We start from the raw sequence: 56,987 nt of genomic DNA on the forward strand, positions 1-56,987 counted from the left end.
GCAAACCCCGGATGCGCTGCGCCTGACCCATGAACCGGTCGCCGATTGCGCACGCTATGACAGGCTCAGGAGGGCAAGCTGATGGAACGCACACAGGTTCTCGAACTGATGAGCACGTTGAAGCTCTACGGAATGCGCAGCGCTTATGATGAGGTCATGGGCAATGGCATCAAACGGCAACATGAGCCGCCGCGCATTGTCGGTGACCTGCTGCAGTCGGAGATCGCCGAGAAGCAAGCACGCTCCATTCGCTACCAGCTCAGCATAGCCAAGCTGCCACTTGCCAAGGATATCGACGACTTCGACTTCGCCGATACCCCTGTGAATGAACCGTTGGTGCGGGAGCTGGCCGCAGGCACCTTCGTCGCCGACCAACGTAACATCGTTCTCGTCGGCGGCACGGGAACAGGAAAGAGCCACCTGGCCATCGCGATTGCCCGTGCCTTGATCCGCAACGGAACGCGCGGCCGTTTCTTCAATGTCGTCGATCTGGTCAACCGCCTGGAAACAGAAACACGCAGCGGAAAGCAGGGACGAACAGCGGACTATCTCAATCGCCTCGACTTCATCATCCTCGATGAACTCGGCTATCTGCCCTTCGCCCAGGCCGGAGGTCAGCTCCTGTTCCACCTGATCAGCAGGCTATACGAGCGCACCTCGATCATCGTCACGACGAACCTCGCCTTCGGTGAATGGCCGTCAGTGTTCGGCGATGCCAAGATGACGACGGCGCTCCTCGACCGCCTGACCCATCATTGCGAGATCGTCGAGACCGGAAACGAATCCTGGCGCTTCAAGAACCGCTCTCAAAGCTAAAGCCGAAGATACCCGTCACCCGCACTTGGCCTACCCTCTGCAACCCCGGCCAGCGCCGGGCAGGCCAAGCGCTGATCGGCTACAGGGGGGTGAAGATTGGACGCCGATAAGGGGTCAACATTCCGAGCCGATTGACAGCCGAGATATTCACTCCAGGTCGGCAAGCCTCCTCAACCGCCTCGAGCTTGAATTCGTCGGACCAGAAACGACGCAACTGTCGGGGAGAACCCTCAAGTCGATCCGTCACGGCCTCAATCATATGGATCATTCTAGGGCTAGCCGTAGGCGTAGACATAGATCCTCACAACCAGAGAAAATCAGATGCCTGATGCCATAGCGTGATGGCCATCAGCCTTGCCAGATGGGGTCTGCTTGTCGCTTACAAATTTGCACGCCGGAACACAACCAAACCTTCCTTGGCAATTACCGCGGCATACTGATGAGTGACGGCTACACAGCCTGGCGCACATTGGATGGTGCGACCCATGTGATCGGCGCCCTCATGCCGTGGAACTACGCCGCCTGAACGGCCTCAGCTTGTCGCTTACGGTTAAACAATGCTTGAACAATATTTTGAACTTCAATGATTGCGATGGCGCCGCGCGGATCACGCCGATGCCAGGCGCAGACATGAAAGACGATAAGAGCCCGCGCCAGTATCAACGCCGAGACAATGGCACCGATCGACAGCGACACATCCATGTCACGAAAGGCCATTTCTCGGCTGGTCGGGCAAAACCGGCAACGCGCGTACGATCAACATATCAAGAATGCGTCGGACCCCGTTGACCAGCTTCGCAAGGTCGCGCAGTAAGCGCCAGAAAACCTTCAAGAGAGCGGTCATCGGTCGTCCTTCCCACAGGCTACGCTTGAAAAAATCAAGTTTACCAGACAACGCCGATGGCACCCTATCCTGCTATACGGTTCTCGAGATCTCAACTGTCGAGGACCAACGGTGTTTCGAAACCTCAACGGGTTGTATTTACGTTGGCTGTTGGAAAACGCTCATCTCCTCCATCCGGTACTTTGGAGCCTCGACTGTAACCGGAAGGCGAGTGTTTCGCGGAAGGTCGGGAAGGGCCAGTCGCATCCCACTGGTTAGCGACACGACACCGCCCCACAGTTTTTCGCTCTCCATCGAGAGTATCGGCTCCTCGAGATCAAGCTTTGGCATATAGGCCGAGAGGCTGTCGCAAGTTCGACGAATCGTCACTTTCATCTGGCTGATCCTTCTTTGAAACAGAATGCTTTTCGTGAAGGCAGTAGCGTGCTTGATCAAATGCACATGCACTGACGGCAGTGCTACCAAATAATCGGCTGCAAAGAGAAGGGCTGTCCTTTCGTTTGTACTGAGCGTTAATTGTTCCTGCCGAGGACCCCCACTGCTTCTTGAGACAAACTGCGGGTGCTAGTCATCTCTCCTGTCCCGCTCGCAGTCGCCACGAAATATCCTCCAACGCACAGACAGCACCCTTGGCTAATCGTTAGGTGGCGGTTAGGCGGGGACACACGTCTCCTTCATTGGGCACGCTGCGGCACATTGCTGAGTTCCGAATTCGTCGCACTCGGTGCATTTTCGCGGATCGATGACGTAGTTTTCCCCCTTCAAGGCGACTGCCCCTGAAGGGCACACGAATTCACAGGCGCCGCATTGGCTGCATTGGGACGTTACGATCTTGAAGGCCATTTTCAGCTCCTGGTCATATTGGGAAGATGGGATGTCGCTACCGCCGATTTGTTCTCAAACTCGGCGGCGTAGAACGCGCCAATTGCGGCTTCAATATAGTCATAGGCATAAGCCTCCGTCGCTCGCACACCAGCTTCCGCCAACCTCTTCTTTGGGACGTCTCCAACCTTGGCGCACAACAATAGGTCTACGCCATTGAGCGCAACAATCGTGCTGTTAAAGGCAGCGTTGTCACACCAGCCGCCGAGACAGGACTGCTCGACCTTGCGATGGCCTGTTCGACCAATCCCCGACGGCGAGACCTCGTAAATTTGGAATTCAATTCCGTGGCCAAAGTGCTCATTGATGCGGCCACCGCCCTTGGTCGCCACCGCGACAAGAAACGATTGATCGGACACCACGGATCTGACGGCTTTGAGTGCTTCTTTTCTAGACGTCAGACGTTCACCGCGCGCACGTTCAACGAACTCGCGGTAGGTAAGGCGCTTTGCCGGATCATAGGCCGGCGCAAGAAGGAGATCACCGGTCGTAAATTCCTGGGCGAGATCAACGCCGAGCAGACCGACCGCATCTGCGCGACATTGCCGGCAGTGGCGCATAAGCGTCCCTCGACCCTTCATCCGATCCTGGAGTAGGCTTAGTTCGAGAGCGTCTGGCCCACGCTGGCCGGTGAGTCCATAGTAAGTGCCGTGAGAGTGGCCTGAAATAAGGGGGGTTACGTTGTGCATGAATGCCCCACGATCGCTGACTGATCTATTCACTTCGATCAGATGCTCGTCGTTAACGCCTGGAATTAGTATTGAATTGATTTTGGTGAGGATGCCTCGCTCAGTCAGCATCTCCAAGCCCAGCATCTGACGCTCGTGAAGAGTTCTGGCAGCTTCAATTCCGGTGAGGCGGCGATCCCTGAAAAATATCCATGGGTAAATCTTCACGCCGACATTTGGATCGACCATGTTGATCGTAATGGTCACGTGATCAACATTCAACCCGGCGAGCTCTTCGACATGGTCCGGCAACGAAAGGCCATTGGTCGACACGCAGAACTTGATGTCGGGGATCTCCTTCGCGACCAGTTCCAATGTTGTTTTTGTCCTGTTCCAATCATAGCAAGCGTCGCCAGGCCCGGCGATACCAAGGACAGAGAGCTGCGGCAATGCGCTGGCTACCGTCATTACCTTTCGCAGAGCCTGGTCCGGGGTTAACCTTTCCGAGGTAACGCCAGGCCGGCTTTCGTTAGCGCAGTCATATTTTCGGTTGCAGTAGTTGCACTGGATGTTGCACGCTGGAGCAACCGCAACGTGTATTCGGGCAAAATAAGAATGCGCGTCTTCTGAGAAGCATGGATGATCTTCCACTCGTTCCCAAACCGCCGGATCTGCACCATCTGGTGCCGAGCGTCCATAGGTGTGGGATTGTCCAGACGCACCGGTATATAAGTTTACGCAAGCGGGCGCGTAGACGGTTTGGTTACACCCTTCATTCGTTTTAGCTGGTGTCATCATATCTCCGTTGACAGGCACATATTGGTTCGCAAGGTGGGATAGATCCCGATCCTGAAAAGGCTCCTCCCTTTGTGCTCACCCATTGGGCTTTCCGTACGTCCTTGCTTCCTGCCCGGCCGCAGACGCGGCAACTCAAAAAACCGCCGACCGTCGGCACCTGATGGAGGATCCAACTCAGGCTCGATGCGGTCGGCAAGAAGCATGACAGAGTCAGAAGCGGACGGCCCGGCTATCCGCCCGCTTTTCGCGACGGCGCTGGACGGAAGAAGGAATGTTCATCGCCTCGCGGTACTTCGCGACGGTCCGGCGCGCGAGCTCGACCCCGCCGCGCTTCAGGCTGACTACGATATCCTCGTCGGAGAGCACCGTCTCAGGCGTCTCCTGCGCGATGAGCAGGCGAATCCGGTGGCGCACGGCCTCGGCCGAATGGCTGTCGCCGCCTTCTTCTGCCGAGCCGATCGACACCGTGAAGAAATATTTGAGTTCGAACATGCCCCGCGGCGTCAGCATGCATTTGTTGGAGGTGACGCGGCTGACCGTGGATTCATGCATCTTGATCGCTTCGGCAACGGTCTTCTGAGTCAATGGGTGCAGGTGGTCGACGCCGTGCATCAGGAAGACATCCTGCTGGCGGACGATTTCGGTCGCCACCTTCATGATCGTCTTGGCCCGCTGGTCGAGGCTGCGCGTCAGCCAGTTGGCATGTTGCATGCATTCGGAGAGGAAGTTGTGGACATCCCCGTTTTTCGGGCAGTTCTTCGACACCGTCTGGAAATAGGTATGGTTGACCAGAACGCGCGGCAGGGTGTCCGGATTGAGTTCGACCATCCAGCCGCCGTCGGGCGCTGCGCGCACGACGATATCCGGCGAAATCGTCTCTGACATGCCGCGCTCGAAACCCGCGCCGGGCTTCGGGTTGAGGCCGCGGATTTCCGCCAGCATGTCGATCAGGTCTTCGTCATCGACACCGCAGATCTTTCGAAGCGAGGCGAAGTCGCGTTTGCCGAGCAGATCCAGATGTCTGATCAGTGCTTCCATGGCCGGGTCGAGCCGGTCCTTTTCCCGAAGCTGGATTGCCAGACACTCGCTGAGTGACCGGGCGAAGACGCCCGGCGGATCGAGCGTCTGCAGCGAGTGCAGGATGGCCTCCACATTCTCGGAGCTTCTGCCGAGGCGGGCGGCAATCTCCTCGATGTCGCCCAGCATGTAGCCGGCCTCGTCGAGCTGATCGACGAGATGCTGAGCAATCAGGCGGCTGGCCGCATCGACGATCAGGAAGGGAATCTGCTGGTTCAGATGGTCGCGCAGCGTCACCTGGCCGGCGACGGAATCATTCAGGTCGTAGCCTTCGCCGGCATCGCCGCCCGGCATGGATTTCCACTGGCTGAGCAGTTCCGGCGCATCGGCGCGCCGCACCGGGCCGTCGTCCAGGGAGACGTTTTCGAAGCCCGTATCGAGCCCTTCGCCGAGCCTCTCGGTGCTGATGGAGGAGGAGCCTTCATACCAGTCGCTATCGACTTCGGCGGCCGCCGAACTCTCGCGGCCTTCGGTCGGGGCAAAGTCGTCGGCGGTTTCGAAGCCTGTTTCCGCGTCGTTTTCGCTCTCGCTTGACGTAAATTCGAGCAGCGGGTTCTTTTCCACCTCGTCGGCAACGAACTGAGTCAGTTCGGGAAACGTCATCTGCAGCAACCGCATGTCTTGTATCAGTTGCGGCGATGGCCGCGCACATTGGGTGTGACTCGGGGAAAAATGGCTGAGGGTTTTCATTCAGAGCTCCTGATAGCTGAGGTGCCCGCGCTCTTGCCCGTGTGAGCAAGCACGACGATGTCGCTAAGTTTGGCCTCGCGGTCCGTTGCATCCTTAGTCATCGACGAGGGTCTCCCCTGCTTCGTTGTCGCGCGGAAGGACGAGGCAGTAGCGGAAGTAGGGACGGCCGGTCGGATCTTCCTCGCGGAGCTCTTGTCGATCTTCGCGCCGAAATTCTGCTGGAGTTCGAAGATGCGGAGGGGCAGGGCGTTGATGCGGTAGACGAGGCGAGCCTCCGTGTTGGAGATCCCATTTTCGAGACCACGCTCCGAGGAGAGGTACTCGTAGAGGGACTTCAATTGGGGGGTGCCGCGCGCCTGGACGTTTTTGAGCTGCAAGATTGCAGCCATGGTGAGCCGGGTCATTTTGGATGGTTCTCCGAAATGTCTCGTTGAGTTTAGATGACTACGCCTGGATCGTCGGATAGCCGCCGTCACAATCGCTGTACTGCACGATGATATTTGCCCCGCGAGTGAATTTTGCCTTCATTGAAGATGGCCAGCGTCGGGGTCGCACTTACGCGGAAACGATTTGCCAATTCTGGGTTTTCGTCAATATCCAGTTCGACGACCGTCATCTCATCGGCCAATTCCTCCGATATGTCTTCAATCAGAGGGGCAATCGCGCTCGTTGCGGCGGCATTTGAGAGAAGTGAAGAACACAAGCGCAGGCTTGGGAGAACTTAGGACGCTGTCTGCGAAGTCATCTCCATTCCTTGCCTTAACGATTGTCATATGAGTGGCCTTTCACTACGTATCTGCAGGATCGAAGATCGGCTGCCATAAGATCACCTTTGTGGTGAAATTTTTGCTGTGGAGGGACAAAGTGGGTGAATGATCGATGCTCGCGGGAATGGCCCAGGCGACTAAACGGGCGCCGACATCTCCGGCAATGTGGTCATAATTCATTCAAAATTATACCGTGCTGGCGGACGGCATACGATATCTGCCTGGTTGTTTTGCCCAGTATCCGAGACGCCTTCGCCTGATTACCTCCCGCCTTTTTCAATGCTGTCATCAGCCGCCCATATTCCACGATACGATTTTTTTCTCCCGGCGACTCAAAAGCGGCTGGGTCGCCATTGGTGACGATATCAAAGTGGGGCGCTGGGTTCGCACCTTTCCAAAGACGGCTGGAAAAACATTGATCCTTTGCACAGGCGAAATCCGATGGCATGATCTTGTTTTCCTGTGCAAGGGTCGCCGTACGTCGAACGCAGTTTTCCAGTTCTCGCACGTTGCCCGGGAAGGGGCATTTCGACAACAGATCGAGGGCATCCGGGTTGAAATTTCGGTCGCTATCGTTCTCCTTGTTGAACTTGCCGAGAAGATGTTTCGCCAGGAGTGGGATATCGCCGGCGCGGTCCCGAAGCGGCGGCAGTGCAACAGTTATCACATTGATCCGGTAGTAAAGGTCGGATCTGAAGCTGCCGTTCATAACAGCTTCCTCAAGGTGTTTGTTGGTGGCGCATATCAGTCGAACGTTGACCTTTCGCGTCTTTATTCCGCCCATTCTCTCGAATTCACCTTCTTGTATTACCCGTAATAGTTTTGACTGAAAATCGGGCGTTATCTCGCCGATCTCATCCAGCAGCAAGGTTCCGCCGTCGGCTAATTCGAAACGGCCTGCCCGCTCGGATACAGCTCCGGTGAAGGCACCTTTTTCATGTCCGAACAGCTCCGACTCTAGAACACCAGATGACAACGCGGCGCAGTTCAATGCCACGAAAGGTTTCTTGGAACGCGGCGACAGCGCGTGGATCGCTTTTGCGAATACCTCTTTGCCGGTACCGCTCTCACCCCTCAGCATCACCGCCGAATTGGTGGGCGCAATTTTTCTGACGGTCTCAAGGACCTCCCTCAGCGCCACGCTTTCTCCAACGATCCAGTCAAGTTTCTGATGCGTGGGAGAGGCATATACTCTCTCTCTCCCCCGCTTTCTGATTCTCGGCAGTTGTCCGCTCGATGCTGCTGACCCCGGATCGGAGCCGGTGGAGTGTCCCCACCACATTGGCGACTGCTGTTAGGAACGCCAATTCCTCTTGGTAGTTATAGCTAATTAGCCCGTCGTTGACCAGATCAACCCACAGCGCCGCAATGACCTTGTTCTCGATTTTAACTGGGACACCGATAAAGGTGGTGGTGCTGTCGGGCGATTGTAGGAGCGAGGTTTTGAACAGCCTCGCCTTTTCCTTAGCCTCCACGACTGACGGCCGACCGGTATCAATGATCTTTTTAACCGTTGGCGGAGCCACAAACCGTGAAGTCATGGATGGTATGCCGCGACCAGCCTTCGAACTTGCGGATATCCCTACCTCTCCGTTGGTGGCGGGGATCTCTATAGCGCTCTCTCGACACGGGAGAACGGAACACAGAATATCCAGCACACTGTTAAGTCTAACCTCGAGACGAGTGGATGCCAGCAACTCGTCAGAAATTCGATAGATTCCGATGAGCCGCTTGTCCCGGCCGAACTCGTTCTTTCCCGGGGATTCGGTCAAGTCCTGCTCCGTCAAATAAAGGCAATTGCGATTTTGTGCGCCCGGAATTGGGTTGCGCTTAAACGTGGATTGCTTTGCTCACGTCTCTAGTGAATTATAATCGCATCCACAGGTACTGCAAATTACGGTTTAGAAAGGTCGATTTTTTTGCGCTAGACCTCATCCGAACTTGAAAAGGATCCCAAACCCTCCCCTGGGGTAATTCCAGTCGATCTCACCGGTGGCTTCGCATAACACTCTGCATGTGCCGCATTCCAAGCAACCGTCTGTAACAACTTTAACCTGCCCTGCGTCGTCAAAACTGTAGCAGTTCGCTGGACAGATCTTAGTCAAGGCACGCAGACTAGCGCTTGGAGAGAGGTGCCTGCGCACTCTTATGTGCGGCCGGCCGGCATCGACGAGATAGCGGTTCCAGTAGAGCTTTTCCTCAATGGGCTCGAAGCTGCTTTCGCTCATTTCGACTCTCCTTCAGCGCCAGGCACGGGCGATGCGGACGGCGTCGCTTACAAGGCCCCAACGGGACCGCGCCTTGATGAAGGCGTCGATCGCTGCCTTTTCTTTTTCAATTTTTGTCGAACCTTCAACTCGAACAAAGCTCTGCGCTGCCTGCGATAGCAGCTTTGGATAGGTTGAAAACAAACTTTGGCTATTGGTATGCAAGAGGGCGGGCACATCTTTGTGCTTGATTAGATCTTTTATAACAAAGGACTTGTCCAACATACTCTTATACAGGGAAAGATTATCCTTAGTCATAAGCCTCCCTTGGTTCTTTATTGTACAAATTGCCTCCCCCGCGATTTGGCCAGACGTCATGGCCAGGTTTGAGCCCTCCCTATGGACTGCATTGTTCAGCTGTGCCGCATCGCCTACAACAACCCAGCCTTCACCATGCAACTCGGGGATTGCTCTGAAGCCTCCCTCCGGAATGAGATGGGCGGCATATTCCTTTACTTCTGAACCTGCAAGCAGCGGCTTGATGGAGGGATGGCACTTGAAGCCGTTGAGAACGGTGTGGGGACTTTCCATACTTTCAGCCAACCCGGAGACGAGGCAACCGATCCCCAGGGAGATTGAATCTCGATTCGTATAAAGGAAGCCTAGGCCGGCCATGCCCCGCGAGATTGTTCCAAGTGCTTCGATGACGCAGCCCTGGTCTCCCGTCAGCCCGAAGCGCTCCGCGATCACGTGCTCCGGCAAGAAGTGCATTTCCTTGACCGCAAGAGCCACGTTTTGCGACTTCGGCATGTCGCGCAAACCCATCCGCGTTCCAAGCACCCCATTCACGCCTTCAGCGAGAACCACGACATCCGCAAGAATTGGCCGCCCCGCCCTATCAGTGTGGACGCCGATGACGTTGCCACTGCAATCACGAGCAAGTTTCGTTGCTGTTGTCTCACATAGGATTGTTCCGCCGGCCTCACGCACTTTGCCCGCGAACCACTTGTCGAACTGAACGCGGACGATGGTGTAGCGGTTTGCTCTTTGCTCATTGAAGTCATGTGACCGATAGTGCATCCCACTGTGCGAGGTGTCGTCCATAATCCACAGTCGCTGCTCGACCAGATGTCGTTCAAGAGGCGCGTCATCGCGAAAATTCGGAACGATCCCCTCTAGCATGTTGGCGTACAATATGGCCCCTTGGACGTTCTTGGAACCCGGATACTCTCCTCGCTCCAACTGCAGCACCTTCAAACCCCGGCTAGCCATTGTGTAAGCAGCCGCGTTACCGGACATGCCGGCTCCTACGACGATGGCATCAAAACGCTCCCTACTCATAGGCCTTCACCCTCAGTTCACAAAGTTGACGCTCTCGCAAGGGCATTAGCCTAGAGAACGCCTTTGTCAGTGCCGGCAAAAGCCGATGTGCATCAGCCACCACCCCAACATGGGCGAAATCAAAGATCGGCGCGTGCGGATCATTGTTAATCGCGATGATCAAATCGGCGCCCTCGGCGCCGACACGGTGCTGGACCGCGCCCGATATTCCGGCGGCTATGTACAGTTTCGGTCGGATCGTCACACCCGTTTGGCCAATCTGCCTAAACGAGGACGCCCAACCCTTTTGGACCAATGGACGTGTACAACCCATCTCCCCACCGATTGTTCTTGCGAGGGCGCCCACATGCTTCAGGTTGATTGCCGCGCCGATCCCCAGTCCACATCCAACCACGACGTCAGCTTTGGCGAGATCCGGACGGTCGGATCGATTATCGGCAAGGAAACCGATGACTTTGGTAGCAATCTCCTCCTCGACCATTGTAAGCTCATGCCGAATAATACGCCCGACTGGCTTGGTTTGTCGCTCAGGCATTGACATCACCCGAGGACGCACGGTTGCCATTTGTGGGCGAGAGCTGAGCGTGTAGATCGTACACAATAGCGAACCGCCGAAGGTCGGGCGCGTCGCGGCGAGAGATCCGTCGGAATCGATGTTCAGTTCAGTGCAATCGGCAGTGAGGCCCGTTTTCAAGCTTGTTGCCACGGAACCTGCGAGGTCGCGGCCGAGCGTGGTTGCACCGAGAAGTAGAATTTCGGGTTTATGTATGGTGACGAGGTCTGTCAGCGCCTTGGTATAGGGCTCGTTTCTATAATTGGTCAGCAATTGGGACTCAACAAGGTAGACAAGATCGGCGCCATAGGCGAAGGCCTCTTCAAGGGCAGGGCCGCCGCCTCCGCCTTTCGGCGGACCCATGACGACACCGGCGAGTTGAGCACCTAGCTTGTCAGCGAGCTTGCGGCCCTCGCCGAGCAATTCGATGGAGACGGGATTGACCTGACTTTCCTCCAGTTCAATGTAAACCCAGACATGCCGATGATCCTGGAACTGTGTTGGCAACTTCATCATCATTCCACCACGGCCGGTAGCGGGAGACAGTGTGCCCTTATCTTGAGTGACCACAATTGGCCCTTTCTGCTCACGCACCTGGTTTGGACAATGGCCCATCTGCCAACTTCGGTTGATGGCTGGATATCCAGGCCACAAGCTCGTCAGCGACATGCCGCACGGTTTTGTTAGCAGTCCCGAGTTGCACGGATTTCTGCGCCCTCGGCGCAGGAGCAAATACCCGCTTCACGACAGTCGGCGATCCTTTCAAGCCGAATTTATCCACGTCCCTAACGCCTAGATCTGCTACACCCCACGTCAGGATTGAAGAACGTGCGGCACGCAAGGATTCATCGATAGAGCCGCGGCGAATAGTGTTGAGGCCGTCCAACATGGTGATGAGGCACGGCATTTTGCTCTCGATAAACTGTGTCCCGCCCTCCAAACACCTCTCGACGTCAATTGAGCGCCGCAAATGATCGATGCGGGTGACCCTTTTGATATAGGTCAGTTGCTGGATATTCAGGCACTTGGCGATTCCCGGTCCGACTTGGGCGGTATCGCCGTCGATGGTTTGTTTGCCCGTAAAGATAATATCGGGAGGACCGAAACGTTCACCGATCTTCGCGATAGCGCAAGATAGAGCAAATGACGTTGCTAGCGTGTCGGAACCTGCGAAACGGCGATCCGTTACGAGTACCGCGCGGTCTGCCCCGTATGTAAGCGCTTTGCGCAGCGCTTGCGCTGCCATCGGCGGGCCCATGGTGACAACGGTTACCTTTCCACGACTGGGGTCACGCAACCAGCGCGCCTCCTCAAGCGCAAAGAGGTCGCGCAACCTGAGCGCCTCCTCAAGTGCAAAGAGGTCGTAGGGGTTGATTATGGTGGGCACGCCTTGGCGCATGATTGTGTTCGTCACCGGGTGGACACGGATCTGGGTAGAGTCCGGCACCTGCTTGATACAAACTACGATGTGCATGATAGGCTTCTCCAAGCTCCGTCACGGCGTGTCATCTAGCCACAACTTCTAGATATAAATCGTCCCACAAGCGAACGTTGTACAGGTATCCATATGGGCTCCACTGCTCTCAGTTTATACGGATGGCATTCGTTGTCGGATTGCGCACGGCGCGTGCGTCGCGACGTCCCCGTCTGATGTCACATCGAAGAGCACGGGCGCCCTCAGCCTAGGATCATGACCCCGTGTCATCGAAAAGGCGTTGCGAAACGACACCAACTTAAGACGAGACCTGCCGTTTGCCGTGACGATCGCTTTGCACGCAGCGACCGGTGCAACGAATATGAAATACCCCGCAGACAGGGATTATTTATCAGGTTCACTCAGCAATAGGTCAGCCCTTACATGGACCTGGCAATTCTTGGGACAGACGCGGGCGCAGGCTCCGCAGCCGATACAGCGACCGGGATAGTCAACCGCCATAATTACGCGAGTGAGTTCTCCGTCGAAATCTTCCTCCGCTCCGCGGCAGACGCCAAGTATCTGATCTGCGTCATTAATCCCGTAAAGGTGCATGACCTCACGCGAGCAGACCTTAAAGCAACGCCCGCAGCCGATGCACGTCCCAGGATCGACGAAGTTTAGGTATTCCGGAATCCAACTGCAGCCGTCGCGGGTGAAGCCTGAACCGTTCATTTCGATTACTCCAAAGCAATGTATTCTCCTCGAGCAATGTCCCAAACAGCAAAGCTGGAACATATCTGGACTGCAACTCGACCCGATGTGGTCCGCGTGGCTGAGAGGTTTTTTGCGGAATCATTCAGAGATTCCCTTGCTCGCATCAGCCGCACGAGACAGTGGACGTCTTGACCGCAGTTTCCTCATTGGCACGAGGTATAACTGTTCGAACTTCAAAGCTCGCCATCGTCAGCCTTTGTCGTCCAAGCTCGCTTTCTTTCCCGTTGCACCTGCCTGCGCTTTGGCCCTACGGAGCCATGGTGGAGGGCCTGCTTTCAACCTACTCTGAACACGAGCCAGCAACGCCCCTATTCCTTCAGGCCGCGGCAGCTTGATCGGGTGGATATTCGCCGAAATAACTCTCGCCGCCGAAGGTCCGCCAATACCAATACAAAAGAAAAGCTGGCACGTGGACAGAACCGCGATTTTTGCGGCCAGGCGCTCGTGATGCGGTGTTCGTTGACCGGTCAACTCATCAGACAGATTTTCGAATACAACAGCTCCTATGAAACTGAGCAGAATCTGGCGTCACATCGTAGATCGCAAATCGTTCGGCGGATCCGAAATGGCCATTCAGCCTTTTCATGTCTTGAGTGGCGATCGCAAGCCGCAAGGTACCTGCAGGCCGCTCCGCCCCTATTTCCCGCAGTCGTTTGTCGACAAGCGAGAGACGACGAATGGAGCTCATCTTACACTTCCATATTCAGGGGCGAATCAGTTCTCCCAGGGTTTGGCTGGTGTTGGCTCGCCTGAATGATATTGGCAGCCTCGTAGATCAGGTCGCGCGTTCCCTGATAGAGGATCGTGAGTTTGTGTTGGTTGCCCAAGCGGTCGAAGACGGGAAAGCCGACGCGCATCAGCGGAATGTTGAGCCGATCTGCTGCTTGTCGGCCGTGCGAATGAGTAACGAGAAGGTCGGCCCCAGCAGCAAGGTGTTCAAGATTCCAAAGATCGCCGATATGTATGGTTTCGAGCGAAACTGATTGAAGTGCTTTGGACATCCCAGTCGTGGAGACAGCTACGGTTACTTCCGCCCCCATCCCGGTGAAGAAGTCAATAAACTGGACCAACTGATCCGGATCGGAGCCAATTGCTATTCTTTTGCCGGTTAGGTGAAAGTGCCCGTCGAGCATCGCGTCCTGCAATTGCATGCGGCGACGCCGAATGCTCAGCGGTGCTTCTTCTGACGAAATCTCGGCGAGTAGACTGATGAATCGATCGGCGTTCTTTAGGCCCGTGAGGGATCCGTGCAGCACGTAAGGGACGCCTGTTATTCGCTTCAACGCTTCAGCCGGTCGCCTCATTTGTTCCCCGATGGCGATGCACCGGATGGCCGAACCGAGGTGGCGAATTTCGTCAACTTTCGTACCGCCATACGTTGTCGCAACCCATTGCTCCGGTATGATGCCGCCGAGCGAATCCGACAGATCAGGCAAAATTATCGGGTTTAACCCGAAATGCTCTATTGTCTCGCGCAAATGCTCGAGATCAGCAACCGTTAGGTTCGACCCTGGCAAGACTGCAATTTTTGTGGCATCGCGTGGGTGTTCGCCGGGCAGCGTAATCTCCTCGATAAGAGCGGTAACCGCCGTGGACCAGCCCTCCTCCATTGCTCCAGCGAAATCCGGCGAACTGGCGAGCACCACCTCGGTGCCACTTAGCTCCGCGGCCCGCTCGCCCTTCATTTTCAAGAGTTCACCGGCGATGTCGTCATCTCGAGTCTCAACCAGGGCGGAGGTGCATATCCCGATAAGTTGCGGTTTGACGCGTGGCTTTAAAGTGAGGATTGCTTCTTCAAGACGTTTCGCGCCGCCGAGAACCGTTACGATTTCGTCCATCGCTGTAGTGCGCAGAGGGATCGTCTCGCTGAAATGTCTTCCGAGTAGCACGAGCCCAAAGCTTGCACACCCTTGGCTGCCGTGGATCAAGGGGATCGCACGATCGATGCCAAGAAACGCCAAGGCAGCCCCCAGCGGCTGAGACGATTTCAGTGGGTTGATTGCCGCAGCTTTTGTTTGGGAAAAGATATTGACCATTTGGGGATCTCAACCGCCCTCAATGCCCGAACTGAAGGGGGATTTGGTCAGGTTCGCGCTCGCCATGCTCCCTGATGTTTGCATCCCGATGCTGCTCCCATGGTGCCGGTTCGCGTAGTTCTGTCCAAATGGGGTTGTGGATTGCCAGGTAGGTCTGACGCACTAGCTGCAACATTCCCTCATAGCCCGCATAAGCGTGACGCCGCTCCTGGTTAATGTCGAGCCACGGCACCTTTGCCTCAAGAGCGATGAATTGCGTACGACCGCCCGACAGCATGATGTCCGCTTTGCCTCCTGTGAGCGTCGAGTAGAGTCTGCTCGGGGCAATCGAGTCATGCAGATGGCACTCCTCTTTCAGAACCTGCTTGATACGACCTCTATCGTCATCGGTAGATTTTTTGACCGATGTCGCCACGATCTCCATGCCGATCTCCAACAGCGCATGGACCAACGACCAAGATTTCACCCCGCCGGTGTTGAGCAGGACGCGCTTGCCCTTGAGCCCAGCCCGGTATATTTCCAGCCGTTTCCATGCTCTGTTTTCTTCTACCGAGATAAGCGCTTCCGCGCGATCGAGAAGTTCGGCGTCGGCGCCGTTCTCGACTAACAGGCCAGCGATCCGCCGGAGTGCGTTCGACGTGCCAGAGATGCCATAGAAGGAGCCTTCAAAAAAGGGAATATCCCAGCGCTCCTCCATTTTTTGAGCAAGATTGATGAGGGCGGACGAACAGACCACCATAGTCGCACGCGCGCGGTGAGCAGAGGCGACCTGCAAATAGCGGGCGTCGCCAGGAATGCAGGCGCGAACGCGGATGCCGAGTGTGTCCAAGAGCGGCTTCACGAGCCAGAATTCGCCGGAAATATTGAATTCGCCTAGGATATTGATGTCGTGAGGTCCGCAGTCCTCAGGCTCCACTGTGCCAATGACATGGTCAAACAACGCCTGGCCAGCGAGCCTATTGCCGAGCTTCTTCGCACCGAGAAAGCCAGGCGCGTTGACCGGCACCACCGGAATGGCGAATTCTTCCGTTGCGGAACGACATACCGCCACAATGTCGTCGCCGATCATTGCAGGGACGCAAGTTGCATAGACAAAGATCGCTGCCGGTGCGTGGTCTTTTTTGATCTCGCAGATGGCTTCGAAGAGCTTCCGCTCGCTGTGTCCCATCAATATTTCGAGTTCAGTTAAATCCGTCGTGAAGCTTGTCCGCCAAAGCCTAGAACCTGACGATGCTGCCCCACGATTGTCCCAAGAATTGCCCTCGCAGGCCAACGGCGCATGTACTAGATGGGCTACGTCGGAAATAGGCTGTAACACTACTTTGGCGCCGTCAAACGCGCAGCCCGCGGCGGCTCCTAGGTTGATCGGCCTTTTGGCACCATTGCCGCCGCTTATCTTGCGCAGGGGCTGGCTGAGGGAATCCTGAGGTGTCGAGTTGACTGAGAGCATTGGGTTGCCTTGAAATCGATGAACAGAGAGCCGGCCCCCAGACCGGCCGTTCCTCCTATCGGGTAAGGTCGTAAGAAAAGTCAGTCGCACCTAGCTTCATCGTCTCATGATCCAGCTTGTCGAAGATCTTGTCGAGGATAGCCGTTAGGACACGCAGACCTCCAACATATCCCATGAGAGGAAACCGGTGGTGGTGGTGCCGGTCGAAGATTGGAAACGTCAGTCGGATCAATGGAGTCTCGGCATCCCGCTCAAGGTATTTTCCATAGGAATTGCCGATCAGTAGATCAACCGGTTCGGTGAACAACAGGGATCTCATTGCCCACAGATCCTTGCCAGCCCAAACCTGCGCATCTTCGCCGAAGGGCGACGATGCGAGTAATTCCTTCATCTCGCTTTCCCACGCCAACGTGCCATTGGTGGCCAAACAGTGGGTGGGTTCGCCGCCAGTCTCCATAATGAAACGTGCGATGGCATAAACAAAGTCGGGGTCGCCATAGATGGCGTACTTCTTTCCGTGTAGCCACGACTGGCTGTCTGCCATGGCATCGATCAACCGGCCTCTCTCCAGCCGGATGGTTTCGGAAATGGTCTTTCCGGATATCTCGGATATCTTCATCAGAAATTCGTCAGTCCCTTGGACACCGAGAGGATAGTGGAAGGAAGCCGTCTCCTGTCCAACTTCTTTGCAATATTCAAGGGTCCTGCGAGTATTATAGTGCTGCAACGACACCGTCGTGCCGGAGTTGAGCGCCGCCTTCACATCATCGAGCTTTGTGCCTCCATCATACATGCGGAACTCACCATCGGATGGTGTATCGAATTGATCGGAGGCATCCGAAATAAATGCATAGGACACGTCCATCAAAGTGAGCAGTCGCTTTAGTTCGCGTATGTTGCCGACACAAAAGCCATCGAAACCTGGGATAATATTGATAGAATATGGGTTTTCGCTGCGCTCTTTCCCGGCCCAAAAATGCTCCAGTACACCTTTGACCATGCTGTCATAACCATCCACATGGCTTCCGACGAAGGCCGGCGTGTGTGCGTACGGCACGTCGAAATCCGCTGGTACGGATCCTTCGTTCCTGGCATTCTCGATGAAACCATGTAAATCGTCGCCAATCACCTCCGCCATACAGGAGGTCGAGACTGCGATCATCTTCGGGTCGTAGAGTTTGTAAGCGTTGGCAAGACCGTCGACCATATTTTTCAAGCCGCCGAATACAGCTGCATCTTCAGTCATTGACGAGGACACCAGCGAGGACGGTTCCTTGAAATGGCGCGACAGATGCGATCGATAGTAGGCGGCGCAGCCCTGACTTCCATGTACAAAAGACATTGTCCGCTCAAAGCCGGCGGCCGCGAAAACCGCGCCTAACGGCTGGCACGCCTTGGCGGGGTTAACGACGAGCGCTTCGCGAGCCAGATTTTTATCGCGATATTTCCACGTCTTGGTGAAGTCACGTTGATCCGAAGCGACTTGGTCCAGGTGAGGCGATTCGAAGTTTATCTTCTTCTCGCCCAACATCTTCCTGTATTCGGGTTCGCGGAACAGGGCAGCATGATCCAGGATTTTTTCGGCTGGTCGCGTCATGGCGTCACCTTTCTCAACGGCCGTACCGTTGCGCGGAGGCCTACCTATCCTCAAGCACTTCACGTTTTAGCAGTTTCTGGCTACGAACAGAGGGGGGACTATTCGGCTGCGACCGCTGAGGGTGCCGTAGCCTTTTTCCAAGGTGCCTCGTAGAGGCCCCATACCGGGTTGTTTATTGCGAGATCCATGTCGCGGGCGAAAATCGCAAAGCCATCATAGCCGTGATACGGGCCGGAATAATCCCACGAATGCATCTGACGGAACGGTATGCCCATCTTCTGTACCGTGTATTTTTCCTTGATACCCGAGCCGACCAGGTCAGGGCAGATCGCATCGATGAATTTCTCAAGTTCGTAACCATTGAGATCGTCGTAGATCAGAGTGCCCTTTTTGGTATAATGACTGGTTCGCTGATAATCATCACCGTGACCGAATTCGTAGCCTGTGCCGACGACCTGCATCCCGAGATCCTCATAGGCAGTAATGACGTGACGGGGGCGCAAGCCGCCGACGTAGAGCATCACCCTTTTGCCATTGAGGCGCGGACCGTACCTGTCCGTCACAGCATCGATGAAAGGTTGATGCTTGGCGATTACTTTTTCCGTCGTATCCTCGATCTGAGGCCCAAAGTGCTTGGCTATGGCGCGTAGCGAGGTCGCGATCTGAGTTGGACCAAAAAAATTGTACTCCATCCAAGGGACGTCGTACTTCTCTTCCATGTGCCGTGATATGTAATTCATCGAGCGGTAGCAGTGGATTAGGTTTAGCTTGGCTTTCGGTGCGCGCTCTATTTCAGCGAGCGTGGCATCTCCAGACCAGTTACCGATCACTCGCAGGCCGACCTCCTCGAGTAAAAGGCGCGATGCCCATGCGTCACCACCTATGTTGTAATCGCCTATGACGTTAACGTCGAAGGCACCGGGCGTAAAATCCGGGTTCTTCTTGTCGAAGATCCAATCTCGTATAGCATCGTTGGCGATGTGGTGGCCGAGAGACTGGGAAACACCACGAAAGCCCTCGCAACGCACCGGCACAATCGTTTTTTTGTATTCTGCTGCCTTCTTCCGAGATACAGCCTCGATGTCGTCGCCGATCAGGCCGATCGGGCATTCGGATTGTATTGTAACGCCGTTGTTCAGCGGAAACAGTTCTTCGATCTCATCGATAACCTTTTCCAGTTTTTTGTCGCCGCCAAAAACGATATCCTTCTCTTGAAAGTCCGAAGTAAATTGCATGGTGACAAAGGTATCGATTCCTGTTTGACCCATATAGTAGTTGCGGCGCTGCGACCACGAATACTGACCGCACCCAACCGGTCCATGCGAGATGTGGACCATGTCCTTGATCGGGCCCCAAACGACACCCTTTGAGCCTGCATAGGCGCAGCCGCGGATGGTCATCACTCCAGGAATTGATTTAACGTTCGACTTCACGTCGGATCGGGGCGTTGAGGAGTTGCCCAGGCTGCTCGCATCTTCACCCGTTGCCACATTGAGATGCTTGTTACGGCGTTTGGCCGTCCTATCGTGATGTCCAGACAGCACATCCTCTATCACCTTCGCGTGAAAGGCGCTGTCATTTTCGTAGTTCGCGCTCATTCGATCCTGCCTTGCTTCCAAGATGATAGTGGCGCCTCGCGAGCGAGCCGCCATCCGTTTCGACGCGCAGGGATCAACTGCGCAAACCTCGTCGGAAGGAGTCAGCGACTAGAAAGCGGCGCGTTCGCGTCCTTGGCCTGAAGTTCCGCGAGCATCTGCTCATCTGTCTTCATGATTCCGAAGTCGAGCAACATGTCCTCCAACTCTTCCATCGTGATCGGAGTCGGAATTGTCCCTTGGCCCGAGTTGGCGTGAATTTTCTCAGCCAACTTTCGGTACTCCCCAGCCTGTTGGGATTCTGGGGCATATTGGATCACCGTCATCTTTCTAAGCTCGGCGTGCTGCACGATGTTGTCGCGTGGCACAAAGTGAATGAGCTTTGAATTCAGCCTCGCAGCGAGTGCTTCGGCAAGATCCAGTTCACGGTCAGTCTGACGTTCATTACAAATCAGGCCACCTAGGCGCACGCTGCCGACCGTCGCATACTTAAGGATGCCTCTGGCGATATTGTTGGCAGCGTAGAGTGCCATCATCTCTCCGGACATCACGATGTAGATTTCTTGGGCCTTGTTTTCCCGAATTGGCATCGCAAAGCCGCCACACACCACATCGCCCAGTACGTCATAGGAGACATAGTCCACATCATCATATGCGCCGTTCTCCTCCAGAAAGTTGATAGACGTAATAACACCGCGGCCAGCGCAGCCGACGCCGGGTTCCGGACCACCGGACTCCACACATCGAATGCCTTTGTACCCCAGTTTGAGCACATCCTGGAGTTCCAAGTCTTCAACCGAACCTTTTGTTGCCGCAAGATGAAGAACAGTATCCTGCGCCTTCGCGTTCAGGATAAGGCGTGTTGAATCGGCCTTTGGGTCGCAGCCGACGATGAGGATCCTCTGCCCCAGTTCGACCATCGCCGCGAGCGTATTTTGGGAAGTGGTCGATTTACCGATCCCGCCTTTTCCGTAGAATGCGATTTGACGCAAACCTGCCATGCTTCTTGCCTTCCCTATGGAACGTCGCCCTGTCCCGTCAATAATTGCCGGCAGCTTCCGCCACCACATAGGGAGGCGCAAGAACCGTGCCAAGTCGCGACCTGAATCGAGGAAATGCGGATTTGACTTCAATTTCAAAGGCAAACATGGATTGAACTGACGTCGGACCAATTCGGAAAATGTCGTGGAGGCGACAAAAGTCGTGTGCATTGTCGCACACGCGCGACGACCATACGATATGCCGGCCGAGATCTTTGTGCATCGGCAGGATCATCGCCAACAGGTTCGGCCCGGCGAAGCCGCGGGGGCGTCACATGGAAGGGTGCTGGCGGCTGCGCAATCTTCTCGCACTCGCGGTAGGTGAACTTCTTCCGCACTGTCTGGATGACCTTCCACTGACGCGGGATAACCACAGGGGTCTCGGTAATATCCTCGCCGAGCTTCGACAGTTTGCCGCAGCGCGGCAACTCGTCGGGGTAGCGATAGAGCTGGCTCGGTTTGTCTGAACAGTTTCGGGCGTTTTGCTAAGTGGATTTCCGCCTCGGTTATGCCGCCACCGTCATTGGTTGTGTTCCGGCGTGCAAATTTGGCTCTGACTCAGTTTTGATGCAGTTGTGACGATGCTGCCTTGCTGGTTTCCACAAAGGAATCAGCCTGATGAGCACCAAGTTTCGCCCCTCTGATTTGGTACCGGCTGGTTTCATCGCCGAACGCATCACCCACATTGACGATGAGACCTGCATCTTGCTTTCCCGAGCCGGCGCTACTGCGTCATGTCCGGCATGCGGACGAATATCGCGAACAGTTAGAAGCCGCTATTGCCGCCAGGTCGCGGACCTCCCCCTTTCGGGAAAGCGTGTCCGACTTCTCGTCCGCACACGGAGGTTCACCTGTGGCGCGGTGCTCTGCGGCAGGCAAATATTCTCCGAGCGGTTCGGCGATGTGCTACCTCCCTATGCCAGACGAACCGGGCGTCTCGAGCATCTCGTCCACCATTTAGCGCTTGCACTTGGAGGACGCCCGGCGGCGCGTTTTGCCCAGCGGCTGATGCTTCCCGTAAGTAACGACACCTTGCTACGAGTTATCCGCAGGCAAGGGTTACCGCCATCGATCCCACCCTCGGTGATCGGCATCGATGACTGGGCCTGGCGGCGCAATCATCGCTATGGCACGATCGTGTGTGACCTGGAGCGTCGGCGGCCAATCCGGCTGCTACCGGACCGTGAGCCAGCGACGGCAGAGGCCTGGTTGCGGGGAAATCCCCAAATTCAGATTATTGCTCGTGACCGCGGCGGCGCTTACGGGCTGGCGGCAGCAAAGGCGTTGCCCGATGCAGTGCAGATCGCTGATCGATGGCATCTGATGGAAAATGCCAGCCGTGCATTCCTGGACACCGTCCGCAAATCGATGCGGCAAATTCGCAAGACACTCGGTGCAACGCGCATCAATCCCAAGCGGCTGACCGCGGCCGAGCGCCTGCAATACGAAGGCTATCTCAGGCGCGAACAGACCAATGCGGCGATCATGGCGCTCGCAGGGGACGGTGTCACGATCAAGGAAATCGTGCGCCGTACTGATCATAGCCGCGGCTTGGTCCGCCAAGTGCTCAGGGGACAACGCAATGACGTCTTTCGGTCGAGAGAAAACTCGTTGGAGACCTATCTCGAATGGCTAGACGCTCAATGGGCTGCTGGCAAGCGGAACGCTACTGAGCTATGGCGGCGGTTGAGAACACAGGGCTTTCGTGGTTCGCGTCGGGTCGTGAGTGAATGGGCAACACGACGGAAGCGGGCCGACAAGGCAGATGCGGAAACGTTGAACCGCATTCCCTCTGCCCGAACGATCGCCCGCCTTTTGACAACTAGCAGAGACAATCTGACGAAATCCGAGACCGTCACCATCGCTGCAATAGAAGGCGGTATTCCCTTGCTGGTTAAAGCTCGCGACATCATCGCCGACTTCCATCGCATGATCCGGCGCAAGGCGGAAAACGAGCTCGCGCCGTGGATCGACCGCGCTCGCGAAAGTCTGGTTACCTCCTTTGGCAATGGCGTTGCGAAAGACATAAAGGCAGTCCGAGCAGCGATCGTCTCACCGTGGTCCAACGGACAAACTGAGGGGCAGATTACCAAGCTCAAGCTGGTGAAGCGCCAGATGTACTGGTCGCGGAAAGCTTGATCTGCTTCAAGCCCGCCTGATCGGCGCGACATGAGAAAACCGCGTCAAATATGCGTCAGAGCCAATATTCCACGCCGAAACACACAAACGGCTGAAGTCCGCTTTTTTTCCTGAAGCGGACGTCACGTTCGTGATCGGTTGGCCATGCGCCAAACTGCCCACCCCAATCCTTGTCCAGCAAGCCCGCCGCCAAGTACCGGTACGAGCAGGAAAGAGATGAACAATCCGGTAAGCCCTACCATCGCGGCAAGCCCCTTTACGAAATCGCTGGAGGTGCAAACGTCGCCCCAATAGCATCCGCCGAATGCCATCATCGCTAAATCTATGAGCAGCAGTTTTACCATGAGCCACGTCTGGTCGGCTCTGAAACGGTCTTTTGCGAGTTGCCAGTAGGTGAGCGGAGCGCTGAAAAGGATGATCGGGACCGCTGCGAGTGCATAGGTTTTGAAGTCACCTATATCCATTTTGATCTCCGAAAGCTTCTTGTGAGCCTATCGAGAGCATCTGATTAAATTGAAAAAGAATTGGTCTGCTTTTGGCGCTTTGTTGCTGTTGATGTTGCAACGGTAGTTTTCGGAACGGCCTACCGCGCTTGGTCAATGTGGCAGGAAGACACCGCTTACGAACCAGGTGCTCCACACAGAATTACAAGTGGTTCTTTCGATTCAGGATTTCGGCGAAAACTTTTCGTAACCGACTCCGCTACTTATGGGTAATTGCAAGCTTCCCCGTATGGTTACGGACCATTCAGTTCCCCTCGATATCTACTAGCGCTGTATATTCCGAAGAGAATCTCACCCTAGGCTAACCGAATGCACGGCGAACGCATCTTCAGTCTCTATGAACGTAGAAACCCACAGCCCCATTCGAGAGTCAGTACTTTCATAGTTCCACCCGTTTGCGGCTATTGGGTTAGGCGACGACGCAGCAACGCGATCGACACGAAAAAGGGCAGCACAATGTAAAGGCAAAGAGCTCCAAGATGCAGCGTGATATCTGGAACGGGATGACCAAGCATTGCCGGACGAATGAGGTCGATCGAATGTGCAAGTGGCAGGAGGTGCGTTATTCGCTGAAGCATGGGTGAGAGCTGTTCAACTGGGAAGACGGATCCCGACAGGACCAACATCGGGGTAATGACAAGCGACTGATAAAAAACCAGATAGTCGTAACTGGGGGCCAGTGCCGCCACAACCATCGATAAGCTCGCGAAGGCAAGGCCCGTCAGCGCTATGACTGGAAAAACATAGATCAGGGAGTCCCATTCCGAATAAGCTAGCGTGGCTGTCACAATACCAATCGCCGTGCCTGCTAAAGACGCCTTCGTTGCCGCCCACGCCATTTCCCCCAGTACGATATCTCCAAGCGTAAGTTTGGTGTATAGCATTGCCTCCCAAGTGCGGTGATCTCGCATCCGAGCAAACGTAGCGTAAATCGTTTCAAAAGTAGATGCGGTCATCGCGCTCGTTGCGACCATCCCGGCCGCCAGAAATGCAGAATAGGAAACGCCGCCGACATTGCCCAACATCACGCCGAGTCCTGACCCTAATCCAAAAATGTAAATCATGGGATCGGCAAGATTACCCAGAAGTGATGCTGGAGCTACTTTCTTCCATGCCAGAAAGTTTCGCCGCCAGACCGCGACCCAATTCAGCAATCCCGACGGAAGTGCCTCTGTAGAAACTCTACTCATCGCTACTTCTCCATCTCGCGTCCTGTCAGCCGCAAAAAAACGTCTTCCAGATTGGCCGGCCGTTCAAGCAGGCGCAGACTGGGAAATTCCCGCAGCTTGGCGCGGACCTGGTCGGAATTAACTGTGTAACAGAACAGCGTCTCTCCACTAGTCTCGATCCTGTCGACATGTGGTCTGACTATCAAACTGAGTTCGTCAGGATTGCCCCCGTAAACCTCAATAACCGGGCAACCGATTATATCTTCAATCAGGGAGAGAGGCGGGCCTTCGGCGATCATGCGCCCACCTTCGAGCACGCACAACCGGTCACACATCCGCTCGGCTTCGTCCATCATATGCGTTGTCAAAAGGATGGTCTTGCCGCGAATAAGTAGGGAGCGCAGCCGCTCCCATATCTGGTGGCGGGCGGGCGGATCGAGGCCAGTGGTTGGCTCGTCCAGTATCAACAGTTGCGGATCATTTACGAGTGCTCGCGCCAACGTCAATCGGCGCTTCATGCCGCCCGACAAGTCTGATACGCGCACGTCGGCTTTGGCCTCAAGCTGTGCAAATTCCAAAAGCGATGGGATGAGCTTTTCGATCGCGCGGGTACTCATTTGGAAGTAACGACCAAAGACCAATAGATTCTCGCGAACGGTGAACTCCATGTCCAAATTGTCGAACTGCGACACTACCCCGATGCTCGCTCGCGCTAAACGAGCCTTCCCTGGCACCGGCAGCCCAAGTACAGATATCTTTCCCGCGCTCGGTGTCGCCATCCCAAGCAACATACGCGTAATCGTGCTTTTGCCTGCACCGTTTGGTCCTAGCAACCCGAAGCACTCTCCAGCTTTCACGCCGAACGACAAGGAATCGACGACAGTTTTGTCACGGTAGATCATAGTAACGGCCTGAAGATCGATCGCCATGGTAGGCGCAGAGTTGGACGCCGGTTCAAGACGGCCCGTCTTGATTTCGCGCTCAGGATTGGATCGAGCGGAGGCAGAGTTTTGATCCATTGCTATAGTCTTCGGTCTCAACATTTCACGTTCCATGTTCTCGCCCATACCTACCTCCGAAAGCGCCACGAAGTACCGCCCCCAAAAGGGGATTCTGAGGCCACGATCTCAGCTTCATTCGAAGCGGCGTTACTTTCGGCAATCGCCGGTCCGTCGGTCGTCGAACCGCGAGACAGCCAGTCGCTGTTGGAGAGCGTGAGCAGGGCAAAGCCCTTCAAAGGGATCAACATGAACAGGTTTATTAGCGTGTGAAGCGAGAATGCCAGAAATCGGATTTGGCGCGCGCGGTAGGCGGCGACTGAACATCGCACCATCGTCATCGACGCGATGATGATGATCGTCCATCCTGGCACCGTTGCTGTTAAGATGAATTGGGTTATGCCGGTGGCTGAAGACACTGCCAAAAGCAATGGTCCGATGTTCTGGTGAATGGCATCCAATGTCAAAAAGCGGTTGTGGCTAGGCAGAAGAGGCAAAGCGAGTAAGGTGTCACGGAAGGTGCTGCGTGCCCAACGTAGTTGCTGACGTAGGTAGGACCCCATGCGGTCTGGTACGACAGTTTTCGCTATTGCCTCGGGAACGTATTCCGTTCTGAATCCTGCACTTAGCATTAGGATCGTTAAATGGCGATCCTCGCCAAAGTCACTTGGTTTGCCGCGATAAAGTTGCGTTTGATACTGATCAAGAAGCAAGAGAAGTGCGGACCGGCGGTACATAGCGCACGGGCCGCAGCAACACATAACCGCGCCAAACCGAGCCTGGGCGGCGCGTTCGTCGTTACAGGCTAACCAGTATTCCATGTCAATCAAGCGCGTCAGCAAATTTTTGTCGCGATTGCTCGCTTTCAATTGGCCCATGGCGGCGCCAACGTCAGAGCCGCGCATTTTTTCGACGAGCAGAGTCACGACGTCTGAGGCGATGGAAGTGTCCGAATCCACATTTAAGATCAGGTCTCCACATGACCGTTCTATTGCAGCGATCTGTGCTTTGCGCTTTCCGACATTCTTCGACAGCAGCAGGAATTCGAACCTCGGATCCGACGTGTAGAAGTCGTGAACAGGCAAGATTGCCTCACGATTGCAGGAGCCGTCATCAACCATATATATTCGAAGTTTGCCGCCATAGTCCTGCCCCGCCAACGAGGAGAGGCAGGCCGAAAGAATGGCCGGATCTTCGTTGAAGCATGGGACAATGATGTCTACGCTGGGCAAAGCGGCAGGATCAATGTCCTTTGAGCGCGGCTGTGAGCCGCTGGCTTTGCGCGCATAGAAAGCCTGCATACTTTTATAGATTGCCGATAACAGCGCATGAAGCGTGACGGCTGCGATACCGATTGTTTCAAGCAAGGTCATAGTATCTCGTGTGTTGATCAATGCTAGGGAAGTGAACGGATCGTCAGTCCACGGCTACGCAGTGATTTGATGATTGCGGATATGGCTGCAAGCGTTTGATCACGCAGCGTTGGAAGCTTGGCCGGGTCCGCAGCACCGGGGGGGCATCCATCGTGCAGAAGCACGATGGATCCGGGTTTGGCAGCTGCAAGCACGCGGTCAACGATGGCGTCGACGCCCGGGCAAGACCAGTCTCGAGGGTCAACTGACCAATGTACGGGGGCTAAACCTAAGCTTGCCGATTTGACGAGAGCTTCTTCCGTCCACTTGCCATAGGGAGCTCGAATGTGGCGGATGGAAGCGCCAGGGCATGCGGAGATAATGGCCCTATTTGCTTCATCTATTTCACGTTCCACCTGTGGCCGGCTGCAGGTGGCCAGATCGGGATGCGTCATCGTGTGATTGGCCACACCGTGGCCTTCCGAAACAATACGTTGAACAAGGCCTGGATGTACTTCCGCGTTCGCACCAATGACAAAAAAAGTTGCTGAGACGGCGTGCTGTGCCAGGACATCCAAAATATGTGGTGTGCAAAATGGGTTGGGACCGTCATCGAACGTCAGGTAGACGCACGGATCGTCGGCACCAGCATCCACGTCCACACTATCTATGATATTGAGGTTCTTCATAGTTCCGGCCCGCGTCGCTGTATCAGGGACCCCGACGGCCAGTCGCTCATTGTGCGCCCAACCGGCACTACAACAACTAAAACGTCTTCGGTTCGAGTGGCCGGGCAGTCACGATAGACATCCGCAAGGGTAGACTCTACTCGAATGCCGGACACGATATTTGCCGCGCCATCCCTGCAGAATCTCTCGATGTGATTTCGCATCGCGTATCGCACAGTTCCGAATGCGAAAGGCACGCCAAGGTCGTCCACGACCGGAGCCATGGCTCGAATGGAGTGAGCGATGCCCAATTTTTCTAAATCCGGTCGAACACCATATAACCCCAACTCAGCCACAAGTACTTCTGTCTCACCCACTCTGATGAAACGCCGTAACAACCCTAGATGACCGGCTATTCCCTTGGAATCGTAGGCAATGGCGCGAAGCTCAGGCCGTGCGCCGGCCCAGCTACGACCATCCTCGAAGGGTTTGGCGTTAAACTTCCCGGTTGGGCCATAGGTATTTCGAAAGAATGATGCCAGCTCCTCGTGGTCGGAGGAAGCCAACTCAGTTTCCCAATGTAATTTCCAATGCACCCCGGAAGACATGCAGCGCTCCAATTGTTGTTTGACCAAAGGAAACAACCATAAACAGCAGCAATCCAACGCACGGGACCGCTGCTTTGGGCTGTGGAGCTGGCTTGGCCCACCAATGCACAGCAGCCCTCCTTGACCGGCCCGATTTCTGCAGGATAGTGGGTCTTCTAGTTCGATGAGATGATATCGGTAAAATCTATTGTTTGGATATGAGGCATCTAGGAGATGGATATCGGATGCGATTCAGAGGCTTGGACTTAAACCTGCTTGTAGCGCTCGACGCTCTGATGACCGAGCGGCAATTAACTGCCGCAGCCCGGCGCATCAACCTCAGTCAACCGGCAATGAGTGCAGCTATCGCCCGTCTCCGAAATTATTTCCATGATGATCTCTTCGTGATGCAAGGGCGCGAACTCATTTTGACACCCCGTGCCGAAGCACTTGCGCCTGCTGTTCGAGACACCCTGCTCCACATCCAACTCTCTGTTATCGCCTGGGATCCGATCAAACCCGCGGAGTCCGATCGTCGATTCAGAATTATCCTGTCCGACTTCATGACACTGATATTCATGGAGAAGGTGATAAAGCGAATTGCGCGGGAGGCGCCCCGTGTGACCTTTGAACTGTTGCCCCTTGATGACGATCCTGACGAGCTTCTGCGCCGGGGCGACGTTGATTTTCTGATTCTGCCGGATTTGCTGATGCCGAACATCCATCCCAAAGCGAAGCTCTTCGATGAGACGCTTGTTTGCGTAGGATGCCCAATGAACAAGCAGTTGGAAGATCGGCTTTCCATGGAAAAGTTTATGTCGATGGGGCACGTCGCGGCCAAATTTGGCCGTTTAATGAAGCCTTCAGTTGAGCAATGGCTATTGCTCGAACATGGGTTTAGAAGGAGGATTGAGCTCGTCGTACCAGGCTTTACTTTGATCCCGCCACTGCTCGTGGGGACGGACCGAATAGCGACCCTTCCAATGCGATTGGTGAAACATTTCGAGCAGACGATACCCCTGAAGATAGTCGAACATCCGCTTCCACCTCTCCACTTCCCCCTGGCAGTCCAATGGCCCGCGCTTCACAATACCGACCCAGGCAACATCTGGATGCGTGAGATCATGTTTGATGAAGCTTCCCGGATGGAAGCTTCATCGGAGACGTCGGCTGTTTAGGCGGTACCGTTCGCTTGGACGGATGCTGCTGACCCGATAGAAGCCACGGAACGGTGTTGACGCGACAGAATTGTAACGTTCGGCGAACAGCGTGATTTTGCTCTTTCTTCAACGATGCTAGCTGAATGAAGACAATGCAGATCCAGCTTTTCGGAACATCGCTGGCTTAGGACGGGGGCAACGCCGCTCCTTGGACATCATCACACTTCCCCCCTCGCTGACTACATTGCGCTCAACCTTGTGATCCCTTTTGATCGCAGGCGATCGACAATTGTGGCCCCCGAGCTGACGGACGGCATATGTCCATTTCGCAATTTCGCTTACGTCTAGCGATCAAGAGCCAGTCGGCGGATTAGGCTTTGACCGTAGCGGCCCGACGATGGAGGTCTCGTCACGAGGAGCGCCCGGGCTGGCTCCCAAGTGACCTCTTAATCGATGCTCCACGGCGCATTCGCCGGACAAATGCTTCAAATCCACGCAATCAATTTTACTAGTGGCGCCAAATGCAACATAGGATCCGACAAGAGCCAGCTCACAGCACTTCGCGCCTGGGGTCTCGCTCATATGTTTGCTTGCCAACGGAGAGGAGTTGCGTGTCGTTTAACACGCAGATTTGCCCTCTTAAACCAGAACGCATGGAGGATAAAGAATGGCTGATGAACTCGCGATTGAAGTTATCGCCACGATCAAGCGGCGCGTTGATTCGGAGCTGGACGGGATAGCAGCTGCATCAATGACCGAAATAACAACCGAAACGGAATTGGCGTCACTGGGTATCGACTCTTTGGGGCTGGCTGACGTCCTTTGGGATCTGGAGCAGGCCCACGGGATCAAAATTGAGCTGAACACATCCGACGCGTGGTCAAATCTCAGCAATGTTGGTGACGTTGTCCAGGCCGTCCGCGGATTGATTGCGAAGGAGGTTTGAAATGAACAGACGGGTAGTTATCACTGGGATGGGTGGGCTTTGCGGCTTAGGAACCGACGCAAAATCAATTTGGACAGAAATGCGGGAAGGTCGCGCAGCAATCGGTCCAATTGCTAACACCCCGCTTTACGATCTCGAAGGGACTGTTGGGTCCGAGATAGGGATGCTGCCCGAGCACGAGATCAGCCGCAAGCAACTTGCCTCGATGGACCGCTTCAGCCTCTTGGCTGTGATTGCAGCATGGGAAGCGCTGCGACATGCTGGGCTTTCAGTCAATGAAGGAAACCGCACCCGCTTCGGCGCAACCGTTGGCGTCTGCGGCTGCGGTTGGGATGCAATCGAGCAGAGCTACCGCAGCCTCTTTTTGGGCGGAGCAACCCGCGTGCCCATCTTCAGTGCCCTCAAAGCCATGCCAAGCGCGCCAGCCGCACAGGTGAGCATGGTGCTGCGCCTATTGGGTCCGGTATTTGGGGTTACTTCCGCTTGCGCGTCGGCGAATCACGCCATCGCTACAGCGGTGGATCAAATCAAGCTGGGCCGCGCTGATGTGATGCTCGCTGGCGGTAGCGATGCCCCGCTCACCTACGGAGTACTGAAGGCCTGGGAGGCTTTGCGGATACTAGCGCCGGATACGTGCCGCCCGTTTTCCGCCGATCGAAGGGGTGTTGTCCTGGGTGAGGGCGCAGGCATGGCAGTACTGGAAAGCTATGAGCATGCCGCCGCTCGCGGCGCTACTATACTTGCCGAGATCGTCGGAGTAGGCCTTTCCGCCGACGCTTTCGATATCACGAGCCCATCAGTTGAGGGACCAGAGTCAGCGATGCGAAATTGCCTTGCTGACGGCGGCTTAAACCCCGAAGATGTCGATTACCTTAATGCTCACGGTACCGGCACCAAGGCTAACGATTTAACGGAAACAGCCGCGGTTAAACGCGTCTTCGGCGACCATGCATATTCGATGTCGATTTCATCCACGAAGTCGATGCACGCGCATTGCCTTGGCGCAGCGAGCGCACTCGAAATGATTGCATGCGTGATGGCGATCAGAGAGGGCGTAGTGCCGCCGACCGCAAACCATCGAGAGCATGACCCTGACTGCGATCTAGACGTTACGCCCAATGTGGCGCGTCAACGTAAGGTACGTGTTGCCTTAAGCAACTCCTTTGCGATGGGTGGCACCAACGCCGTATTGGCCTTTAAGGGCGTGTAGGGTCCTGAACCGCCAATTTCCTGCTCCCCTGAGCGATTTGAACAGGCGGCCATCATCAAATCTACCATAACTAGAGGGGTGGAAATAAAGCGAGAAGAGAATTGATGCTGCGCATCTAAGAGCCTGACTCGAAAAGGTTTCCACGATATCCGTACCTTGCCAGGCGTCGTGTCAGGACGCGGATGTGGGCGATAGTGATCCAGGCTTCGGCTGATGCGACGGACTTTTCCCAATCCTTCGCCAAGCGTCGGCATCTGCCAAGCCATGCGAAGGTGCGCTCCACGACCCAGCGACGCGGCAGAACCTCGAAGCCCTTGGCCTTATCGGTCCGCTTGACGATCTGGAGCGTGAACGCAGCGATCTTTTGCAGTGCGCCCTTCAGCTTCGGTCCGGCATAACCACCGTCCGCGAAGATATGTCTCAGCCAAGGCCAGCGCTTGAGAATGGTTTTGAGGACGGCAGGCGCACCGGCGCGGTCCTGAATATCGGCGCTGTGAACCACGAGGCCGACCATCAATCCGAGCGTATCGACGACGATATGACGCTTGCGTCCCTTTATCTTCTTGCCCGCGTCATAGCCCGAAATTCCGCCGCTTTCCGTGGTTTTCACGCTTTGACTGTCGATCACGCCGGCAGACGGCGAGGCTTCCCGGCCTTCCAGGTCGCGCGCCTCCATAACGAGATGATGGTTGATCCGCAGCCACAAGCCAGTCGCCCGCCATTCGTAGAAATAGGACTGCACAGTGGTAAAAGGCGGAAAATCTTTCGGCATCATCCGCCACTGGCACCCCGTCGTGGCGATGTAAAGCAACGCGTTCACGACTTCGCGAAGATCGGTGCTGCGCGGCCTGCCCAGCCGTCTCGGTCCAGACAGGCAAGGCGCGATCAATCCCCATTCCCGGTCCGTCAGATCGCTTGCATACCGCATTGCCCGTCGGGCATATTGCCGACGGGTGAAATCAGTCCAGCCCATTGTGGTCTCCGTTCGTCCTAAGCAAACAAACAGAATCACAACTGGCTGATTTCACTCAACTCTTTTTCGGTCAGGCTCTTAGATCTCGCCCGTGCGGCGGCTGTCCATTTGACGACGGCTCGGTCTAGCCTATCAGCCAAGGAGCCGACTGGTACGCCTTGTACCAGATCGGCTCGTAACTCTCCCCGAATTAGCCATTCCGGGGCCTGTACAGGTCAGGCCGTGGTGGGGAGTGTCGGTAGACCTCCCCTGCCCTCAATACTCGTCGTTCTTCGATAGAGAGCTGGCTCGGGAATCTGCGCAGCTAGGACAAGTGGAATTTCTGCCTGACTTCGGCTTAGATGCCGGGAACAGGAGAGACCATGACGAGACGACCGCGCCGGAACCACAGCCCGGCTTTCAAGGCGAAGGTAGCGCTTGCCGCGATCAGAGGCGAGCAGACGCTGGTGGAATTATCCCAGCAGTTCGACGTGCATGCCAACCAGATCAAACAGTGGAAAGACCAGCTCCTTGAGGGGGCACAGGCGTTTTCGGCGATGAAGCGAAGGCGGAACCGGCGGGCCCGACCGTCGATGTCAAAACACTGCACGCCAAGATCGGCGAGCTGACATTGGAGAACGATTTTTAGCCGGAGCGCTCGGCAAGGCGGGATTGCTGGGCGGAAAGAAATGATCGACCGCGCACACAAACTGTCGGTCGCACGACAGGCGAAGCTTCTCGGCTTCAGCCGTGGCAGCGTCTACTATTCTCCACGTCCAGTGTCGCAGGACGATCTTGCCCTGATGCGGCGGATCGACGAACTGCATCTCGACTACCCGTTTGCCGGAAGTCGGATGTTGCAAGGGCTCTTGAGGGGAGAAGGGCTGGAAACTGGGCGGCTGCACGTTGCCACGCTGATGAAGAAGATGGGCATCGAAGCGATCTATCGTCGCCCGAACACATCCAAACCAGCGCCAGGTCACAAAATCTATCCCTACCTCTTGCGAAAGCTGGCGGTCACCCGGCCCAACCAGGTCTGGGCAATGGACATAACGTACGTTCCGATGGCTCGCGGCTTCGTCTATCTCTGCGCCGTCGTGGACTGGTTCAGCCGAAGGGTTCTGTCGTGGCGGCTGTCGATCACGATGGAAGCGGACTTCTGCATCGAAGCGGTCGAGGACGCGCTGGCCCGTCATGGCAAACCCGATACTTCAACACGGACAGTCAGAAGATGATAGCCAGTTCCCGGGTGGTCTGTCTCAAACACCGATCGATCGCTTGGTAGGCTGGCGTTGCAAGGTGTCCTGGTGTGGCTTGACCCACACTCCGATCGACCAGCGTGTCTTTCCCTAGACCTGTCGGCCGCCCGGGAGCGCCTTGCGGTGAGGCTTTGCCTGTGACCCAAGAAGGGCCTGACCGAGTTGGTCACGTGACTGTCCTGTCCATGCATATGACCGTGGTCGAGCCGTGCGATATCGGTCAAACTCCGGAGGCTACGGCATGGAACAGAAGGTCAAGGCAGCTCGTCATGTTGTCGCCGACGTCGATACTCATAAGGATTTACATGTCGCAGCGGTCGTAGATAATTACGACCGCGTTCTTGAGACACGCAGTTTTCCGACGGCCCGCAACGGCTATCGGTTGATGCTGGCCTGGATGCGGACATTCGGCGAGTTGCAGCGCATCGGCATCGAATGCACAGGCAGTTATGGAGCTGGGCTGCCGCGATACATGCAGACCGCGGGTGTGGAGGTCCTCGAGGTGACCACACCAGATCGTCACGACCGTCGAAGACGGGGCAAAAATGATGATCTCGATGCCCAGGCCGCGGCACACGCAGCCTTTGCCGAACAGCGAACCGTCACACCTCGAAGCCGGGACGGTATGGTGGAATCTCTCAGAGTTTTAAAGGCTTGCCGAAAGACGGCGGTCAACGCCCGGCGCATAGCCCTGCAATTGATCCAGAATACGATCATCGCTGCGCCGGACGCATTGCGGGATCAGCTTCGACGCATGACCCGCATGCAGCTGGTTCGATTACTTGCCGCCTGGCGTCCAGACCTGACAGCCTACCGCGATGTGGAAGCCGCGTATCGGATCACCCTGAAGTCACTTGGTCGCCGGTATCTGGAACGGCACGATGAGATCGCCGATCTCGACATGATGATAGCTGCAATTGTCGAGGACTTGGCTCCGGACCTTATCGAACGGAATTCAATTGGCCACAACAGCGCCGCCCAGCTCTTGCTCACTGCCGACGACAATCCCGAGCGGTTGCGGTCAGAAGCCAGCTTCGCTGCGCTCTGCGGCGTCAGTCCTGTTCCCGCATCCTCAGGCAAAACCATCAGACATCGACTGAACCGGGGTGGTGACCGACTTGCCAATAGCGCCCTTCATATTATTGCAATTGGCCGTCTCAGGACCGACGAGAAAACCCAACAGTATGTCGCCCGGCGTGTTGCCGCCGGGCATTCCAAGCTCGACGCAATCCGGGCACTGAAGCGATACATCGCTCGGGAAGTCTTCGGCATCATCATGCGCCGCCAGAAGGAGGTCAATCAGACAAGGATCGTCGCTTGACAAACAGAAGGGCGTCCAGGGGTCGCAGTTCACCTCGATGGACTTCACGACCGTGCTGAAGAAAGCCGAGATCGCCATCTCGATGGACGGTAAAGGCGCATGGCGGGACAATGTCTTCGTCGAGCGGCTCTGGCGTTCGATCAAATACGAGGAGGTCTACCTCCGCGCCTACAAGACCGTATCCGAGGCCCGCGCTGGCATCGGCCGCTATCTGAGCTTTTACAACAGTCGACGCCCACATTCATCGCTTGACCGGCAGACGCCGGATCAAGCCTACTTCAACGCGCTGGCACCAATGACGGTGGCGGCATAACCGAGGCGGAAATCCACTTAGCAAAACGCCCGAAACTGTTCAGACAAACCGAGCCAGCTCTTTCCTCTAGCCAAAGAACGCTATCGAGCTGGACAAGCTCTTCGATATAGCCGACGAAGCGGTGCTCCCGAAGATCTGCCGCGTAACAAGGAACTCCATTGCGCTCAAGATAAGCCTTGGAAGCGAACAGCCCTGTTTTAAAACGCCCAATCAGATGACTGTCCAGGGCAGTTCCACGGAGTTTAAAAAAACTTAGAAATAGATCCGCCTCGCGGCGAGCGACGCGAACCGACTGAGGGGATGTTACCAGTTCGAGGTCAAGATCAGGATGCCGCTCACTGAGTTCCACAAGCCGTTTTGAGAGATAAAGTGTGCGATACCCTCCATCGTAGCGAGTCTGACGGTACCGCGGATCTCGTCGCGATTGCTCACGTCACTTCGAAGGGCATTCACCCCGTTCTCAATTTCCTCCGCCCGCCGCATGGTAATTAGCCCAGCCGGTGTCAGCAAAAGTCCATCCGGATTTCGCTCGACGAGCGCGCCGCCCACCGTATATTCTAAACGAGCAAGCCGGCGCGAAACGGTAGAGTGGCTGACCTTCAGTTCGCGGGCGGCGCCGGTCACGCTCTTGCACCGGACGACAGTAAGGAAAAGCTTGAGATCATCCCAATCAAGGTGGTCAATTGCCCTCGCCATGCTACCCCCCGACTATTTTTGCACAGCATAGTGCATTCTATTGGGGTTGGCGCGCAGATTCGCTCTGTTAGCTTCGGACGCGACCCCCCGGTTAGTCCGTGTGAAGCAAATTTCGGCAGGCGGACTGATCCCAAAAGTTGGTCTGCTTAAGGTAACCTAGGAGAAGACCATGTCGAGACAAACTGTGAACGCTTCGCACGCCACGGCTGTGGGACCATACTCGCACGCGACATGGGCTGGCGACTTGCTGTTCTGCTCTGGCCAAACGCCGATCAACCCGAGCTCCGGCAGACTGGCCGATGGCGGCATTGCCGAACAAACACGCCAATGCTTTGATAATCTATTTCAGGTTCTCGAGGCGGCAGGATTAGGGGGCGACGACGTTGTTTCAGTCAACGTCCATTTGACCGACATGAGCGATTTCAGCCACATGAATCGGGTTTACGCCACTCGTTTTTCAGCACCTTATCCCTCGCGCACCACCATTCGCTGCTCCAGTCTGCCGCTAAGCGGTTTCACGACGTCGTTGCGGGTTACAACCGCTTTGACCTATTCGACGTAGCTGTGAACCGGACGCGTCGAAAGCCGATAACATTTGTAAAAGACATCACTACGGAGTCTTCAACGGACACAGAGGTGCAAGCGTTACCGGAGTAAGGCGATGACACGGACGGGCATGCATATGACCAAGAAGGGGTTCTCATTCCAAGGCCCTGTTGAAGGCGTTCATGCCCTCAACTCCTGGATCACCGCTGAAGACGATCTTTTTCTCGTCACTCATATGGGGTTCCTGGAGATCGACCCTAACCATTGGCATCTGGATATCGATGGTCTCGTGGGAAACCCGGTGAAGCTGCGCTTGGCTGATCTCCTTGCAATGCCGCAGCGCGAGTATATGTCATTTCACGAATGCGCTGGCAGCCCTCTTGCTCCGACAATCGCCAAGCGCAGGATTGGAAATGTGGTTTGGAAAGGGGTACCGCTATCGCTTGTTCTAGAGCGCGCGAAGATCAGCAGCGATGCGTCCTACGTATGGACTTCCGGCCTTGAGTGGGGCTCGTACGCAGAAGTCGAAGAACCTTATCAAAAGGATCTGCCGATCGCGAAAGCACTTGCAGAAGAGGTTCTCCTTGCACTTGAGATCAATGGCCGGCCGCTTTCCATGGAGCGCGGAGGTCCGGTTCGGCTGGTCGTGCCAGGATGGTACGGCACGAACTCCGTAAAATGGCTTGGTTCGATCACGGCCGCAGACCGGCGGTCGCGAAGCGCCTATACGACGCGTTTCTATAACGACCACACGGCTTGGGGTGTGAGACCGGTTTGGCATGTCGCCCCGGAGTCGGTTATCGTGTCGCCGTCCCCAAGTGATATACTGTCAGCTGACATGCCAACAACAATATGGGGCTGGGCTTGGGGAGACAATCAGATTTCGAGTGTCGAGGTGAGTGTGGATGGAGGAGGCTCGTGGCAGGCTGCAACAGTCGGGCCACGCGAGGATAGAAGCTGGCAAAGGTTCGAGTTGTCATGGTCGCCTCGAGCGGGTCAGCACCTCCTAATTTGCCAGTGCACGAACGAAGTCGGGGAAAGGCAGCCGTTAGCTGACGCGAGAAACGCGGTGCACTCGGTGGAAATAAACGTTGCATGATAAGCCCTCATCTGCAGCAATGTTATAGTTATCACTGGCCCCCCGGCGCATGAATTTGCCTCAACGTCCCGTTCCTGTTCGGCAACCCGGACATCTGAGCCAATACCCTTGACCGTGGTCTGGGGGCAAGGCGTCCGCCCTTTATTTTCTGTCCAGGAGGGCTTCAGTCCCTGGCTCCGCGGAAACCCAGTGTGGCCGGCTTGCCGCGTCGTCCAGTCTACAGGAGGAGCCAAGCCGCACTGCTCGTCGATAAGAGTGCGTTCCAGCCGCCGCCTTTTCTGACGTCGAGGGAGGCGCGAGGCAAGGCGGAAAGTCGCCTTGCGGAATCGATTGGTCTTACACGTCAGACGAACCCTGCCACGCAAGGTAGCTCAAGAAAACAAAACGACATACGGGGAACAAGAGAATGTGCAAGCTTGTCAGTCAGGAAGGGTGCGATCATGTCGCCAATAGCGCCGTTTCCATTTGGCCCATCATCGTTATCTGCTTTACGATCGTCGTCTTTGATGGCCTCGACACCATCTCAATAACCTTCGTGGCGCCAACGATCGCCACTATCTGGGACATGCCGGCGTCCGCCATGGCGCCAGTCTTCATGGCTGCCAGTATTGGCGCGGTCATTGGTTACATTGCAGCAGGTCCAATGGCAATTCGCCTTGGAGACCGCAGAGTGATGCTTCTCAGTGTCGCAGTTTTTGGCATTGGCAGCCTCGCCAGTGCAACTGCCACCGATATCTTGGGTCTCGCTACCCTGCGGCTAATGACCTCCGTAGGGTTGGGAGCGGTTCTGCCTCTTGCTGTGGGCGCTGCGTCGTCCGTCGTTTCACCGGCACGTAGGTCCACCACAGCCATATTGATCACAACCGGTCTTTCAGCAGGGGGCGTACTGGCGGGTATTCTCGGAGGGCCGCTGATCCAGAACTATGGCTGGCAATCAATCTTTATAGTCGGTGGAATACTGCCCCTGCTTCTATTGCCGGCCATCGTCTGCTTTTTTCCTGCTTCGAGCCGTGAGCATACCGTAGCCGGCAAAGAAAATGCGATCCTAGGGCTGTTTGCGGGGCAGCTTGCACTTCGGACGATTCTTCTTTGGCTTTTCGCCTTCGTCGTATTTGTGGAAGCCTATGCCGTCCTCTACTGGACGCCGACGTTGTTGATCAACTGGGGCATGCCATCTGAAATGGCTCCAGCGAGCGCGGCAGTACTGTCCATGGGTGGTCTGTTCGGAGGCGTGATCCTCGTTTTCCTGGTGGTGGAACTGAGTGTCGTGAGATCCCTTATGGTGTACGGGGCCTTCGGGCTCGGCTGCATTCTGGTCTTCGCACACGGAAGTCTGGACAAGACAATAATGATGGTTGTCTTCGGTATTGGAGCCGGACTGGTTCCTTGTTGTATGGGGCAGGCCGCTCTCGCTGTTTCGTTCTACCCCGGACACCTTCGAGCGACAGGAGTTGGCTTTGCAGCGGCCGCAGGCCGGATCGGTTCTGTGGTCGGCCCGGGTCTTGGAGGCGCGGTCATCGCATTAGGCTGGTCGACACAGCAGATTGTCCTGATGGCGGCGGTCCCGTCCATATTTTCAGTGATCATTCTTGTCGCAATACACATCCTAGGACCTATCGACATTCAGGATTCCCAAATCGCTTGAAGACTGATTGGTAGACGACCGTGTTTGATCACGGAGGTTTGTGGATGGCAGCCAGATGATATGAATTGAGCGATGCTCAGTGGGCGAAGATTGCGTCGTTGTTGCCTGATAAAGCCGGGGATCCGGGGCGCACTGGACCGGACAACCGGTTGTTTACGAATGGTTGTCTTTGGGTGTTGCGCTCTGGCGCACACTGGGCGCGATCTGCCGGAGCGGTATGGCAAGTGGAAGTCGGTGCATAAGCGTTTCAGCCGCTGGTGCCATGCCGGCATCTGGGAGCAGGTGTTCGAGACGCTGACGGCCAACCGTGACAACCAATATCTGATGATCGACAGCACGATCGTCTGTGCTCATCAGCAGGCGGCATCCGGAAAAGGGGGGCCAAGGATCAGGCGCTGGGGCGTTCCCGAGGTGGATTGACCACTCGGCGACATCATGCAAGCTCCGGCGCCTCTGGAAGGGCAGATCGGCAATGTCGTACTGGCCGATAAGGCCTATGACAGCAATGCTTTGCGAGAAACGCTCGCCAACATGGGAGCCAAAGCCGTTATCCCGTCAAACCGTTCGCGCAAGATCATCATTCCGCACGATGAACTCGCCTACATGCATTGCAACCGCATAGAGAGGTGCTTCAACCGAATGAAGCACTTCCGCAGTTTTTCAACCCGATACGATCGCAGAACCATTCATTCCCAAGGCTTCTTCTATCTGGTTGCCGCAATGCTCTGGCTGCGATGAATGTCGATCGTCCTAGCTCCCAACGACCGCTCGACCCGCGGCCAAAGCCCAATGAGCTCCATAGTGCTGATCTGCTGCTGCTGCTTTTAACGTCTCGCGATTATGCTGTTATGGGATACGGTCGCTAGCGCGTTGTTCCTTAGAGCCTGACCGAAAAAGAGTTGAGTGAAATCAGCCAGTTGTGATTCTGTTTGTTTGCTTAGGACGAACGGAGACCACAATGGGCTGGACTGATTTCACCCGTCGGCAATATGCCCGACGGGCAATGCGGTATGCAAGCGATCTGACGGACCGGGAATGGGGATTGATCGCGCCTTGCCTGTCTGGACCGAGACGGCTGGGCAGGCCGCGCAGCACCGATCTTCGCGAAGTCGTGAACGCGTTGCTTTACATCGCCACGACGGGGTGCCAGTGGCGGATGATGCCGAAAGATTTTCCGCCTTTTACCACTGTGCAGTCCTATTTCTACGAATGGCGGGCGACTGGCTTGTGGCTGCGGATCAACCATCATCTCGTTATGGAGGCGCGCGACCTGGAAGGCCGGGAAGCCTCGCCGTCTGCCGGCGTGATCGACAGTCAAAGCGTGAAAACCACGGAAAGCGGCGGAATTTCGGGCTATGACGCGGGCAAGAAGATAAAGGGACGCAAGCGTCATATCGTCGTCGATACGCTCGGATTGATGGTCGGCCTCGTGGTTCACAGCGCCGATATTCAGGACCGCGCCGGTGCGCCTGCCGTCCTCAAAACCATTCTCAAGCGCTGGCCTTGGCTGAGACATATCTTCGCGGACGGTGGTTATGCCGGACCGAAGCTGAAGGGCGCACTGCAAAAGATCGCTGCGTTCACGCTCCAGATCGTCAAGCGGACCGATAAGGCCAAGGGCTTCGAGGTTCTGCCGCGTCGCTGGGTCGTGGAGCGCACCTTCGCATGGCTTGGCAGATGCCGACGCTTGGCGAAGGATTGGGAAAAGTCCGTCGCATCAGCCGAAGCCTGGATCACTATCGCCCACATCCGCGTCCTGACACGACGCCTGGCAAGGTACGGATATCGTGGAAACCTTTTCGAGTCAGGCTCTTAGGCCTTGGAGTAACCTATCCGGCTGCATCAAACGGACCTCGCGTATGAACTGAAATGCCAATGCAGGTGACCGAGCTAACCTCGAAGCAGTCTAGACGTTGTCGAAAAATCCCGAGGCCTGCGCCTGTTGCGCTGTCGCAAAAGGGGTCCTTGCGACAGCTTATCCTTCTCACAGCCCTCTACCAGAACCGGCCCCTATTGAAGAAGTTCAGCCGTTTCCGAAAAAACCATTAAATGACCTCCTCGATATCAGGCAAGCGCCACGACTTGTCGAAATATGGCTCTAGCGGGCCGAACAAGCGGAAATACACAAACCAAGCTCTACCCGGCGTTGTCGGTATCCAGTTCTGCTCCAACCCCTTCGGAGTCTGCGGTCCCATAACAATCTCAATGGAGCCGTCGTTTTGGACCTTGAGTTTTTGCCGGGAAGAACGATCCACGATCTGTTGCTTGTTCTGAATGAGACCACGGGTCTCGGTGTCGTACAGCGTGATCGACCAAAAGGACTTGGCAGGGACATTGGCTGGAACGCGCAGCCGGTAAGACTTTGCGCCATCAAAAGCGTGTCCGTCGGGATCACAGTAGGCGGTGAGGTATGCCGAGCCAGTTCCGGGTGTCTTGGTGAGAACGGCGGCGGAAGTGCCCGTGACCTCGTAAAAGAACGCCATCCGTTCATCAAGCAGAGTGCCATCCGGCACGTCCTGTCCGTTGACAAAGTCTTGAGGTATCAAATATTCCCAATGCGTATCGTCCCGATAGCGCATCCCTGGAATGCGCTTGCTGAAGGCACTAGCCTTCGCCATCGCTTCGCCGAGCTTTGCGGCTCTCTCAAGTAGCCCTCTCTGTCGGTCGCTTGGCGAAAACGATCCGTCATAGGTGACGCCGAGCGGCTTCAGCATAGCTGCAAAGAAGCGGTCTCGATCCTCGATCTGTTCACCATTCAGCGCCTGAACCAACGACTGCCAATATGCGAGGCCTTTAGGATGAGCCATACTGGTCAACTCGCCCCCGGTCTTGAACCTAAGAAGCACCTTCGCGCCGCTCCCTGTTGCGCCAAGCGGATAGACCTGAATTTTAGAGAAAACAGCCTCGACCTTCGTGAGGTCACCATCGAGTCCCCGGCAAAACATCAGGACTTTGTTGGTCCGGGAACGCAGCACTTTTGCGCCATCGGGGAAATTTTCCGGCGCTTCATACGCCGGACCGACCAATACGAATTCCGCTCCCTTGCCGCCATCTGGCCCCGAAATGCCGACATCAATGAGCGGACGATCCCACCAGTCGATCAGTGAGCCCGCGGTAGCGCCTTCAGGATAGTCGATGACAATTGGCCCCTCCGTAAGATCAAACCACGCGAACACATAGGGCGTCGTTACATTCGACCCGAGCATGACGCTGACGTCCCGATACCCGGCAACAAGCACGAGATCGCCGCTCCTCGCGTCGGCGTTGTCGATAAGCATCCGGCGCGCACCTTCCATTCCGACGATGGGAACCGCCCAGAGATAGGCTTGCACTGCGCGTTGAAAATCCATGGTATCATAAAGCTTCTCAACCGTATCTGGCGTCGGAATTCCGAGGTCGAACTCCAAGTCGGCACCCTGCGGGACTGCTTCGGCGGCAGCATCATGTGCTGCTGCCGCGCTAGGGCCGACCGCTCCAAGAATTGTAGCAGATGAAGCCATCTTGAACGCATCCCTCCGAGTGATTTCCATTGAATGATACTCCCTACCGTTCGATTTCATGCACCTTTACAACAGTCATGCTGTCACCATGATGTCAGCATAGGGCATGGCCATAAGCGGTTGATCGGTTAGACGTCTCACGAGGTGATGTCCGTTCATCTCGATGGGAAGCAAAAGGGGCGTTATGCGTAGAGCAGACAGATTACTTCAGATCATACAGATCCTACGCCGCGAACGCAGACCGATCAGCGGCCGAACCATTGCGTCGGAACTTGAGGTGTCGTTGCGAACGATTTACCGCGATATCGCAGCGCTGGAAGCATCCGGAGTGCCTGTTTTTGGCGAGCCTAGTGTCGGGTACGTGTTGCAGGACGGCTACGATCTGCCACCACTGATGTTTTCGACGAACGAACTGGAGATCGTCATGCTGGGATTACGCATGGTCGGGGCGCGGGGAGGCAAAGAAATAAACACCACAGCGCGCGACGTTGTCGCCAAAATCTCCGCCATTTTGCCGGATGCAAAACGCTCAGAATTTTGGACCGCACCCTTACTTGCGCCTGGGCCGGAGGTCTTACCGAAGGATGGCCCCGTGCTGCTCCAATTGCGGGGTGCGATGAAGGTTAATTGCAAAGTAGAGATCCTTTACCACACGGCAGACCGTGAACCTGAGCGGCGCACTGTTTGGCCAATCGTTATCGCCTTCTTCGATTGCGTCCGAGTGCTCGCCGCGTGGTGCGAACTTCGGGAGGCATATCGATATTTCCGGACTGATAGGATGCTGGAAGTCAACCTGCTCCATGCGAAGGTCCCTCGCTCGCGAAAGCGGATCTATGCGGACTGGTGGCATCACGAAAAAATGGAATCAAAGCTAGGCGTCGACGGCATGGGTGCTGTCGCTCGCTCCTAACGCCAAAGCTTGGCACCGCAGATTCGTGTTATTGGTGGATTTTGGCAGCAATGGTTTGATAAGATCGCTCTGACGCCGCTAGGCAGATTAACCTGATGTGGTGGACCGCCTCTGCTCCCGGCATCGCAATGTGGGGTCGGAACAAGAGGAGTGCGAAATCGTACGCGGCCTTTATCAACCAAAGACAGCTACGGCCGATTTGATGGTGATGCCGCCATCCGGGCTTCTGCGCATCTGACGGCCGGTAGCAGCGCGGAACACTTGCAGTAATTGCAGCGCCGGCGGCACCCGCGACCAGAGGGTTTTCATGCTTTCCTTGCCGCTTCGGCTTTTTCGCAGAGCCTGTCCGGTAACAATGCGCTGGGACCAGCGGAAACCGATTTCGTGGAAATATAGGTCGGCAAGTTCTGGGCTGATGTGATGAAAAACACCTGCGATGGTTCGGCGGACCCGAGCATTGAACCCTTCAACTGAATTGACGTGGACGGCATCCCGGATATATTCACGGCTTGAGTGGTTGACTGTTTCGTGTGCGGCGAAGCTTTCGCCAATGGCCATGAATGCCTTGACCTCGTCACTCATCAAATGCGCATGAAGCTCAACTTGTGTTGCAATTGCGCCTACGGCAGCACGCAATGAAAGGCCGGTAACGACAGCGGCGCGGGCGTCGCCGGCGGTGGAGCCAGGGGTAATGTCTGCCGGTCGCTGCACGATCGCCATGACCGGCGTCCTCTCAGTTTTCACCTGCCCCATGCGGCCTCTTCCGGGTGGCGGATCATGGGCATGCTTTCTGGGCCTTCAGCCAAGATAGAAATGGTCCACTTCGACCGTGCCGTCGAGCGTATGCTCGCGCGACAACCATGAGGCGCAACGCATGACCGATCCGCCAGGCAGTGGGCTGGCTCACCCCCAGTACCTCTGCGAGACGGACCGAGGACAGGCCTTTGTCCGACTGCAGCAACAACCACATCGCCTTGAGCCATACGCGCAAGGGAAGTTTCGTGGCGTGCATGGGCGTGTGAGTTGTCACCGTGAACTGGAACCGGCAATCACCGCTGGAGCATTGATAGAGACCCGCCCGCGCGCGGCGCTTGCCCATATCGCGGCCAGCTATCGCGATCGAGCGTTTATAACCACAGGCGGGGCAGACCCTGCCATCCCGCCATACCATGCCTTCCAGCAAATGGCGGCAATGCTCCTCGTCCCGGAACGCGGCGACCATGTCTTCAACTGTCCGAATATTGGAAAGTGTTGCCAGCATCATTTCAGACATAATTACCTCCTTCGGAACTGACCGTAGAATCGCATGGAAAGCACTATATCACAACGTATTTGCTGTCTTTGGTTGATAAAGGCCTCGTACGATTTCGACCTGCTCTTGTTCTGACCCCAAATCCTCTCGGCGACATTCTCGACATTGCTGCAATCGCAGAATGCGGTCGCTCCTGCGGCCTCAAGATCGTCGTTGACAGCACATTCGCTTCGCCAGCCTTGCAGCGCCCGATTGAGCACGGCGCCGATATTGTCCTGCAATCGCTTACCAAATACATCAACGGTCATGGCGACACACTCGGCGGTGCCCTGCTGGGAGACACCGCAATCATTCAAAAACTGCGGGAAACCAGCCTACGTTTTCCTGCGACGACCGTGATTTCACCGCAGGCTTCGTTCCTCATCCTTCGAGGCGTGAAAACACTTGCCCTCAGGATGGACCGGCACAGTTCCGCCGCCCATGCGATCGCACTGACATTGGAAACCCATCCGGCGGTAGCGTGGGTGAGATATCCCTTTCTTCCATCTCACCCGAACCATTCCATCGCTCGCAGGCAGATGTCAGGTGGCTCGGGAATGGTGGCTTTCGGCCTTCGTGCGGGTAGGGATGGTGCCACTGCGATGATCAGCAGACTGCGGCTTATACAGTCGGGCGTCAATCTGGCCGAGGTCGGCAGCCTCATATGCCATCCGGCCGGCCTCACCAGCGCCCGCCACCTGTCCTTTTCAGGAAGCGGCCTTTGCGACGCGCTTGGAGATGACGTCATCCGCTGCTCCGTCGGCCTGGAGGATGCCGAGGATCTTATCGAAGACATCCTGGAGGCTCTGGATTTCGGCTGAGGCCGTCCGACAAACGCGATCAGAAGACGATTCATCCCGTTAGGACATGCCGCTGCTGAATATGGAACTTCCACTAAAACCAATAACTTGAACAGATTTCGAGAGACGTCCTTAATTGTGGAACTGCCGGCACGCACGCCACCTGTCACCTCAGGCGATCGCCAGCGCTGGTTCACGCGATCATATTCCCAGCGTCGGCAGCAAGGATGCTTGCCGCACCCAGACCGCAATCCCGGCGCGGCAGCATTACATTGACGACAACCGTCTGCGAACGATCGCGGTATAGAAATCTACGCCGTGGATCAGCCCGTTGTCGTTGAAATCATAGTTGGGATTGTGGAGAGGCGCGGAGTCTTCTCCATTACCGAGGAACACGAAGCAGCCTGGCACATGCTCCAGAAATCGGGCGAAGTCCTCGGAGGCAGTCATCGGCTCGCGCCGTTCTTCGACGTGCGCGTCGTCTAGGAAAGTCCTTGCCGCTGCGACCGCCTCGTCCACGAGCGCTGCGTCGTTAAGCAACGGCACGAACTCTCTCGTGTAAATCAGTTCCGCGGACACGTTGTGTGCAAGCGCGGTGCCTTCTGCAATAATGTTCATCTGCTTTTCGATCTGGGAGCTAACCTCAGGCCTGAAGCTGCGGGCATCGCCAAGGATCCGCGCGAGCCCCGGCAGTGCGTTCCGCGTTCCGTCGGTGATCAGCTCCGTCACTGAAATCACAGCGATGTCAGATGGATCGAGACGCCGTGAGACGATCGTCTGCAGGTTCGTGACAAGCGCGCAGGCTGCGATCAGGACCTCATTTCCCGAATGGGGATTTGCGGCGTGGCCGCCTACACCCCTCAGGATAATTTCGAAGTTGTCCTCGGCGGACATCAAAGCCCCGCGCCGTGTCTGTAGATGCCCAACGGGAAGACCGGGCATGTTATGAATGCCGAAGATTTCGTCGAAGGGAAACCTCTGCATTAGCCCGTCGTCGATCATCGCGATCGCACCCCTCCCCCATTCCTCCGCCGGCTGGAACACGAAGCGGACCGTTCCGTTAAACCCACCTTCTTGGGCTAGCGCCTTCGCGGCTCCAAGAAGCATTGTCGTGTGGCCGTCATGGCCGCAGGCATGCATGATGCCTTGGTGTTGCGACCGGTAATTCCGATTGCCTTGCTCGGTTATGCGGAGCGCGTCCATGTCGGCGCGCAAGGCAATGGATCTGTTGCTGTTGCCCAGTCTGAGGGTGGCGACCACGCCTGTCCCGCCGACACCTTCCACCACGTCGTCAAGGCCGAACTCTGCCAACTTGCGTGCGACCAAACCAGAGGTCCGCTTTTCTTCAAAGCCGAACTCCGGATAAGCGTGCAGTTCTTGCCGCCATCCGGTCATTTCGGTTTTGAGCGCTTGCCTGTCGATGCTCATGCCGTCTTCCCTTGCGCTGCTACCGCCTTCGGCGTGCTGCCCACAATTTGCTCGTACTTACCAGGATCCGTTGCTCCTTCGGTATTTATCACGAAAATGCGGGAAGAACTGTCGAGGTGCAGAGCCATCTTAATAGCAGGATCGGCAACAGCTCTGAGGAAGCCTGCCAGGCCAACCCCGCCGCTTTCTCCGGCGATGATGGGGGGGTCGCCAGCGGCGGGATTGGCGAGCCGCTTCATAATCGCTACTGCATCCTCTTCTTCTACCGTGATGAACCCGTCGGCCACGCGGGAAAGAATTCTCCATGCGACAAGCGAGGGCTCATAGCATTCAAGCATGGCCATAACCGTAGACTCGCCGTGATCAATCGAGACAGGATGCCCCGCGCGTGCCGTTTCAAATAAGCATGCAGCCCGTGCCGGATCGACGACCGTAAACACCGGCCTGTTCTCGCCGTACGCAATAGCGAGATATCCGGCCACCGCAGCCGCGATGCCGCCAACACCGGACTGGATAAAGACGTGTGTCGGCGAATCTGGTATTTGCCTGAATGCCTCCCTAACGAGAGCAGGTATAGCCCTGCATAACCAGACCGGGGATGCGCTCGTAACCCGGCCACGAGGTGTCTGAGACAATGATCCAACCGTTCTCCTCGGCGATCCGCGCCGCCTCCTTCACCGAATTGTCATAGTTGCCGTCAACCCGGATCATTTCTGCGCCGAAGCGTCCGATCGCTGCGACCCTTTCGTCGCTGACCCCGGAGTGGACAAAGATAACTGCCTTCGCCCCGACCAAACTGGCGCCTTGCGCGACCGAGCGGCCGTGATTGCCGTCCGTTGCGCAAGCCACGGTCATCATCGAGGCCACCGCCCGGACGTCCGGCGATTTCAACTCGGCAATATCGACTGTACGGCCGAGCCGGTACGACGCTTCTTCAAGGACTAGTCGAGTAACTGCGTAGGCGCCACCGAGTGCTTTGAAGCTGCCGAGCCCCAGTCGTTGTCCCTCATCTTTCATGTGGATGGACGCTACCCCGACTTCGGCGGCTAGTCCTGACAGCGCCACCAACGGCGTCTCGGAGTGGTTGTCGCGAAACGCCAAGTGACGCTCGACTTCGGCGGCAGCAGCGACGCTAAAAGTTTCGGCATCTCGTTCGACGAGCGGTTGACGATATTCGAGGTTCGAATTCATAAGAAACATGTTTGATCTCCGTGGAGACTGAAACATATTGCATTCTCCGCGAAAATAGCGCTGATTTTGGCGAGTGTTTTTGCAATTTTGTTTCATTGGCTGACTAAATGATCGCATTTCCCCGTCTGGACGAGTTCGATCGCGCCATCCTTGAAATTTTACAGCGCGACAACACCACTTCCCAGCGCACGATTGGCGAGGCGGTGAATCTCTCTGCTCCGGCTGTGCAGCGTCGGATCAAACGGATGACTGAAGATGGCGTGATCAGGGCGAATGTTGCTGTCGTCGATCCATCTGCTGTGGGGAGGTCCATCACGATTTTCGTGGAAGTCGAGGTCATCAGCGAGACCGCGGCCCAGATTGAAGAAGCGAAAAGACAATTCGCGTCCACCCCTGAAATCCAACAATGCTACTATGTGACCGGGGAAGCGGACTTCGTTCTCGTTATCGTCGTCGCTTCGATGAATGACTACGAGGCGCTCACCCGTCGCCTCTTTTTCGGCAACAACAACGTCAAAAAATTCAGAACGTTCGTGGCGATGGACCGCGTGAAAGTCGGGATGGAAGTGCCGACGAGGATGTGACCGATATAGGGCGCCTCAAGGACGTGACATTGTCACTGCGACCACAGCCCTGGCCAGAGGTAGGGGAACAGGGGTAAACTGCTCCTGTTTTCAGCATGTAACTTAACACGCCTAATCGCTCCTCTTCGACAGGTACTGTGCCGAGGTCAAGTAGTAGTTCCGGGCCGTGGCATTGATCTGGCGTTCACCCAGCTCGGTCAGCGCCCGGGCCTTGATTTCCTTTGCCGCCACATTTTCAGGGTCGAGAACCAATACAAAATCGGCCAGTTCGGCGGCCCACTGATACTCCTTCACCTCGACCGCTTGATTGGCTCGATCGAGCGCCTCCGCTGGTCCGCCGGCTAGATCGATCATCTTGTGGGCGCGCTCGGTAGGTTGCAGCGGGTATAGATTGGTCGCGTTGCCATCGAACCATCCCACATAGTCGGCGTAAATGCCCCTTACCGCCCAAGCGACGCTGCCATAATACTCCTGCAGGTAGGGGCTATTTGCGAGTTCGTCAGATAGCCTCACCTCCTGGACAAGTTCGTCCGGCGTCTTGCCCTGCTTGATACCTGCGAGGGTCTGGTCGAGGATGGTCTTGATCCCGTCACGGTAGTCTGTGAGAGCCTTTCGGACCTCGTCCCTCCCGAGGATTGGACGCATATGCCCCTGCACCATGTAGGTGGCGTCCAGACTGAGCATCTTTTCGAGGCTGGCGATCCACTTCTCAGGCGGCCTCAGCTTTAGGCCGCGGATCGGAGAGAGGTTCGGGTACGATTTCAAGAAGTCGTCGCCGGGAATAAGAACGCCCTTTTCGGCCATCCAGACAGCGGTGTTCTCTGGAGATTCACCGGGCATATGAACGAGCTGCAGCCGGACGCCCGCCACCTCGATCGTCTGGCTCTCGCCGCTGAAGGTGCGCGTCGGCGGCAAGTAGCCCTCCCGCGTGTGCGGCGTCACACGGCCGTATTCGAGTTGGGTGCCGGCATTGATGAACAGCTCGTCGGGCAGCGTGGTGCCAAATGCATCACCGCCGGCGCGCTGACCCCTGCCGAACTCGGGACCGGATTCCACCAGCGTCTGGTGACTATAGATTTCAGGACTGTCGTTTCCGGAAAATACCGTCGCGCCGCCGGAATGGTCCGGGTGATTGTGAGTGTAGATGATCGCCCTTACTGGTCGCACCAGGCGACCGCCGAAGGCATCCATGACCGCCCTCGCGTCGACGGGGTTGGCGGACGTGTCGACAATAATCGACGCTATGTCACCTTGAATTAGGATGACATTGCTCGCGGAGTAGCCGACGGCCGCAAAGACGCCGTCGGTGATCTCAATGACTTCCTTCCTGAACTCGGCGGAACTCGCGCGGAGTTGCTCACGGCCGGCGAACTCGTCTGCTTGGGCGGGCGCCGATTGATCTCGAGGCGATTTATTCACTATAGCTAACCCTCGCAACTCAATCATTTATCATCCGCCAATGGCCGCGCTGTAGACTTGTTGCCATGCGAGTTGGGTACTTGTCATGGCTCGATCCCTCCCGCTTAGCAAGCAGTCACAGAAACGAGCTGCGTCATCAGCTACGAGGCAAGACTGGCCATCGCCTCCAGAAACGTATCGATCTCTTCCTCGGTATTGTAATAATGCGGCGACGCTCGCACCACGGGCGGGAGCTGTCGATCATGGGCATCAATCGGGGTACTGGAGGGCGGGGAAACCGAGACGTTGATTCCCTTGCCAGCCAGATAGGCCATGACGGCTGGCGAATCCCAGCCGTTAACGGTGAATGAGATGATGGACGCGAGCGGCGCCCCAAGATCATGTACGGATACGGCACGCATCCCCCTCAGACCTTCCCGAAGCCTTGACGAAAGGTGACTGCAGCGCGCCTCGATGTTTTCGACCCCTATTTCGAGCGCGTAATCCACTGCTTCCCGCAAGCCGAGACGAACCGAATAGTTCTTCTCCCACGTTTCAAAGCGTCTGGCATCAGGTCGCAACTCGTATCGATCGGGTGCGGTACAGGGGGCGCCGTAGAGGTCGATCATCGCTGGCTCGATCTTCTCCAGAACTGATTTTCGCATGTACATGAACCCCGTTCCCCGCGGCGCGCGGAGAAACTTCCTGCCGGTAGCGGTGAGGATGTCGCAGCCGAGAGCATTCACATCGATCGGCGTTTGACCCGCAGCTTGGCAGGCGTCGAGCAGATAGAGAATGCCGTTGTCTCGCGCTATTCGACCGATCGCTGCTGCTGGATTGATAAGCCCGCCGTTCGTCGGGATCCAGGTGACCGCTATCAAGCGAACGCGCTCATCAATCATTTTCGCCAGTGCGTCCGGATCAAGGACGCCAGAGGCGTCATTCGGAATGATTTCGATGGATACGCCGGTGCGCTTGGCAACCTGCAAAAAGGCTACGTAGTTGGCAGCAAATTCGGCACTTGCCGTCAGAATCCTGTCTCCAGGTCCAAAAGAAAGGGAATAGAAGGCGCGCTGCCAGGCGATCGTCGCGTTTTCAGCTATCGCTATCTCGTCGCGAGTGCAGTTTACGAAAGTGGCCAAGCTGTCATAGGCCCCCTCCAACAGCGAGTTGGCCTCCGCTGCTGCCTCGTAGCCACCGATTTCGCCCTCCCGGCTCAGGTACCCAATCACTGCATCAATCACCGGGCTCGGCATCAGCGCCGCCCCAGCATTGTTGAGGTGGTTTCTGTTTCTTGTGCCGGGAGTATCAGCACGTAGGCGAGGAAGGTCCAAAGCCTTGCGGGCGTCGCGGTTGTTTTGCGACATGAGGAGTTCCTTCCTTTAATCTAGCCACCCACCTTGTTGACGCAATCAACACTGTGGCGGAAGCCGATACTTTTGCAACCAGCTGTGCAGATTTGAACGGCGTGGCGTGACCGGGCGCCGGTTAACAGGCCAGCCTGCTCCGCGGGCAGCAACGTGCGCATTTCACCGTGACCAGGGTGCGTTTCCCAGAAGGCGTTGTTCGTCCCGACGAACCAGCGTTTTCACGAACTGCTTTACGGCTCTCACTCTGGGTAGATAAGCCAGGTCCTGATGTGCCGACATCCAGATCTCACGTTCGCCGCTCAACTCTTCAAGTACCGGAATGAGCCCGAGTTTCAGACTGCGTGCGAATTCAGGAAGCGCTACAATTCCTGCGCCCGCAGACGCCGCGAACATCTGCGACATCATGCTGTTTGAGCTGAACGCAATCGTTGGGGCGGGTACGAGTTCCTCTAGCCATAGAACGCTTTCGAGCTGAACTAGCTCTTCGATATAGCCGACAAAGCGGTGCTCGCGAAGATCCGCCGCTTGAGAGGGAACGCCATTGCGCTCCAGATAGGCCTGCGAAGCGAACAAGCCGGTCTTGAAACGTCCGATCAGCTGACTGTCGAGAGCAGTTCCATGGGGCTTGAAGAAGCTCAGGAATAAATCTGCTTCCCGGCGAGCGACCCGAACCGTTTGCGGCGATGTCACAAGCTCGATGTCAAGATCAGGGTACCGACTACTGAGCTCAACGAGGCGCTCGGAGAGGTAAAGCGTTGCGATGCCCTCCATGGTGGCTAATCTGACTGTACCGCGTACCTCGTCTCGATTGCTCACGTCGCTGCGAAGCGCATTCACCCCATTCTCGATTTCCTCCGCTCGCCGCATCGTAACAAGCCCGGCTGGGGTCAGCAGAAGTCCATCCCTGGTCCTTTCGACGAGTGCGCCGCCAACCGTGTATTCCAGGCGAGCAAGCCGACGGGAAACAGTGGAGTGGCTGACCTTCAGTTCCCGGGCGGCTCCGGTCACGCTCTTGCACCGAACGACGATGAGGAAAAGTTTGAGATCGTCCCAGTCAAGATGATCGATTGCGGTCGCCATGCTACCCTCCGTCTATTTTTGCACAGAGTAGTGCATCCTATTCGGGTTGGCGCACAGATTCGTTCTGATAGTTTCCAACGGGCTGTAAAGGCGAACATGCAGCATATCATAACGCAAAACCACTTGCGGATATGCTGGTCGCCAGCAGGTCGCGCTTCTTAACCTGCCTTGGGAGAAACCATGTCTAGACGAACTGTGAATGCTTCGAACGCTGCGGCAGTAGGACCATATTCGCACGCGACATGGGCCGGCGACCTGTTATTTTGCTCGGGCCAGACGCCGCTCGATCCCAGCACCGGCAAACTTGTCGACGGAACCGTCGCCGACCAGACACGCCAGTGTTTCGATAATCTGTTTCAAGTTCTTGAAGCAGCAGGCTTGGGGTCGGATGATGTCGTATCCGTCAACGTCTATCTCACAGACATGAGCGACTTTGGTCAGATGAATGAGATTTACGCCACACGTTTTTCATCGCCCTTCCCGGCCCGCACCACCATTGGCTGCGCCAGCCTGCCGCTTGGAGCGCGTATTGAGATCGGTTTAGCCGCAAAACGGCAGTCCTAAACCTGCTTTTGGCGAAACAGCCGAGATGGCTGATGGCGAACGTTGATCAGGAGAGGAATGCCGATGGGAAGCACGAACTTCAAGGCCGCCGCTGCTCATGTTGCGCCGGTTTATCTCAATCCGTTGGAGAGCGCAGAGAAAGCTTGTTCGGTAATTGCAGAGGCTGCTCGAAATGGCGCATCGCTCGTGGTCTTTTCGGAGAGCTTTCTTCCCGGGTTTCCCGTCTGGGCGGCACTTTACCCGCCCATTCAATCGCACGGACATTTCAAACGATTTCTGAACGCCTCGGTATATGTGGATGGGCCAGAAATTGAGCGTGTGCGCAAAGCCGCGTCCGATAACAGTGTTTTCGTTTCCATCGGTTTCTCCGAGCGCAACCCGGCAAGTGTTGGGGGACTGTGGAATAGCAATGTCTTGATTTCCGATACAGGCGAAATCCTGATCCACCATCGAAAGCTAGTCGCAACTTTCTTCGAGAAGCTGGTTTGGGATCCTGGCGATGGCGCGGGACTGGTCGTCGCAAATACAAGAATTGGTCGAATTGGCGGTCTCATCTGCGGGGAAAACACAAATCCACTCGCGCGCTACAGTCTGATGACGCAGGCAGAGCAGGTTCATATAAGCAGTTATCCGCCGATCTGGCCTACTCGTGTTCCCACAGAGAGCGACAACTACGACAACCGGGCGGCCAACCGCATCCGTGCCTCAGCCCATTGTTTCGAAGCCAAGTGCTTCGGAATTGTTGTCGCAGGTCGCCTGGATGAAAGCGCTCGCAGATCCATTGCTTTGGATGATTCTGCCATCGCAGCAATTATAGATGCCAGTCCGCGGGCCAGCAGTTTTTTCCTTGGACCGACTGGAGCGCCAATTGGTGATGAAATGATCGACGAAGGTATCGGCTACGCCCACATCGATCTCGACGACTGTGTTGAACCGAAGCGCTTTCACGATGTCGTTGCAGGTTACAATCGCTTCGATATATTTGACGTTACCGTCAACCGGGCGCGCCGAAAGCCGATCACATTTTTAGAAGACCACGCTAAGGAGGCTCTAACAGGCCGGGAGCGGGAAAAAGCTGGGGGTTAGGCTGCGAGGTCGAGCTTTGCCTGTTTGAGACGGCCGTCCGCGACGGCGGCTCGCACTTGAAGAACCCGATGAGCGCCGATCGGTGTCCAACGCATTTGCCGCTTCTTATTCATACGGGCATTGACGAGGCTGTTGGCGGCACTTTCGGCCGGCGAACTGGATATCGGCTGACCGGACCAGTATCGACGACAGTAGTTGACGATCGAAGCTGCGTTCTGCCCGAGGTAGGTGGCAAGATTGTTGATCAGCTCGTATAGGCGCCTGATTTTGCCGGGGGCGTCGTGAAATCCGGGATGCTGATCCAATTGGGCGAGCATCTGCTTTACGGCTTCGCTTGCCTCTCGGACATATCCGCTCCAGAGGAGATGCCGAAGCCTGGGCACATGGACCGCGACGTTTTGCAGATAGACGTCCAGATTTTGCAGATGCCTGATGCCCTCCCAGGCCTGCTCAATGTGCCGCAGCCGCATCGATAGATGAAACCAGTCGAGAATATGCGTGACGGGCTGGCGTGTTGCGCTGAGGACGATGCCCTGCAGCCCGACCTCTCCATCGCTAAAGACAGTGACGTCTCGGCCAGGCAGCCATCCTTGCGCGCGCATCGCTGCGCGAACGATATCGTGTTTGCCGGTAGCGATATTCGGCGCACCGGCAAACTGACGCGGTGGTCGGCCTTGCGCAACAACGCGTCCCATCGCGATCTCGAAATGCCGGCTTTGATAGCCGGGAACCGCGCGAATATAGGCGCCATCAATAAAAACGGAAACGGGAGACTTGCCGGCGCGACTGATACGATAGGGGCCTGCGATGTCCCACTTTTCGATCTGATCGGCAACCTTGCCCAGCCGGTTGCTTACGGTTCGATGATTATGCGGCCGCGTGGCCGGCACAAAGATATCAAGTACACGGGCTGCTTCTCGAAATGACATCCGGGAGCCCAGTTCGGCTTGGATGCGCTCCAACTCCGGGGTAGCTCGGCCATTCAACAGGGTCTCGACGCTTCCCATGCCCAACCTCGCGGTCGATCCGCAGGCACAACTGCACCAGCGCGGCACACGCACTTGGCAAGATCCAAAGAGCGAATGGATCGTACGGTGCCTACTATCATGCACCGAGCGACGGCGGCTACAGTCTTGGCACTTCCGATCTCGCTGGGCGGCTTGATCCGTCTGAAACTGCGTTAATTCTTGTTGTAGGCGCCGCTGTATCTTCTTGGCTTCGTCGAGGGAGAGACCAAAATCGTTGAGACGGGCGCCATCGAGAGACCGGTCGACCTTGGCAATTTCGCAACGCTGCGACACGCCGTCAATGCCAACAAGCTCGACCGAGATGATCATCTTTAAGTGCGACGCCAACGAATGCCCCTTCAGAAAAGGCACCTGTTTACCCGAAATTTCTTACCCCCACCTTTTTCCCGCTCCCTCGCCCAGGCCGGAGGTCAGCTCCTGTTCCACCTGATCAGCAGGCTATACGAGCGCACCTCGATCATCGTCACGACGAACCTCGCCTTCGGTGAATGGCCGTCAGTGTTCGGCGATGCCAAGATGACGACGGCGCTCCTCGACCGCCTGACCCATCATTGCGAGATCGTCGAGACCGGAAACGAATCCTGGCGCTTCAAGAACCGCTCTCAAAGCTAAAGCCGAAGATACCCGTCACCCGCACTTGGCCTACCCTCTGCAACCCCGGCCAGCGCCGGGCAGGCCAAGCGCTGATCGGCTACAGGGGGGTGAAGATTGGACGCCGATAAGGGGTCAACATTCCGAGCCGATTGACAGGCTCCGTTGCTCGATCTCGTCAAGGGATTGACCCACCTTACGCACCTTAACGCAAGCGGGCTCGACCTTGACGATGCGGACGTCTCGAACCTCGCGGCCGTAGGCCAGAAATTGGTTACGCTTGAGCTAGGCTTAACCGGGCCACGAGAGGGTCATCAATATGCTGCGACCCAATTAACCGGGTCGATTGTCCAATGGCTTGAAGCACTCACAAGTCTTCGCTCGCTGTCGCTTAGAGGCATCCCCGTCAGCGACGACGATGTAAATTCGACTAATCTATGGAAGAAGCTTTCACGCCTCGACTTGTCTGGAACGGCAGTCTCGGACAAGGGTGTGACTTCCCTTGCTTCCGCGTTCGCAATTTTGGAACTGAGCTTGTCGCGAACCGAAATAACCGATGAAGCCGCGGCGGCCGTGTTTTCCAGGCCGAGGCAAGCTGTAGACGTGTCATGGACCCAAGTCTCGCAAACAGGCATCGTGAAAGGGCAATCCCCCGAAGCATTGCAAAAGGGTAATTTTGCAGGGCTCGACATCGATGACAGCTTTGCGAGTTGGCTTCGAGCGGCGACGTCTCTCAGAGAAATTGACTTGAGTCATACGCGTGTCGGCGATGATGTCGCGGGAGCCTTAGGCGACCTGCGGTTCCTGGAGCAGGCAAACTTGTCCAATACACACACGACGGACGAAGGCATCTGCCGACTTATGAATGCGCCCATTCGAAATCTAGAGATCTACGGGCGACCTGTCGCTGCACAGGGCCTTACCGCCATAGCGCAGAACCGAACGTTGAAGAGCGTTAAGGTGACGTCCGATGCGGACTGGACCGGATTGGCGGAGATCAATGCCGAACTCGATATGCAAACGCCGGAGCGGTCTGAAGGACGTGTGCCAC

Annotated in this window: 48 protein-coding genes and 12 pseudogenes (2 of these 60 cut by a window edge); 22 read left to right on the top strand and 38 right to left on the bottom strand. The window is 56.2% G+C overall.

Annotation, left to right across the window (positions count from 1 at the left end; genetic code table 11):
- Nucleotides 1-149: pseudogene (istA, locus tag LZK81_RS28915) on the top strand (IS21 family transposase); it begins 1,418 nt to the left of the window's first position.
- The gene (istB, locus tag LZK81_RS28920) at nucleotides 82-816 is read left to right on the top strand and encodes an IS21-like element helper ATPase IstB (RefSeq protein ID WP_113532245.1); all 735 of its coding nucleotides are present in this window, start codon (nucleotides 82-84) and stop codon (nucleotides 814-816) included. The pseudogene istA and the gene istB overlap by 68 nt, the downstream one beginning before the upstream one ends.
- Nucleotides 817-1,329: 513 nt before the next feature.
- Here istB and LZK81_RS28925 read toward each other — a convergent pair.
- From LZK81_RS28925 to LZK81_RS29025, 22 genes and pseudogenes are all read right to left on the bottom strand, one after another.
- Nucleotides 1,330-1,518 carry a hypothetical protein gene (locus tag LZK81_RS28925; RefSeq protein ID WP_233957911.1) on the bottom strand — a complete coding sequence of 63 codons (189 nt, stop codon included), beginning with the start codon at nucleotides 1,516-1,518 and terminating at the stop codon, nucleotides 1,330-1,332.
- A gap of 1 nt (nucleotide 1,519) precedes the next feature.
- Nucleotides 1,520-1,660 (bottom strand): hypothetical protein, encoded by a 141-nt coding sequence (locus LZK81_RS28930; RefSeq protein ID WP_233957912.1) that lies wholly within the window; start codon nucleotides 1,658-1,660, stop codon nucleotides 1,520-1,522.
- Nucleotides 1,661-1,798: 138 nt separating this feature from the next.
- Complete coding sequence (nifT, locus tag LZK81_RS28935) at nucleotides 1,799-2,035, bottom strand: putative nitrogen fixation protein NifT (RefSeq protein WP_041366484.1); 237 nt, start codon at nucleotides 2,033-2,035, stop codon at nucleotides 1,799-1,801.
- Between the two features lie 276 nt (nucleotides 2,036-2,311).
- Nucleotides 2,312-2,503 carry a 4Fe-4S dicluster domain-containing protein gene (locus tag LZK81_RS28940; protein ID WP_046608005.1) on the bottom strand — a complete coding sequence of 64 codons (192 nt, stop codon included), beginning with the start codon at nucleotides 2,501-2,503 and terminating at the stop codon, nucleotides 2,312-2,314.
- A gap of 2 nt (nucleotides 2,504-2,505) precedes the next feature.
- The gene (nifB, locus tag LZK81_RS28945; protein ID WP_418936532.1) at nucleotides 2,506-4,008 is read right to left on the bottom strand and encodes a nitrogenase cofactor biosynthesis protein NifB; all 1,503 of its coding nucleotides are present in this window, start codon (nucleotides 4,006-4,008) and stop codon (nucleotides 2,506-2,508) included.
- 210 nt (nucleotides 4,009-4,218) lie between these two features.
- Entirely contained in the window at nucleotides 4,219-5,775 is a 1,557-nt protein-coding gene (gene rpoN, locus LZK81_RS28950) for an RNA polymerase factor sigma-54 (RefSeq protein WP_041365326.1), read from the bottom strand.
- Entirely contained in the window at nucleotides 5,772-6,179 is a 408-nt protein-coding gene (locus LZK81_RS28955) for a hypothetical protein (protein ID WP_046602145.1), read from the bottom strand. The genes rpoN and LZK81_RS28955 overlap by 4 nt, the downstream gene beginning before the upstream one ends.
- 68 nt (nucleotides 6,180-6,247) lie before the next feature.
- Complete coding sequence (locus LZK81_RS29285) at nucleotides 6,248-6,478, bottom strand: thioredoxin family protein (protein ID WP_210166487.1); 231 nt, start codon at nucleotides 6,476-6,478, stop codon at nucleotides 6,248-6,250.
- Between the two features lie 233 nt (nucleotides 6,479-6,711).
- Complete coding sequence (locus LZK81_RS29390; protein WP_326491534.1) at nucleotides 6,712-7,683, bottom strand: sigma 54-interacting transcriptional regulator; 972 nt, start codon at nucleotides 7,681-7,683, stop codon at nucleotides 6,712-6,714.
- Between the two features lie 19 nt (nucleotides 7,684-7,702).
- Nucleotides 7,703-8,314, bottom strand: a complete 612-nt coding sequence (locus LZK81_RS29395; protein ID WP_326491535.1) for a GAF domain-containing protein — start codon at nucleotides 8,312-8,314, stop codon at nucleotides 7,703-7,705.
- 159 nt (nucleotides 8,315-8,473) lie between these two features.
- Nucleotides 8,474-8,770, bottom strand: coding sequence for a ferredoxin family protein (locus LZK81_RS28970; protein WP_041365320.1), 297 nt, complete (start codon nucleotides 8,768-8,770; stop codon nucleotides 8,474-8,476).
- Nucleotides 8,771-8,782: 12 nt separating this feature from the next.
- Nucleotides 8,783-10,090, bottom strand: a complete 1,308-nt coding sequence (locus tag LZK81_RS28975; RefSeq protein ID WP_233957868.1) for an FAD-binding protein — start codon at nucleotides 10,088-10,090, stop codon at nucleotides 8,783-8,785.
- On the bottom strand, nucleotides 10,083-11,162 hold the full coding sequence (locus tag LZK81_RS28980) for an electron transfer flavoprotein subunit alpha/FixB family protein (protein ID WP_418936533.1): 1,080 nt from the start codon (nucleotides 11,160-11,162) through the stop codon (nucleotides 10,083-10,085). The genes LZK81_RS28975 and LZK81_RS28980 overlap by 8 nt, the downstream gene beginning before the upstream one ends.
- Nucleotides 11,163-11,229: 67 nt before the next feature.
- Nucleotides 11,230-12,117 (bottom strand): electron transfer flavoprotein subunit beta/FixA family protein, encoded by an 888-nt coding sequence (locus tag LZK81_RS28985; RefSeq protein WP_041365315.1) that lies wholly within the window; start codon nucleotides 12,115-12,117, stop codon nucleotides 11,230-11,232.
- Between the two features lie 345 nt (nucleotides 12,118-12,462).
- A complete protein-coding gene (gene fdxB, locus LZK81_RS28990; protein WP_080725100.1) occupies nucleotides 12,463-12,792 on the bottom strand; it encodes a ferredoxin III, nif-specific in 330 nt (109 codons plus the stop codon).
- Nucleotides 12,793-13,023: 231 nt separating this feature from the next.
- Nucleotides 13,024-13,522 (bottom strand): annotated as a pseudogene (nifX, locus tag LZK81_RS28995) (nitrogen fixation protein NifX).
- A 1-nt stretch (nucleotide 13,523) separates the two neighbouring features.
- Nucleotides 13,524-14,870, bottom strand: coding sequence for a nitrogenase iron-molybdenum cofactor biosynthesis protein NifN (gene nifN, locus LZK81_RS29000; RefSeq protein ID WP_041365309.1), 1,347 nt, complete (start codon nucleotides 14,868-14,870; stop codon nucleotides 13,524-13,526).
- Between the two features lie 19 nt (nucleotides 14,871-14,889).
- Complete coding sequence (gene nifE, locus LZK81_RS29005) at nucleotides 14,890-16,320, bottom strand: nitrogenase iron-molybdenum cofactor biosynthesis protein NifE (protein ID WP_046602079.1); 1,431 nt, start codon at nucleotides 16,318-16,320, stop codon at nucleotides 14,890-14,892.
- A gap of 55 nt (nucleotides 16,321-16,375) precedes the next feature.
- Entirely contained in the window at nucleotides 16,376-17,917 is a 1,542-nt protein-coding gene (nifK, locus tag LZK81_RS29010; protein ID WP_046602080.1) for a nitrogenase molybdenum-iron protein subunit beta, read from the bottom strand.
- 98 nt (nucleotides 17,918-18,015) lie between these two features.
- Entirely contained in the window at nucleotides 18,016-19,515 is a 1,500-nt protein-coding gene (gene nifD / locus LZK81_RS29015; RefSeq protein ID WP_233957869.1) for a nitrogenase molybdenum-iron protein alpha chain, read from the bottom strand.
- 101 nt (nucleotides 19,516-19,616) lie between these two features.
- A complete protein-coding gene (nifH, locus tag LZK81_RS29020; RefSeq protein WP_041365305.1) occupies nucleotides 19,617-20,513 on the bottom strand; it encodes a nitrogenase iron protein in 897 nt (298 codons plus the stop codon).
- Between the two features lie 238 nt (nucleotides 20,514-20,751).
- A pseudogene (locus tag LZK81_RS29025) lies at nucleotides 20,752-20,989 on the bottom strand (IS66 family transposase zinc-finger binding domain-containing protein); the annotation flags it as partial.
- 181 nt (nucleotides 20,990-21,170) lie between these two features.
- Here LZK81_RS29025 and LZK81_RS29030 point away from each other — a divergent pair.
- A pseudogene (locus tag LZK81_RS29030) lies at nucleotides 21,171-22,725 on the top strand (ISL3 family transposase).
- 88 nt (nucleotides 22,726-22,813) lie between these two features.
- Here the strand turns inward: LZK81_RS29030 and LZK81_RS29035 are convergent.
- From LZK81_RS29035 to LZK81_RS29060, 6 genes are all read right to left on the bottom strand, one after another.
- The gene (locus LZK81_RS29035) at nucleotides 22,814-23,155 is read right to left on the bottom strand and encodes a hypothetical protein (RefSeq protein WP_041365334.1); all 342 of its coding nucleotides are present in this window, start codon (nucleotides 23,153-23,155) and stop codon (nucleotides 22,814-22,816) included.
- A gap of 440 nt (nucleotides 23,156-23,595) precedes the next feature.
- The gene (locus LZK81_RS29040) at nucleotides 23,596-24,384 is read right to left on the bottom strand and encodes an ABC transporter permease (protein ID WP_233957870.1); all 789 of its coding nucleotides are present in this window, start codon (nucleotides 24,382-24,384) and stop codon (nucleotides 23,596-23,598) included.
- Between the two features lie 2 nt (nucleotides 24,385-24,386).
- Complete coding sequence (gene nodI, locus LZK81_RS29045) at nucleotides 24,387-25,382, bottom strand: nodulation factor ABC transporter ATP-binding protein NodI (RefSeq protein WP_080952687.1); 996 nt, start codon at nucleotides 25,380-25,382, stop codon at nucleotides 24,387-24,389.
- Nucleotides 25,383-25,432: 50 nt separating this feature from the next.
- A complete protein-coding gene (nodC, locus tag LZK81_RS29050; protein WP_233957871.1) occupies nucleotides 25,433-26,734 on the bottom strand; it encodes a chitooligosaccharide synthase NodC in 1,302 nt (433 codons plus the stop codon).
- 23 nt (nucleotides 26,735-26,757) lie between these two features.
- A complete protein-coding gene (gene nodB, locus LZK81_RS29055; protein WP_080952686.1) occupies nucleotides 26,758-27,402 on the bottom strand; it encodes a chitooligosaccharide deacetylase NodB in 645 nt (214 codons plus the stop codon).
- Nucleotides 27,399-27,989 carry a NodA family N-acyltransferase gene (locus LZK81_RS29060; protein WP_041365341.1) on the bottom strand — a complete coding sequence of 197 codons (591 nt, stop codon included), beginning with the start codon at nucleotides 27,987-27,989 and terminating at the stop codon, nucleotides 27,399-27,401. The genes nodB and LZK81_RS29060 overlap by 4 nt, the downstream gene beginning before the upstream one ends.
- A 224-nt stretch (nucleotides 27,990-28,213) precedes the next feature.
- On the opposite strand from LZK81_RS29060, the gene nodD1 reads away from it, so the two are divergent.
- The 3 genes from nodD1 (at nucleotide 28,214) to LZK81_RS29075 (ending at nucleotide 31,284) form a co-directional block, all read left to right on the top strand.
- Nucleotides 28,214-29,146 carry a transcriptional regulator NodD1 gene (gene nodD1, locus LZK81_RS29065; RefSeq protein WP_041365343.1) on the top strand — a complete coding sequence of 311 codons (933 nt, stop codon included), beginning with the start codon at nucleotides 28,214-28,216 and terminating at the stop codon, nucleotides 29,144-29,146.
- 649 nt (nucleotides 29,147-29,795) lie between these two features.
- The gene (locus tag LZK81_RS29070) at nucleotides 29,796-30,074 is read left to right on the top strand and encodes an acyl carrier protein (RefSeq protein WP_041365345.1); all 279 of its coding nucleotides are present in this window, start codon (nucleotides 29,796-29,798) and stop codon (nucleotides 30,072-30,074) included.
- 1 nt (nucleotide 30,075) lies between these two features.
- Complete coding sequence (locus LZK81_RS29075; RefSeq protein ID WP_041365347.1) at nucleotides 30,076-31,284, top strand: beta-ketoacyl-[acyl-carrier-protein] synthase family protein; 1,209 nt, start codon at nucleotides 30,076-30,078, stop codon at nucleotides 31,282-31,284.
- Nucleotides 31,285-31,399: 115 nt separating this feature from the next.
- Here LZK81_RS29075 and LZK81_RS29080 read toward each other — a convergent pair whose 3' ends face one another.
- Nucleotides 31,400-32,257: an IS5 family transposase gene (locus LZK81_RS29080; RefSeq protein WP_233957872.1), complete on the bottom strand. Its 858-nt coding sequence runs from the start codon at nucleotides 32,255-32,257 to the stop codon at nucleotides 31,400-31,402.
- A gap of 362 nt (nucleotides 32,258-32,619) precedes the next feature.
- On the opposite strand from LZK81_RS29080, the pseudogene LZK81_RS29525 reads away from it, so the two are divergent.
- The 3 genes and pseudogenes from LZK81_RS29525 to LZK81_RS29095 all read left to right on the top strand — a co-directional run.
- A pseudogene (locus LZK81_RS29525) lies at nucleotides 32,620-33,479 on the top strand (IS3 family transposase); the annotation flags it as partial.
- Nucleotides 33,480-33,736: 257 nt separating this feature from the next.
- Nucleotides 33,737-34,816, top strand: coding sequence for an IS110 family transposase (locus LZK81_RS29090; protein ID WP_233957873.1), 1,080 nt, complete (start codon nucleotides 33,737-33,739; stop codon nucleotides 34,814-34,816).
- Between the two features lie 16 nt (nucleotides 34,817-34,832).
- A pseudogene (locus LZK81_RS29095) lies at nucleotides 34,833-35,129 on the top strand (transposase); the annotation flags it as partial.
- 61 nt (nucleotides 35,130-35,190) lie between these two features.
- On the opposite strand, the pseudogene LZK81_RS29400 reads toward LZK81_RS29095, so the two are convergent.
- Nucleotides 35,191-35,825: pseudogene (locus tag LZK81_RS29400) on the bottom strand (LysR family transcriptional regulator); the annotation flags it as partial.
- A gap of 169 nt (nucleotides 35,826-35,994) precedes the next feature.
- On the opposite strand from LZK81_RS29400, the gene LZK81_RS29110 reads away from it, so the two are divergent.
- The 6 genes and pseudogenes from LZK81_RS29110 (at nucleotide 35,995) to LZK81_RS29135 (ending at nucleotide 40,931) form a co-directional block, all read left to right on the top strand.
- Nucleotides 35,995-36,387 (top strand): RidA family protein, encoded by a 393-nt coding sequence (locus LZK81_RS29110; RefSeq protein ID WP_080725107.1) that lies wholly within the window; start codon nucleotides 35,995-35,997, stop codon nucleotides 36,385-36,387.
- Nucleotides 36,333-36,482: pseudogene (locus tag LZK81_RS29115) on the top strand (carbon-nitrogen hydrolase family protein); the annotation flags it as partial. The gene LZK81_RS29110 and the pseudogene LZK81_RS29115, both read left to right, overlap by 55 nt.
- 4 nt (nucleotides 36,483-36,486) lie before the next feature.
- The gene (locus tag LZK81_RS29120; RefSeq protein ID WP_233957876.1) at nucleotides 36,487-37,470 is read left to right on the top strand and encodes a molybdopterin-dependent oxidoreductase; all 984 of its coding nucleotides are present in this window, start codon (nucleotides 36,487-36,489) and stop codon (nucleotides 37,468-37,470) included.
- A gap of 406 nt (nucleotides 37,471-37,876) precedes the next feature.
- A complete protein-coding gene (locus LZK81_RS29125) occupies nucleotides 37,877-39,115 on the top strand; it encodes an MFS transporter (protein WP_046602144.1) in 1,239 nt (412 codons plus the stop codon).
- Between the two features lie 65 nt (nucleotides 39,116-39,180).
- Nucleotides 39,181-39,853, top strand: a pseudogene (locus LZK81_RS29130) (IS5 family transposase).
- Between the two features lie 220 nt (nucleotides 39,854-40,073).
- Nucleotides 40,074-40,931 carry an IS5 family transposase gene (locus tag LZK81_RS29135; protein ID WP_233957872.1) on the top strand — a complete coding sequence of 286 codons (858 nt, stop codon included), beginning with the start codon at nucleotides 40,074-40,076 and terminating at the stop codon, nucleotides 40,929-40,931.
- A gap of 229 nt (nucleotides 40,932-41,160) precedes the next feature.
- Here LZK81_RS29135 and LZK81_RS29140 read toward each other — a convergent pair whose 3' ends face one another.
- The gene (locus tag LZK81_RS29140; protein ID WP_155414763.1) at nucleotides 41,161-42,645 is read right to left on the bottom strand and encodes a DUF1254 domain-containing protein; all 1,485 of its coding nucleotides are present in this window, start codon (nucleotides 42,643-42,645) and stop codon (nucleotides 41,161-41,163) included.
- A gap of 154 nt (nucleotides 42,646-42,799) precedes the next feature.
- Between LZK81_RS29140 and LZK81_RS29145 the strand changes: the two genes are divergently transcribed.
- A complete protein-coding gene (locus tag LZK81_RS29145) occupies nucleotides 42,800-43,525 on the top strand; it encodes a helix-turn-helix transcriptional regulator (RefSeq protein WP_041365355.1) in 726 nt (241 codons plus the stop codon).
- Between the two features lie 174 nt (nucleotides 43,526-43,699).
- Here the strand turns inward: LZK81_RS29145 and LZK81_RS29150 are convergent.
- Nucleotides 43,700-44,798 (bottom strand): annotated as a pseudogene (locus LZK81_RS29150) (IS1595 family transposase).
- Nucleotides 44,799-44,857: 59 nt separating this feature from the next.
- Between LZK81_RS29150 and LZK81_RS29155 the strand changes: the two are divergent.
- Complete coding sequence (locus LZK81_RS29155; RefSeq protein WP_326491536.1) at nucleotides 44,858-45,637, top strand: trans-sulfuration enzyme family protein; 780 nt, start codon at nucleotides 44,858-44,860, stop codon at nucleotides 45,635-45,637.
- A 246-nt stretch (nucleotides 45,638-45,883) separates the two neighbouring features.
- Here LZK81_RS29155 and LZK81_RS29160 read toward each other — a convergent pair whose 3' ends face one another.
- Both LZK81_RS29160 and LZK81_RS29165 read right to left on the bottom strand, forming a co-directional pair.
- On the bottom strand, nucleotides 45,884-47,044 hold the full coding sequence (locus LZK81_RS29160; RefSeq protein ID WP_041365357.1) for a M20 aminoacylase family protein: 1,161 nt from the start codon (nucleotides 47,042-47,044) through the stop codon (nucleotides 45,884-45,886).
- A pseudogene (locus LZK81_RS29165) lies at nucleotides 47,041-48,244 on the bottom strand (diaminopropionate ammonia-lyase). Before LZK81_RS29165 ends, LZK81_RS29160 begins: the two are co-directional and overlap by 4 nt.
- 98 nt (nucleotides 48,245-48,342) lie before the next feature.
- Here LZK81_RS29165 and LZK81_RS29170 point away from each other — a divergent pair.
- Entirely contained in the window at nucleotides 48,343-48,819 is a 477-nt protein-coding gene (locus LZK81_RS29170) for an Lrp/AsnC family transcriptional regulator (RefSeq protein WP_041365359.1), read from the top strand.
- Nucleotides 48,820-48,930: 111 nt separating this feature from the next.
- Here LZK81_RS29170 and LZK81_RS29175 read toward each other — a convergent pair whose 3' ends face one another.
- From LZK81_RS29175 to LZK81_RS29185, 3 genes are all read right to left on the bottom strand, one after another.
- Nucleotides 48,931-50,265 carry an alkyl/aryl-sulfatase gene (locus LZK81_RS29175; RefSeq protein ID WP_046601177.1) on the bottom strand — a complete coding sequence of 445 codons (1,335 nt, stop codon included), beginning with the start codon at nucleotides 50,263-50,265 and terminating at the stop codon, nucleotides 48,931-48,933.
- Between the two features lie 113 nt (nucleotides 50,266-50,378).
- A complete protein-coding gene (locus tag LZK81_RS29180; RefSeq protein ID WP_041365361.1) occupies nucleotides 50,379-51,584 on the bottom strand; it encodes an aminotransferase class V-fold PLP-dependent enzyme in 1,206 nt (401 codons plus the stop codon).
- 162 nt (nucleotides 51,585-51,746) lie between these two features.
- Nucleotides 51,747-52,667 (bottom strand): LysR family transcriptional regulator, encoded by a 921-nt coding sequence (locus LZK81_RS29185; RefSeq protein ID WP_041365363.1) that lies wholly within the window; start codon nucleotides 52,665-52,667, stop codon nucleotides 51,747-51,749.
- A 180-nt stretch (nucleotides 52,668-52,847) separates the two neighbouring features.
- Between LZK81_RS29185 and LZK81_RS29190 the strand changes: the two genes are divergently transcribed.
- Complete coding sequence (locus LZK81_RS29190; protein WP_233957877.1) at nucleotides 52,848-53,231, top strand: RidA family protein; 384 nt, start codon at nucleotides 52,848-52,850, stop codon at nucleotides 53,229-53,231.
- Between the two features lie 63 nt (nucleotides 53,232-53,294).
- Nucleotides 53,295-54,317, top strand: coding sequence for a carbon-nitrogen hydrolase family protein (locus LZK81_RS29195; RefSeq protein WP_233957878.1), 1,023 nt, complete (start codon nucleotides 53,295-53,297; stop codon nucleotides 54,315-54,317).
- Here the strand turns inward: LZK81_RS29195 and LZK81_RS29200 are convergent.
- Nucleotides 54,314-55,672, bottom strand: a complete 1,359-nt coding sequence (locus LZK81_RS29200; RefSeq protein WP_233957879.1) for an ISKra4 family transposase — start codon at nucleotides 55,670-55,672, stop codon at nucleotides 54,314-54,316. The two genes, LZK81_RS29195 and LZK81_RS29200, sit on opposite strands and share 4 nt — an antisense overlap.
- Before the next feature lie 69 nt (nucleotides 55,673-55,741).
- On the opposite strand from LZK81_RS29200, the pseudogene LZK81_RS29205 reads away from it, so the two are divergent.
- Both LZK81_RS29205 and LZK81_RS29210 read left to right on the top strand, forming a co-directional pair.
- Nucleotides 55,742-55,957: pseudogene (locus tag LZK81_RS29205) on the top strand (ATP-binding protein); the annotation flags it as partial.
- 144 nt (nucleotides 55,958-56,101) lie between these two features.
- A protein-coding gene (locus LZK81_RS29210) for a hypothetical protein (RefSeq protein WP_233957880.1) crosses the window boundary here: on the top strand, nucleotides 56,102-56,987 show its 5' portion. Its footprint extends 731 nt past the window's final position; only the first 886 of its 1,617 coding nucleotides appear in the window; the start codon lies at nucleotides 56,102-56,104; its stop codon lies beyond the right edge, outside the window.

This window comes from Neorhizobium galegae, assembly GCF_021391675.1.
GTDB classification, from domain to species: domain Bacteria; phylum Pseudomonadota; class Alphaproteobacteria; order Rhizobiales; family Rhizobiaceae; genus Neorhizobium; species Neorhizobium galegae_B.

What these genes read in the sequence shown, in the direction of transcription:
- istB (WP_113532245.1), top strand. Translation starts at nt 82, where the DNA reads ATGGAACGCACACAGGTTCTCGAACTGATGAGCACGTTGAAGCTCTAC.
- LZK81_RS28925 (WP_233957911.1), bottom strand. Translation starts at nt 1,518, where the DNA reads ATGGATGTGTCGCTGTCGATCGGTGCCATTGTCTCGGCGTTGATACTG.
- LZK81_RS28930 (WP_233957912.1), bottom strand. Translation starts at nt 1,660, where the DNA reads ATGACCGCTCTCTTGAAGGTTTTCTGGCGCTTACTGCGCGACCTTGCG.
- nifT (WP_041366484.1), bottom strand. Translation starts at nt 2,035, where the DNA reads ATGAAAGTGACGATTCGTCGAACTTGCGACAGCCTCTCGGCCTATATG.
- LZK81_RS28940 (WP_046608005.1), bottom strand. Translation starts at nt 2,503, where the DNA reads ATGGCCTTCAAGATCGTAACGTCCCAATGCAGCCAATGCGGCGCCTGT.
- nifB (WP_418936532.1), bottom strand. Translation starts at nt 4,008, where the DNA reads ATGATGACACCAGCTAAAACGAATGAAGGGTGTAACCAAACCGTCTAC.
- rpoN (WP_041365326.1), bottom strand. Translation starts at nt 5,775, where the DNA reads ATGAAAACCCTCAGCCATTTTTCCCCGAGTCACACCCAATGTGCGCGG.
- LZK81_RS28955 (WP_046602145.1), bottom strand. Translation starts at nt 6,179, where the DNA reads ATGACCCGGCTCACCATGGCTGCAATCTTGCAGCTCAAAAACGTCCAG.
- LZK81_RS28970 (WP_041365320.1), bottom strand. Translation starts at nt 8,770, where the DNA reads ATGAGCGAAAGCAGCTTCGAGCCCATTGAGGAAAAGCTCTACTGGAAC.
- LZK81_RS28975 (WP_233957868.1), bottom strand. Translation starts at nt 10,090, where the DNA reads ATGAGTAGGGAGCGTTTTGATGCCATCGTCGTAGGAGCCGGCATGTCC.
- LZK81_RS28980 (WP_418936533.1), bottom strand. Translation starts at nt 11,162, where the DNA reads ATGATGATGAAGTTGCCAACACAGTTCCAGGATCATCGGCATGTCTGG.
- LZK81_RS28985 (WP_041365315.1), bottom strand. Translation starts at nt 12,117, where the DNA reads ATGCACATCGTAGTTTGTATCAAGCAGGTGCCGGACTCTACCCAGATC.
- fdxB (WP_080725100.1), bottom strand. Translation starts at nt 12,792, where the DNA reads ATGAACGGTTCAGGCTTCACCCGCGACGGCTGCAGTTGGATTCCGGAA.
- nifN (WP_041365309.1), bottom strand. Translation starts at nt 14,870, where the DNA reads ATGGTCAATATCTTTTCCCAAACAAAAGCTGCGGCAATCAACCCACTG.
- nifE (WP_046602079.1), bottom strand. Translation starts at nt 16,320, where the DNA reads ATGCTCTCAGTCAACTCGACACCTCAGGATTCCCTCAGCCAGCCCCTG.
- nifK (WP_046602080.1), bottom strand. Translation starts at nt 17,917, where the DNA reads ATGACGCGACCAGCCGAAAAAATCCTGGATCATGCTGCCCTGTTCCGC.
- nifD (WP_233957869.1), bottom strand. Translation starts at nt 19,515, where the DNA reads ATGAGCGCGAACTACGAAAATGACAGCGCCTTTCACGCGAAGGTGATA.
- nifH (WP_041365305.1), bottom strand. Translation starts at nt 20,513, where the DNA reads ATGGCAGGTTTGCGTCAAATCGCATTCTACGGAAAAGGCGGGATCGGT.
- LZK81_RS29035 (WP_041365334.1), bottom strand. Translation starts at nt 23,155, where the DNA reads ATGGATATAGGTGACTTCAAAACCTATGCACTCGCAGCGGTCCCGATC.
- LZK81_RS29040 (WP_233957870.1), bottom strand. Translation starts at nt 24,384, where the DNA reads ATGAGTAGAGTTTCTACAGAGGCACTTCCGTCGGGATTGCTGAATTGG.
- nodI (WP_080952687.1), bottom strand. Translation starts at nt 25,382, where the DNA reads ATGGATCAAAACTCTGCCTCCGCTCGATCCAATCCTGAGCGCGAAATC.
- nodC (WP_233957871.1), bottom strand. Translation starts at nt 26,734, where the DNA reads ATGACCTTGCTTGAAACAATCGGTATCGCAGCCGTCACGCTTCATGCG.
- nodB (WP_080952686.1), bottom strand. Translation starts at nt 27,402, where the DNA reads ATGAAGAACCTCAATATCATAGATAGTGTGGACGTGGATGCTGGTGCC.
- LZK81_RS29060 (WP_041365341.1), bottom strand. Translation starts at nt 27,989, where the DNA reads ATGTCTTCCGGGGTGCATTGGAAATTACATTGGGAAACTGAGTTGGCT.
- nodD1 (WP_041365343.1), top strand. Translation starts at nt 28,214, where the DNA reads ATGCGATTCAGAGGCTTGGACTTAAACCTGCTTGTAGCGCTCGACGCT.
- LZK81_RS29070 (WP_041365345.1), top strand. Translation starts at nt 29,796, where the DNA reads ATGGCTGATGAACTCGCGATTGAAGTTATCGCCACGATCAAGCGGCGC.
- LZK81_RS29075 (WP_041365347.1), top strand. Translation starts at nt 30,076, where the DNA reads ATGAACAGACGGGTAGTTATCACTGGGATGGGTGGGCTTTGCGGCTTA.
- LZK81_RS29080 (WP_233957872.1), bottom strand. Translation starts at nt 32,257, where the DNA reads ATGGGCTGGACTGATTTCACCCGTCGGCAATATGCCCGACGGGCAATG.
- LZK81_RS29090 (WP_233957873.1), top strand. Translation starts at nt 33,737, where the DNA reads ATGGAACAGAAGGTCAAGGCAGCTCGTCATGTTGTCGCCGACGTCGAT.
- LZK81_RS29110 (WP_080725107.1), top strand. Translation starts at nt 35,995, where the DNA reads ATGTCGAGACAAACTGTGAACGCTTCGCACGCCACGGCTGTGGGACCA.
- LZK81_RS29120 (WP_233957876.1), top strand. Translation starts at nt 36,487, where the DNA reads ATGACACGGACGGGCATGCATATGACCAAGAAGGGGTTCTCATTCCAA.
- LZK81_RS29125 (WP_046602144.1), top strand. Translation starts at nt 37,877, where the DNA reads ATGTGCAAGCTTGTCAGTCAGGAAGGGTGCGATCATGTCGCCAATAGC.
- LZK81_RS29135 (WP_233957872.1), top strand. Translation starts at nt 40,074, where the DNA reads ATGGGCTGGACTGATTTCACCCGTCGGCAATATGCCCGACGGGCAATG.
- LZK81_RS29140 (WP_155414763.1), bottom strand. Translation starts at nt 42,645, where the DNA reads ATGGAAATCACTCGGAGGGATGCGTTCAAGATGGCTTCATCTGCTACA.
- LZK81_RS29145 (WP_041365355.1), top strand. Translation starts at nt 42,800, where the DNA reads ATGCGTAGAGCAGACAGATTACTTCAGATCATACAGATCCTACGCCGC.
- LZK81_RS29160 (WP_041365357.1), bottom strand. Translation starts at nt 47,044, where the DNA reads ATGAGCATCGACAGGCAAGCGCTCAAAACCGAAATGACCGGATGGCGG.
- LZK81_RS29170 (WP_041365359.1), top strand. Translation starts at nt 48,343, where the DNA reads ATGATCGCATTTCCCCGTCTGGACGAGTTCGATCGCGCCATCCTTGAA.
- LZK81_RS29175 (WP_046601177.1), bottom strand. Translation starts at nt 50,265, where the DNA reads ATGATTGAGTTGCGAGGGTTAGCTATAGTGAATAAATCGCCTCGAGAT.
- LZK81_RS29180 (WP_041365361.1), bottom strand. Translation starts at nt 51,584, where the DNA reads ATGTCGCAAAACAACCGCGACGCCCGCAAGGCTTTGGACCTTCCTCGC.
- LZK81_RS29185 (WP_041365363.1), bottom strand. Translation starts at nt 52,667, where the DNA reads ATGGCGACCGCAATCGATCATCTTGACTGGGACGATCTCAAACTTTTC.
- LZK81_RS29190 (WP_233957877.1), top strand. Translation starts at nt 52,848, where the DNA reads ATGTCTAGACGAACTGTGAATGCTTCGAACGCTGCGGCAGTAGGACCA.
- LZK81_RS29195 (WP_233957878.1), top strand. Translation starts at nt 53,295, where the DNA reads ATGGGAAGCACGAACTTCAAGGCCGCCGCTGCTCATGTTGCGCCGGTT.